This is a genomic window from Amycolatopsis sp. NPDC041971, from assembly GCF_055588925.1.
Genome location: NZ_JBVJCE010000001.1, coordinates 471,012 through 526,208, shown reverse-complemented (window position 1 = coordinate 526,208; position 55,197 = coordinate 471,012). Strand labels below are relative to the sequence as shown.

57 protein-coding genes and 1 pseudogene (1 of these 58 cut by a window edge) are annotated in these 55,197 nt (G+C 68.9%); 27 read left to right on the top strand and 31 right to left on the bottom strand.

Going from position 1 to position 55,197, the window contains the following annotated elements; all coding sequences use genetic code 11:
- A protein-coding gene (locus ACZ6DT_RS02665; protein WP_465587566.1) for a hypothetical protein crosses the window boundary here: on the bottom strand, positions 1-116 show its beginning. It extends 562 nt beyond the left edge of the window; 116 of the gene's 678 nt are visible here — the first part of the coding sequence; its start codon is at positions 114-116; its stop codon lies off the left edge, out of view.
- 133 nt (positions 117-249) lie between these two features.
- Between ACZ6DT_RS02665 and ACZ6DT_RS02660 the strand changes: the two genes are divergently transcribed.
- Complete coding sequence (locus tag ACZ6DT_RS02660; protein ID WP_465587564.1) at positions 250-465, top strand: hypothetical protein; 216 nt, start codon at positions 250-252, stop codon at positions 463-465.
- 693 nt (positions 466-1,158) lie between these two features.
- Here ACZ6DT_RS02660 and ACZ6DT_RS02655 read toward each other — a convergent pair.
- The 3 genes from ACZ6DT_RS02655 to ACZ6DT_RS02645 form a co-directional block, all read right to left on the bottom strand.
- Positions 1,159-2,748, bottom strand: a complete 1,590-nt coding sequence (locus ACZ6DT_RS02655; protein WP_465588798.1) for a phage minor capsid protein — start codon at positions 2,746-2,748, stop codon at positions 1,159-1,161.
- On the bottom strand, positions 2,679-3,227 hold the full coding sequence (locus tag ACZ6DT_RS02650) for a phage minor capsid protein (protein WP_465587561.1): 549 nt from the start codon (positions 3,225-3,227) through the stop codon (positions 2,679-2,681). Before ACZ6DT_RS02650 ends, ACZ6DT_RS02655 begins: the two co-directional genes overlap by 70 nt.
- Before the next feature lie 635 nt (positions 3,228-3,862).
- On the bottom strand, positions 3,863-5,398 hold the full coding sequence (locus tag ACZ6DT_RS02645; protein WP_465587558.1) for a phage portal protein: 1,536 nt from the start codon (positions 5,396-5,398) through the stop codon (positions 3,863-3,865).
- A gap of 33 nt (positions 5,399-5,431) precedes the next feature.
- On the opposite strand from ACZ6DT_RS02645, the gene ACZ6DT_RS02640 reads away from it, so the two are divergent.
- Complete coding sequence (locus tag ACZ6DT_RS02640; RefSeq protein WP_465587555.1) at positions 5,432-5,713, top strand: hypothetical protein; 282 nt, start codon at positions 5,432-5,434, stop codon at positions 5,711-5,713.
- A 121-nt stretch (positions 5,714-5,834) separates the two neighbouring features.
- On the opposite strand, the gene ACZ6DT_RS02635 is transcribed toward ACZ6DT_RS02640, so the two are convergent.
- The 13 genes from ACZ6DT_RS02635 to ACZ6DT_RS02575 form a co-directional block, all read right to left on the bottom strand.
- A complete protein-coding gene (locus ACZ6DT_RS02635; protein WP_465587552.1) occupies positions 5,835-7,094 on the bottom strand; it encodes a PBSX family phage terminase large subunit in 1,260 nt (419 codons plus the stop codon).
- The gene (locus ACZ6DT_RS02630) at positions 7,087-7,581 is read right to left on the bottom strand and encodes a helix-turn-helix domain-containing protein (protein WP_465587549.1); all 495 of its coding nucleotides are present in this window, start codon (positions 7,579-7,581) and stop codon (positions 7,087-7,089) included. Before ACZ6DT_RS02630 ends, ACZ6DT_RS02635 begins: the two co-directional genes overlap by 8 nt.
- Before the next feature lie 110 nt (positions 7,582-7,691).
- On the bottom strand, positions 7,692-8,558 hold the full coding sequence (locus tag ACZ6DT_RS02625; RefSeq protein WP_465587547.1) for a hypothetical protein: 867 nt from the start codon (positions 8,556-8,558) through the stop codon (positions 7,692-7,694).
- A gap of 45 nt (positions 8,559-8,603) precedes the next feature.
- A complete protein-coding gene (locus ACZ6DT_RS02620; RefSeq protein WP_465587544.1) occupies positions 8,604-8,879 on the bottom strand; it encodes a hypothetical protein in 276 nt (91 codons plus the stop codon).
- A gap of 47 nt (positions 8,880-8,926) precedes the next feature.
- Complete coding sequence (locus ACZ6DT_RS02615; protein ID WP_465587542.1) at positions 8,927-9,436, bottom strand: WhiB family transcriptional regulator; 510 nt, start codon at positions 9,434-9,436, stop codon at positions 8,927-8,929.
- A gap of 114 nt (positions 9,437-9,550) precedes the next feature.
- Positions 9,551-10,066 carry a zinc finger domain-containing protein gene (locus tag ACZ6DT_RS02610; RefSeq protein WP_465587540.1) on the bottom strand — a complete coding sequence of 172 codons (516 nt, stop codon included), beginning with the start codon at positions 10,064-10,066 and terminating at the stop codon, positions 9,551-9,553.
- Complete coding sequence (locus tag ACZ6DT_RS02605; protein WP_465587537.1) at positions 10,063-11,052, bottom strand: hypothetical protein; 990 nt, start codon at positions 11,050-11,052, stop codon at positions 10,063-10,065. The genes ACZ6DT_RS02610 and ACZ6DT_RS02605 overlap by 4 nt, the downstream gene beginning before the upstream one ends.
- Positions 11,049-11,291: a hypothetical protein gene (locus ACZ6DT_RS02600; protein WP_465587535.1), complete on the bottom strand. Its 243-nt coding sequence runs from the start codon at positions 11,289-11,291 to the stop codon at positions 11,049-11,051. Before ACZ6DT_RS02600 ends, ACZ6DT_RS02605 begins: the two co-directional genes overlap by 4 nt.
- Before the next feature lie 165 nt (positions 11,292-11,456).
- A complete protein-coding gene (locus tag ACZ6DT_RS02595) occupies positions 11,457-11,801 on the bottom strand; it encodes a hypothetical protein (RefSeq protein ID WP_465587532.1) in 345 nt (114 codons plus the stop codon).
- Positions 11,780-12,127: a hypothetical protein gene (locus tag ACZ6DT_RS02590; RefSeq protein ID WP_465587529.1), complete on the bottom strand. Its 348-nt coding sequence runs from the start codon at positions 12,125-12,127 to the stop codon at positions 11,780-11,782. Before ACZ6DT_RS02590 ends, ACZ6DT_RS02595 begins: the two co-directional genes overlap by 22 nt.
- The gene (locus ACZ6DT_RS02585) at positions 12,124-12,933 is read right to left on the bottom strand and encodes a recombinase RecT (protein WP_465587526.1); all 810 of its coding nucleotides are present in this window, start codon (positions 12,931-12,933) and stop codon (positions 12,124-12,126) included. The genes ACZ6DT_RS02590 and ACZ6DT_RS02585 overlap by 4 nt, the downstream gene beginning before the upstream one ends.
- Positions 12,930-13,835, bottom strand: a complete 906-nt coding sequence (locus tag ACZ6DT_RS02580) for a YqaJ viral recombinase family nuclease (RefSeq protein ID WP_465587523.1) — start codon at positions 13,833-13,835, stop codon at positions 12,930-12,932. Before ACZ6DT_RS02580 ends, ACZ6DT_RS02585 begins: the two co-directional genes overlap by 4 nt.
- Positions 13,832-14,092: a hypothetical protein gene (locus ACZ6DT_RS02575; RefSeq protein WP_465587520.1), complete on the bottom strand. Its 261-nt coding sequence runs from the start codon at positions 14,090-14,092 to the stop codon at positions 13,832-13,834. The genes ACZ6DT_RS02580 and ACZ6DT_RS02575 overlap by 4 nt, the downstream gene beginning before the upstream one ends.
- 168 nt (positions 14,093-14,260) lie before the next feature.
- Here ACZ6DT_RS02575 and ACZ6DT_RS02570 point away from each other — a divergent pair, with 168 nt between their 5' ends.
- Complete coding sequence (locus tag ACZ6DT_RS02570; protein ID WP_465587517.1) at positions 14,261-14,728, top strand: helix-turn-helix domain-containing protein; 468 nt, start codon at positions 14,261-14,263, stop codon at positions 14,726-14,728.
- Positions 14,729-14,762: 34 nt separating this feature from the next.
- Complete coding sequence (locus ACZ6DT_RS02565) at positions 14,763-15,254, top strand: hypothetical protein (protein ID WP_465587515.1); 492 nt, start codon at positions 14,763-14,765, stop codon at positions 15,252-15,254.
- Here ACZ6DT_RS02565 and ACZ6DT_RS02560 read toward each other — a convergent pair.
- Complete coding sequence (locus tag ACZ6DT_RS02560) at positions 15,251-15,949, bottom strand: HAD family hydrolase (protein WP_465587512.1); 699 nt, start codon at positions 15,947-15,949, stop codon at positions 15,251-15,253. The two genes, ACZ6DT_RS02565 and ACZ6DT_RS02560, sit on opposite strands and share 4 nt — an antisense overlap.
- Before the next feature lie 76 nt (positions 15,950-16,025).
- Here ACZ6DT_RS02560 and ACZ6DT_RS02555 point away from each other — a divergent pair.
- The 8 genes and pseudogenes from ACZ6DT_RS02555 (at position 16,026) to ACZ6DT_RS02520 (ending at position 26,460) form a co-directional block, all read left to right on the top strand.
- Positions 16,026-16,345: pseudogene (locus ACZ6DT_RS02555) on the top strand (MarR family transcriptional regulator).
- On the top strand, positions 16,335-17,552 hold the full coding sequence (locus ACZ6DT_RS02550; RefSeq protein ID WP_465587509.1) for an MFS transporter: 1,218 nt from the start codon (positions 16,335-16,337) through the stop codon (positions 17,550-17,552). The pseudogene ACZ6DT_RS02555 and the gene ACZ6DT_RS02550 overlap by 11 nt, the downstream one beginning before the upstream one ends.
- Before the next feature lie 98 nt (positions 17,553-17,650).
- Positions 17,651-19,693 carry a PhoX family protein gene (locus tag ACZ6DT_RS02545; RefSeq protein WP_465587506.1) on the top strand — a complete coding sequence of 681 codons (2,043 nt, stop codon included), beginning with the start codon at positions 17,651-17,653 and terminating at the stop codon, positions 19,691-19,693.
- Positions 19,694-19,872: 179 nt separating this feature from the next.
- A complete protein-coding gene (locus tag ACZ6DT_RS02540; RefSeq protein WP_465587504.1) occupies positions 19,873-21,975 on the top strand; it encodes a PhoX family protein in 2,103 nt (700 codons plus the stop codon).
- Positions 21,976-22,087: 112 nt separating this feature from the next.
- Entirely contained in the window at positions 22,088-23,137 is a 1,050-nt protein-coding gene (locus ACZ6DT_RS02535; RefSeq protein ID WP_465587501.1) for an SdrD B-like domain-containing protein, read from the top strand.
- A gap of 132 nt (positions 23,138-23,269) precedes the next feature.
- Entirely contained in the window at positions 23,270-23,887 is a 618-nt protein-coding gene (locus ACZ6DT_RS02530) for a class I SAM-dependent DNA methyltransferase (protein WP_465587498.1), read from the top strand.
- A gap of 53 nt (positions 23,888-23,940) precedes the next feature.
- Entirely contained in the window at positions 23,941-25,668 is a 1,728-nt protein-coding gene (locus ACZ6DT_RS02525; protein WP_465587496.1) for an arabinofuranosyltransferase AftB family protein, read from the top strand.
- A gap of 105 nt (positions 25,669-25,773) precedes the next feature.
- Positions 25,774-26,460 (top strand): SDR family oxidoreductase, encoded by a 687-nt coding sequence (locus tag ACZ6DT_RS02520; protein WP_465587493.1) that lies wholly within the window; start codon positions 25,774-25,776, stop codon positions 26,458-26,460.
- A gap of 249 nt (positions 26,461-26,709) precedes the next feature.
- Here ACZ6DT_RS02520 and ACZ6DT_RS02515 read toward each other — a convergent pair whose 3' ends face one another.
- The 3 genes from ACZ6DT_RS02515 to ACZ6DT_RS02505 are packed head-to-tail and all read right to left on the bottom strand — an operon-like array spanning position 26,710 to position 30,454.
- Complete coding sequence (locus tag ACZ6DT_RS02515; protein WP_465587490.1) at positions 26,710-28,017, bottom strand: amidohydrolase family protein; 1,308 nt, start codon at positions 28,015-28,017, stop codon at positions 26,710-26,712.
- 14 nt (positions 28,018-28,031) lie between these two features.
- Positions 28,032-28,682: a response regulator gene (locus ACZ6DT_RS02510; RefSeq protein ID WP_465587487.1), complete on the bottom strand. Its 651-nt coding sequence runs from the start codon at positions 28,680-28,682 to the stop codon at positions 28,032-28,034.
- The gene (locus tag ACZ6DT_RS02505) at positions 28,679-30,454 is read right to left on the bottom strand and encodes a sensor histidine kinase (RefSeq protein WP_465587484.1); all 1,776 of its coding nucleotides are present in this window, start codon (positions 30,452-30,454) and stop codon (positions 28,679-28,681) included. Before ACZ6DT_RS02505 ends, ACZ6DT_RS02510 begins: the two co-directional genes overlap by 4 nt.
- A 180-nt stretch (positions 30,455-30,634) precedes the next feature.
- Between ACZ6DT_RS02505 and ACZ6DT_RS02500 the strand changes: the two genes are divergently transcribed.
- Complete coding sequence (locus ACZ6DT_RS02500; protein ID WP_465587481.1) at positions 30,635-31,330, top strand: ABC transporter ATP-binding protein; 696 nt, start codon at positions 30,635-30,637, stop codon at positions 31,328-31,330.
- Positions 31,330-33,582 carry an FtsX-like permease family protein gene (locus ACZ6DT_RS02495; RefSeq protein ID WP_465587478.1) on the top strand — a complete coding sequence of 751 codons (2,253 nt, stop codon included), beginning with the start codon at positions 31,330-31,332 and terminating at the stop codon, positions 33,580-33,582. Before ACZ6DT_RS02500 ends, ACZ6DT_RS02495 begins: the two co-directional genes overlap by 1 nt.
- 216 nt (positions 33,583-33,798) lie before the next feature.
- On the opposite strand, the gene trmB is transcribed toward ACZ6DT_RS02495, so the two are convergent.
- The 6 genes from trmB to ACZ6DT_RS02465 all read right to left on the bottom strand — a co-directional run bounded on the left by trmB (position 33,799) and on the right by ACZ6DT_RS02465 (position 38,760).
- Complete coding sequence (trmB, locus tag ACZ6DT_RS02490) at positions 33,799-34,482, bottom strand: tRNA (guanosine(46)-N7)-methyltransferase TrmB (protein WP_465588795.1); 684 nt, start codon at positions 34,480-34,482, stop codon at positions 33,799-33,801.
- Positions 34,483-34,526: 44 nt separating this feature from the next.
- Positions 34,527-35,021, bottom strand: a complete 495-nt coding sequence (locus ACZ6DT_RS02485) for a hypothetical protein (RefSeq protein ID WP_465588792.1) — start codon at positions 35,019-35,021, stop codon at positions 34,527-34,529.
- A 216-nt stretch (positions 35,022-35,237) separates the two neighbouring features.
- Positions 35,238-35,990 (bottom strand): hypothetical protein, encoded by a 753-nt coding sequence (locus ACZ6DT_RS02480; protein ID WP_465587475.1) that lies wholly within the window; start codon positions 35,988-35,990, stop codon positions 35,238-35,240.
- Positions 35,987-36,907: an ABC transporter ATP-binding protein gene (locus tag ACZ6DT_RS02475; protein WP_465587472.1), complete on the bottom strand. Its 921-nt coding sequence runs from the start codon at positions 36,905-36,907 to the stop codon at positions 35,987-35,989. Before ACZ6DT_RS02475 ends, ACZ6DT_RS02480 begins: the two co-directional genes overlap by 4 nt.
- Positions 36,908-37,058: 151 nt before the next feature.
- Positions 37,059-37,790, bottom strand: coding sequence for an ABC transporter permease (locus ACZ6DT_RS02470; protein ID WP_465587470.1), 732 nt, complete (start codon positions 37,788-37,790; stop codon positions 37,059-37,061).
- Between the two features lie 28 nt (positions 37,791-37,818).
- On the bottom strand, positions 37,819-38,760 hold the full coding sequence (locus tag ACZ6DT_RS02465; protein WP_465587467.1) for an ABC transporter ATP-binding protein: 942 nt from the start codon (positions 38,758-38,760) through the stop codon (positions 37,819-37,821).
- A 190-nt stretch (positions 38,761-38,950) separates the two neighbouring features.
- Here ACZ6DT_RS02465 and ACZ6DT_RS02460 point away from each other — a divergent pair, with 190 nt between their 5' ends.
- Positions 38,951-39,529 (top strand): TetR/AcrR family transcriptional regulator, encoded by a 579-nt coding sequence (locus ACZ6DT_RS02460; RefSeq protein WP_465587464.1) that lies wholly within the window; start codon positions 38,951-38,953, stop codon positions 39,527-39,529.
- The gene (locus tag ACZ6DT_RS02455) at positions 39,530-40,441 is read left to right on the top strand and encodes an SDR family NAD(P)-dependent oxidoreductase (protein WP_465587461.1); all 912 of its coding nucleotides are present in this window, start codon (positions 39,530-39,532) and stop codon (positions 40,439-40,441) included.
- A gap of 18 nt (positions 40,442-40,459) precedes the next feature.
- On the opposite strand, the gene ACZ6DT_RS02450 is transcribed toward ACZ6DT_RS02455, so the two are convergent.
- The 3 genes from ACZ6DT_RS02450 to ACZ6DT_RS02440 all read right to left on the bottom strand — a co-directional run bounded on the left by ACZ6DT_RS02450 (position 40,460) and on the right by ACZ6DT_RS02440 (position 42,957).
- Complete coding sequence (locus ACZ6DT_RS02450) at positions 40,460-40,873, bottom strand: VOC family protein (protein ID WP_465587458.1); 414 nt, start codon at positions 40,871-40,873, stop codon at positions 40,460-40,462.
- Positions 40,874-41,092: 219 nt separating this feature from the next.
- Complete coding sequence (locus ACZ6DT_RS02445) at positions 41,093-41,749, bottom strand: response regulator (RefSeq protein ID WP_005167029.1); 657 nt, start codon at positions 41,747-41,749, stop codon at positions 41,093-41,095.
- Positions 41,746-42,957 carry a sensor histidine kinase gene (locus ACZ6DT_RS02440; RefSeq protein ID WP_465588789.1) on the bottom strand — a complete coding sequence of 404 codons (1,212 nt, stop codon included), beginning with the start codon at positions 42,955-42,957 and terminating at the stop codon, positions 41,746-41,748. The genes ACZ6DT_RS02445 and ACZ6DT_RS02440 overlap by 4 nt, the downstream gene beginning before the upstream one ends.
- A 195-nt stretch (positions 42,958-43,152) precedes the next feature.
- Here ACZ6DT_RS02440 and ACZ6DT_RS02435 point away from each other — a divergent pair, with 195 nt between their 5' ends.
- From ACZ6DT_RS02435 to ACZ6DT_RS02385, 11 genes are all read left to right on the top strand, one after another.
- Positions 43,153-44,676: a dynamin family protein gene (locus ACZ6DT_RS02435; protein ID WP_465588786.1), complete on the top strand. Its 1,524-nt coding sequence runs from the start codon at positions 43,153-43,155 to the stop codon at positions 44,674-44,676.
- Positions 44,677-44,788: 112 nt separating this feature from the next.
- Positions 44,789-45,268: a YqeB family protein gene (locus tag ACZ6DT_RS02430; RefSeq protein ID WP_465587456.1), complete on the top strand. Its 480-nt coding sequence runs from the start codon at positions 44,789-44,791 to the stop codon at positions 45,266-45,268.
- Positions 45,265-45,921, top strand: coding sequence for a TetR/AcrR family transcriptional regulator (locus tag ACZ6DT_RS02425; protein WP_465587453.1), 657 nt, complete (start codon positions 45,265-45,267; stop codon positions 45,919-45,921). Before ACZ6DT_RS02430 ends, ACZ6DT_RS02425 begins: the two co-directional genes overlap by 4 nt.
- Before the next feature lie 39 nt (positions 45,922-45,960).
- Positions 45,961-46,446 (top strand): nucleotide exchange factor GrpE, encoded by a 486-nt coding sequence (gene grpE / locus ACZ6DT_RS02420; protein WP_465587450.1) that lies wholly within the window; start codon positions 45,961-45,963, stop codon positions 46,444-46,446.
- Positions 46,443-48,278 (top strand): dynamin family protein, encoded by a 1,836-nt coding sequence (locus ACZ6DT_RS02415; protein ID WP_465587447.1) that lies wholly within the window; start codon positions 46,443-46,445, stop codon positions 48,276-48,278. Before grpE ends, ACZ6DT_RS02415 begins: the two co-directional genes overlap by 4 nt.
- 91 nt (positions 48,279-48,369) lie before the next feature.
- Positions 48,370-49,092 carry a DUF6802 family protein gene (locus ACZ6DT_RS02410; RefSeq protein ID WP_465587444.1) on the top strand — a complete coding sequence of 241 codons (723 nt, stop codon included), beginning with the start codon at positions 48,370-48,372 and terminating at the stop codon, positions 49,090-49,092.
- Positions 49,093-49,488: 396 nt separating this feature from the next.
- Positions 49,489-51,312, top strand: coding sequence for a phosphoenolpyruvate carboxykinase (GTP) (locus ACZ6DT_RS02405; protein ID WP_465587441.1), 1,824 nt, complete (start codon positions 49,489-49,491; stop codon positions 51,310-51,312).
- Between the two features lie 84 nt (positions 51,313-51,396).
- Positions 51,397-52,293: an LLM class F420-dependent oxidoreductase gene (locus ACZ6DT_RS02400; RefSeq protein ID WP_465587438.1), complete on the top strand. Its 897-nt coding sequence runs from the start codon at positions 51,397-51,399 to the stop codon at positions 52,291-52,293.
- Complete coding sequence (locus ACZ6DT_RS02395) at positions 52,290-52,895, top strand: ABC transporter ATP-binding protein (protein WP_465587435.1); 606 nt, start codon at positions 52,290-52,292, stop codon at positions 52,893-52,895. Before ACZ6DT_RS02400 ends, ACZ6DT_RS02395 begins: the two co-directional genes overlap by 4 nt.
- The gene (locus ACZ6DT_RS02390) at positions 52,889-54,136 is read left to right on the top strand and encodes a hypothetical protein (RefSeq protein WP_465587432.1); all 1,248 of its coding nucleotides are present in this window, start codon (positions 52,889-52,891) and stop codon (positions 54,134-54,136) included. Before ACZ6DT_RS02395 ends, ACZ6DT_RS02390 begins: the two co-directional genes overlap by 7 nt.
- Before the next feature lie 76 nt (positions 54,137-54,212).
- Positions 54,213-54,788 (top strand): EndoU domain-containing protein, encoded by a 576-nt coding sequence (locus ACZ6DT_RS02385; RefSeq protein WP_465587429.1) that lies wholly within the window; start codon positions 54,213-54,215, stop codon positions 54,786-54,788.
- On the opposite strand, the gene ACZ6DT_RS02380 is transcribed toward ACZ6DT_RS02385, so the two are convergent.
- Positions 54,785-55,060 (bottom strand): helix-turn-helix domain-containing protein, encoded by a 276-nt coding sequence (locus tag ACZ6DT_RS02380; protein ID WP_465587426.1) that lies wholly within the window; start codon positions 55,058-55,060, stop codon positions 54,785-54,787. The genes ACZ6DT_RS02385 and ACZ6DT_RS02380 overlap by 4 nt on opposite strands.
- Positions 55,061-55,197 lie beyond the last annotated feature (137 nt).

The window sequence follows — 55,197 nt, the reverse complement described above, 5'->3', positions numbered from 1 at the left end:
CTCGGCTGACCGGTGGCCGGCGGCTGCTCTCCGGTCGCGGGATTGCCGATGGTGCCCGGCTCGCCGGGCGTGCCGGTCGGTTCGCCGGCGCCAGCCGGGGTGATAGGTGCGGACACGGTTGCCTCCTGGGCGTTCGTGGATGGGATATCTCGGTGCTTGGCCGAGAAACAAGTTCGTCCGCACTGTTGACGTTCTAGTCTGATTTCGGCTAAGTTCGTCAACAGTGACGACAAACTAGGAGCGAATGAAATGCAGGCACTCTTCGAAGTTGCTCCGTTGCTCGAGGCTGAAGCGCTGCGGAAGCACATTGCTGACCAGATTCCTGGACAGGTCGACATTTGGCAGGCGTGCGCTGAGGTTGCCGCCGAGCGTGTGACGGCTAAGCCGGCGGCGTTCACTTGGCCGGAACCCGTCGGTGCGTTGTATGCGCGCGATGACTTCAACGGCGCGGTAGTACTCGCATGACAACCGAGCGCTATCTTGGCGCCGCAAGTGTCGCTGAACGACTCGGGGTGAGTCGTTCAGCAGTCAATAAGTGGCGCGAGCGTCACCCTATTGACTCGCCGCATCCGTTCCCCGTCCCCGACGTTGAGATCGACGGGGTCCCTGGCTGGCATGTCGAGCGAGTGGTCGATATTGAGAATTGGCGAGCGGGCTTGCCAGGTCGAGGGGTTAGGTTGCGACCGATTGATGATTGAGCCGCGAACCCTGTAACCAGCGGTGTAGCCCCTGCGACTACGGAGCATGACCAGCACACGACAGCAGACGAACGAGCCGTGCCCCGTTGCCGGATGCGACGAGTTCGTACTCAAGATCACAGATACTGTTGACGGGCACGGTGGAAAGGCGTTACGTACGGATGTGCGGTACCGGTGCCCGGCTGCTAGCTATCATGTGGAGCCCGAGTGGCGTCCAAGTCAGCAGCATTAGAGAAGGCTCGTCCGTGATCGGCTTGCCCGCGCTGGTAGGCCAGTCGCCACACGCGCGCGAGCGCGAGCGGCCCGCGCTCGGCGTTCGCTCGGTGGGCACGCTCGGCCGGCGTCCGTGCGCCGAGCCACTCGGGCGTATGAGGTGGCGCGTAAGGGTTCGGCGTCGGTGGGGCGAGCCCGTAGCCGGCCGCGTAGCCCTGTTCGCGGGCGGCGCGGACCTGCTCGGCAGTTATTGCAGCCACGACTCACCCCCGGTGCGGAACCGCTCGCCGTTGCCGCCGCCGAGCTGCTCGGCGACGAATTGGTCGAACGTGACCTTACCGTTTTCGTCCCACCACTGCTTTAGCTCCTCGGATGCCCAACGGCGAGCGTAGGTCTCGTTCTGGCGCCACAGGTTCCGCGGGTCCAGCCCTGCGCGCTGGCCTTCCGAAGTGAGAAGGAACCCGTTGGTTGCTGCCTCGGCCGTGAAGTAGTCGCGTTCGAGGCGGTCGGCGTAGGCGGCGCGGGCGAGTTCGTCGAACCCGCAGCCGCGGTAGCCCTCGCGCCGAAGTCGAGCGATGGCGTCCTCGCGGCGCATCTGCTCGACGTCCTTGTCGAACACCTCGGCGTACGCATGTTCGTAGTCGAGTCCAGTCTCGACGAGCCGGTCGACCTCGGCCCACTTCTCGGCGTCCGGGTCGTCGGCGACCGCGTCGGCGTACTGCTGGTCGGCTTCGCGCCGCTCCAACTCGGCGATTACTGCGGCAACCGCATCCTCGTCGTCTCCGACTTCGGCGAGCCGGTCGGCGAGCTGCTCGTCGGACAGCTCCCGCAGATCGACCGGCGCGGCCGGCGGCGCGGACCGGCGTTCGATCTCGTCGCGTACTGCCTGGTGCGTCCGGCCGACCTGTCCAGGCTTGCCGAGCAGCTCGACGCGCTCGGCGAACACCCGGTCGGCAACGGCGAGTTCGTCGTCGGACAGCTCGACCGGAGTGCGCTGCTGCCCGGCGAGCGCATCGGCGACGGCGTTGTCGGCCGCGGCCTTCTCCGCGGCGAGCCGCTCGGCCTCGCGCCGGCGGGCCTGTTCGGCGGCGATGGCGTCGAGCCGGTTCCGTTCGGTGTTTCCGTCGGAAACAGTCTCGGCGAGCTGGTCGCGTCGGCGCTCGGCGGCCCGGAGGTCGCCGTGTCCGAGATTGGCCTGTTCGCGGTAGCGCTTGCGGTTGAGCCCGGTCCGCTTCACGTGCTCGCGGATCTCGGCTTGCGTCTCGCGCACCCGGCGCTCGGCGGCCTTGCGCTCGTCGTCGGTAAGCGCGGCCGCGGCTTTGCGCTTGTTGCGGCGCACTTTGCGCTCGAGCGTGCGCAGGTCTTCGCGGTCCTGCTCGGCCTTGGCGTCGTGCTCGCGGATCTCGGCGAGCTTGGTCACCCCGGGCAGGTAGGGCACGAACTGGTGCCGACAGTTCGGGTGCATGAGTCCCTCGAGCCGCGCCTGCTCGACGGTGGCGGCGACGTCGACGGTGACCGTCTCGTCGGTGAGGGTGTGCTCGACTTGGCGCTCGCCAGCCGGGCCGGACAGCGCCAACACCCGCCCTTCCCAGCGGGTACAGAGTCGGCAGGCATGGCGCGAGCGGGTGATCGTGACCAGCTCGACGCCGGCGGAGGCCATGCGGGCGAGGTGCCCGTCGTTCCACGCGCGGCCGGTCGCGGTGCGCACGGCCATCTCGACGTAGCTCGCGAGGTTCCAGTCGCGGCCGGCGCGGTCAACGAACCCGGTCACGCCTTGGGCGGCGAGCCGGTCCCACGCGGCGCGCTGCGCCGAGTGGATCGTGCTGGTACCGAGCAACTGATCGGGCGCGGCCGCGGCGACCGCCGTTTGATAGGCGTCCTGCTGCCAACGCAAGACGCGCAGCGGCAACGCCTCGAGTCGACTGGTGAGGTCCGCGGCGAGGATGGCGGCGCCTGCATTCCGGGCACTACGCCGGCGAGCTGCTCGAGCTGCTCAGACGACAACGCGCCGAGGTCGGCGAGCTGCGCGAGCCCCTGCTCGGCGCCGGCCTGCCACGCGGCGAACACGGAATCGGCGGCCGCCTGGCCTGCCTGCCCGGTGACCTGCGTAGCGATCCGCTCGGCGGCGAGCCGAAGCTCACGCGCCGCGGCGGCCTTCTCCGCTGCCCACTCGGGCACGCCCTGACCGGCACGGACCCGGCGGGCGATGTCGCCGAGCAACCGCGCCTCGGCCTGTGTGTACAAGGCGAGGATGTCCGCGGCGAGCAGCTCGACGACGTCGGCAGGGGCAGCAGATGGCGGCGTTCTAAATCTCACGGAGTCACCTCCGCGAGATTATGTTAAGAAGCTAGTAGGTCTATATGGAAACCAAAAGTGATTGACAAAAAAGCTATCCACCGGACTGGATGACCCGGTCTGCTTGAACTAAATACCCAAGCCATTGTCGAAAGTGCGCCAGGTATAGAGATTCGCAATAGGCGTACTGTGGGCATGCTAAAAGCAAGCAGTAATGGTGTCATGAAAAGGGTAAGTCTCGGATTATCGTTAACCCAGTTCTCCACAGGATCTATCTGGAGAAGCAGCAAAAATTCAAGTATTCCTACGGAGAACAGGTACATTGCCCATGTGACTGCGATTGTCGCGTCGCCGAATAGAAGGCGAAAGGAATGCTTGTGCGCAAGCCTTAGTAGTGTCCGGTAGCGAAATTTGGACACGCGGGCGTATGTTCGTGCGGTTTTCGCGGCGCGTTTAAGGCGATCGCTCCCAATTATGTCAAGTACGGCAATTAGGCCTCCTGCGAACTGCATCATCTTTCCGATTCGCCCCCACCACAACATTGGGAGGCCTAGCATTTGAAGTTCATCGACCTTTTGTCCGGACCACCAAAGCGACCATGCTTCCCAGTATCCGACTGACTGCACGTGTAGACCTCCTGTCACAGCAGTCGGAAGCTACGTTGAAGTGTTACTAGGGGTACCTCGGAACTTCGCCGGGTCGGGCACGGTCCGGCCGGACTCGGTGAGTATGGCGGCAACTTCGTCGCGCACCTGGTCGTCGTCCCAATCGGGATGGACCATCCGCACCCGCACGTCGGTTGAGGCGGCCTCGGCCGCGCCGAACGCCTGCACCGTGCGCGCGAGCGCTTCGGGGTCCGGTTGCGTCCGGTCGGGAAACTCGACCTTCGGCAGGTCGGACACGGTAGCCGTGCCGCCGAAGACGGCCCGGTCGATCTCGACCAGCGCGGCGGAGACGTGCGCGAGCCCGGATGCCCAGTACCGGGCCTTCTTGTCGCGGGTCCGGTTCGACAGCTTCTCGCGTGCGGTGACTTCGGTTGCGGTGATCGAGGCGTCACCGTCGTTATCGCCGAGCGTCGCCAACGAGTAGCCCGCGGCGCGGAGCGCGGTCCGGGTGATGTCCTCGGCGGTGTCGCGGTGCTCGGCTACCCGGATCGCGAATTGGTGCGCGGAGACGGTGAGGGTGTCCGAGCCGCCGCGCGACAGCGCGTTCAACTCGGTGTGGACCTCGCGGTCTTCGTCGAAGCTCGCGCCGCGGCCGGCGCCGTTGTCCTGTAAGTACCCGGTGGGCACCAGTAGCCGGGCCTTGGCGATCCGAACGTCGCGCATCCAACTCGTGTAGACCTCGTCGAGCGCGTCGAACATCGGCTCTACGCCGTCGAAGTCGGAGCGGCCCAGCGGCGCGAGTTCTGGCGTGCCGCGCCACACCCGGTTTGGGCGGACGTTGGGCACGTAGGCCGCGGCGAGTCGGTCGGTGCCGGTGGCGATGCTGCCCTCGGCGTCGACCAGCGGCGCCGCCCACTTCGTCGCCGGCGACTCGGCCAGCGGCACGACGCGACCGAGTTCGGTATCGGTGCCGACGTGCAGCTCGTGCACGATCCGGCCCGGTTCGTAGCGCTCGAGGTGGCGCCACACGGCCGGCCCGTCGACGCGCACCCGCGTGTAGAAGGTAACCGCGGACAGCTCGCCCCAGCGCCATTCGGGCACCGCGGCGTCGGCGTGGACGGCGTCGAGCATGGCGTGCTCGGCCACGTCGGCATCCCAGACCACCCGCAGGTAGGCACCGCCGAGCGCCGAGGCGATCTCGGCCGCCTCGAGCAACCGCGAGTGCATCGCTGGCGAGTTGAGCGCGAGGTCGAGCCGCGCCTGCGCCGCGGTGTCGTCGACGACGATCCGGGGCGGTTCGGAAAACAGGAGATCAGCCGACGCGGTCGCGATGTCCGCGGCGAGCGGCACATGCAAACGCTGTCGGGTCTGGCCAACCGGGACCGGCCGGCCCCAGAAGAACCGAGCGAGCCCGCCCACCAGGCCGCCGCGGTAGGTCGAGGGCCGGAGGCGAGGTGTAACAGCGCGCCGGCGTTCACCGGTGTAGACCTCGACGAGCCGCTCGGGATCACCGGTGTACCAGGCATCCCACTCGCGCATACGCGCGTGCGCGTCGTCGAACGGCGGGGGAGGCCAGGAAGACGGCATGACGCACCCCCTTTCACCGGAGCAGGGAGAAACGTGGGATTCATCAAGCAGGCCAAGGCGGACAACATCGCCGCCGAAGCGCACCGGGCGATCGAGGAAGGCCGCCGGATTTTCACGGCGCGGCTGAACCTGCCCGCCACTCATCACGCCTTGTCCGGCTCCATCGCCGGATGGGCCGAGCAAATCGAGGCGGTCGAGGCGCAAGGCTGGATGTTGGCCGACTGGTCGGTCGTGCAAGACAAGAACGGCAAGCCGGAGGCTTACCCGCTGTTCAGGCGGCGGCCGCCGGCGCAGGCGGCCAGACCGCCTCGGTAAGCCTTCCGATCATGTTTAAGGCTCCGGCCTGGTGTTACGCCGAAAGGGCGTCGTCGTGTGAGCGGCTGCTCGCAGGTCGAGGCAGGCTCGCCGGTTGAGCAGCAGCCGGCGAGCCCTCCAGCTACGCGGCAAGCGCCGGCCGCCACAGAGCCTCAGTGGTGGTCACGGCGTAGCGGCCGCCGTCGAGCGAGTGATCAGCGATCTTGATCGGCTTGTCCTCGCCGGCGGCGGTCGCTTTGTCGTCCCACGAGTAGCCGGGTACCTCGGCGATGAAGCCGCGGCACCGGTCGGCGACCCGTAGCCGGTCCTCGGCGAGCAGGCTCGACACTGTCCGGATGCCGTAGGCGACGTCGTTGTCGGCAGCTTGGGTGAGCACGCCGTCGGACTGGAGTTGCACCCGGAACGACGCGGCGGCGGGGTCGACGACGACGAACTCGGGGCGGCCCTGCTGGCGCGGGTGGTGATCCAGGTCGAGCCACTCGCGCAGGCCGGTGGCGAGCTGGGAGTCGGTGAGCCGGGTCCGCGCGTGCGCGGGATCGTGGCGCCACTCGTCGACCAGGTACAGCCGGTCGTCGGCGCCAAGGCCGAGCAGCAGCGCCGCGGTTGCGTTCGTGGTGCCGTAGTCGACGCCGGCGGCCAGCAGGCGCCGTAGGTCGGGCAGCTCGGCCCACGGCACGACGTGCCGGTCGGGGTCCCACATGTCGAACACGGCACCCTCGGCGGCAACCCACTCGCCGAGGATGAACCGACGGAACCACAACCTGGTGTACTCGCGGCGGATGCTCGCGCGGTACTCGGCGGACAACGAGGGGTTGTCGTCGAGGGTGAACGCGAACGAACGCCAGTCGGGCAGCTCGGCGAGCCGGTCGAGGTAGTCGTGTTTCAACCAGTGCGCGGGGTTGTCCGGGTTGGTAGTGCCGAACAACTGCGCGCCCGGAACCGACATCCGGCCTAGTAGCTGCTTGAAGAACTCGCGGGCAACGACGGTGACCTCGTCGACGTACGCGCCGGCGCAGGTGAGTCCGCGCAGGACCTTCTCGGCCTTGCTGTCGGAGGCGCCGAGCACGAACACTTGCCGGCCGAGAATCCAGCCGGACGGCGCGCCGGCGGTGTAGCGGACGTGGTCGGCGACCGCGCCGAACAGGCTCGGGTCTTGCAGCGGCGCGAACACGTTGCGCGCGACAGAGTCGCGGGTGCGCCCGACAACGACGAGTTGCCCGCCGCGGGGGGCGTGCGCGACGTAGATCAACCAGCGCAACAAGCTCGCGATGGTCTTGCCCGACCGGATGGCGCCCGACCAGATGTTCACCCGCGCGCGCGACTCGCGCATCGACTCGACTTGTGCCGGCGAGAGCGGCAGGTCGAGCGCGGGCTCACCCATTCGCCGGCCCGGTGGCGATGCCGAGCGCGACGGCGAGCCCGCCGAGCATCGACCGAGCGCTCTCGGCGCCGGTGTCGGCGTCGACCTGCTCGAGCTTGGCCGCGGCGCCGAGATGCGTCGACATCGCCAAGGCGAGTGCCTTCTCGTCCGGTGCCGGTACGTGGTCGAGCACCTTGGACTCAATGCCGTTGATCGTGGTCGCGGTGAACGTGTACCGGTCGGCCTCGAGGCGGCCGAGGATGCGCTCGGCGCGGCCGTAGAGCCGGCCGACGATGTCGGTTCGGCGGGCACGGTTGTCGACCTGGCGGGCGTGCGTCGCGGCGGCAGTGGCCGAGCGGTCGAAGGACAAGCCGAGCGCGCGGGCGATGCCGGTCACCGTGGACGGCGAGCGGTTGATCTCCCGGGCGATGTCGTTGCGGGTCTTGCCCTCGGCGTGCAGCTCGCGGACACGTTCCCGGTCGGCGTCGGTGATCAGATTCCGCGGCAAGGTGGTCACCTCGCCCCCGGGCAGCAGACAGCCCCGGACCGAGGGGGGAGGGTAGTCCGGAGCTGTCGGATCGTGGTGCGGGTACAGCTCACCCGCTGCTAATCGCCAGTTTAAGCACAACCGGCCGGTTCGCGGGTTACACGCTTTCGCGCAGGGGTGACGAGCGCAAGGTCGATGACGTCGCCGACGCGATACTGCGGCCGGCCGTGCTCGTCGGGCTCGCGCTTGTCGAGCTTGCCCGCGCGCGCCCACGTGCGCAGCGTGTTCGCCGACAGTTCGCGGCCGAGCAGCTTCGGCAACGCGCGGGCGATCTCCGCCGCGGTCGCCTCGACGTCCCGGGCGGCGTCGAGCAGCTTCTCGTGCCGAGCCTCGACGTCGTGCCGCATCCCGCACTCACGACAGGCGACGACGGCCCGTTCGGGCCGGGCGTAGAGATCGGCCGAGCAGTCCGGGCACGGCCCGCAGTACACGCGCGCCGGCGGGAGGTCGACGGCCCGGCGGACCTGCTCGACGGCGTCGCCGATCTCGTCGACCAGCTCGCCCCCGGCCGGGTGGTACTCGACCCATAACGGGTGTCGACGCAGCCACGCGGCCATCTCGGGCACGGTGTCGTCGAGGTCGAGCGGTTCCAGCTCGGCGACGGTGAGCGGCGAGCCCTCCGGCGCGGTCTCGCCGGTGGGCACCGGCTGGCGTAACCCGTACGTCTCCCACAAGTCGCGCACCCACGTCGAGAGCACGTTGTGCACGACGTCGCGGACCTCGGCGGCGCCGACGTTGAACGGCAGCCCGGTCTCTGCCGGCCGCGAGCCGACCCGCGGCGGCCCGGTATTTGCGAGCCGGGCGACGGTGTCCTCGAGGTAGTCGACCAGCTCGGCGACGTCGACCAGGTCAGCTCGGAGACGGCCGAGGCACGACGGGCACACCGTGCCGCCGGTGGTGGCGTTAGCGCAGAACGGGGCGGCGCACGTGTCGATCATGCACTCGAGCCTCGAGCCGACCGTGTCACCGACCGGGCGCGACGACTACGCGGCGCCGGCCGCCTGGTTGACAAGTACCCACCCGACGGCGGCGCACGGCGCGCACTCGGTGCCGTCGACCGAACCGGCGCCGCGGCACTTGCGGCACACGGCGTCGAACCACTCGTCACCCTCGACCGAGCGGTGCGGTGTGGCGGCGCCGAGTCCGCCGTGCGCCTTCGCGAGCATGCACACGCGGCCGGGCTTGTGCGGGTGTTCGTGGCGACAGTTCACCGGGTCACCGGCGATGAGCGTGCTTCGGGCGAATGCGCGTGCGCTCAACGAACCTTCCTTCGTATCGAGTCCGGACAGCCTACGACCGGTGCCGTTCACGCGGCCGCGCCGAGCGGCTCGTCGAGTTCGGCCTCGGCCGGGACCGGAAGACCGGGCAGCACTAGCACGTACTGACCGGCGCCGGCCCACGAGCGACCACACCGAACAGGCTCGGCGAGCACGTACGCGCGCGGAACCGTCCCGTGCCGGCGAGCCCGCAGACGGGCACGGCGCTCGCGCTCGTACTCGGCGTGCGCCGCGGTGCACGCCGAGCAGCGGCACCGGTGTTTCGCGTACCGGGCGTTCGTGCCGTGCGCCGGCCGAACGGCAGGTGTGGGGTGGCCGTCCTGCTCGGCGACCGCCGCTCGCTCGTCGGCGTCGAGCCCTCCCCAGATCCCCCATACCTCCCCGGCGACGAGCGCGTCGGCGAGACACAGCTCGCGCACCGGGCACTCGGCGCACACGGCCCGGCACTGGTCGACCTGCTCGTCGGCCGGGTCGATGAAATCGAGGTCGAGGCGCCCGCGGCACGCTGCGCGCTCGCGCCACGACGGACGGCGGGTCACTGTGGCGCCCTGCCGTCCACCGAGCCGGCGTCAACGCGCGCGTGCGCGCGGCGGCGCCGGCGACCGGTCGCCGCGGTGGTCTCGTCGTGATGGTTCATCGTTTCCCCCTGGTGGTCAGCGCGTGGACGCGAGCGCGTCGGCGAGCCGGGCGTCGTGTGCGGGCTGCTTGGTGAGTGGCTTGCCACCGGGACCGGTGCACGGTGCGCCCGGTTGGGCCTTGCACCAGGTGCACGCCACGGCGAGGTAGGCGCGCCGGGCCTCGACTTCGGCCTCGGCGTACTCGGGATCGACTCCGCGGGTGATCGCGAGTGCCGCGGTGACCCGGGCGACCCCGTCGCGGATGGCGCGCAGGTCCGGCGGGCGCTCGAGGGCACGGGCTCGCAACTGCGCGTTGTGCGCGCGCTCGGCGGCGTCGCGACGGATCGTTCGCCAGTACTCGACGATGTCGGCCGGCATGACGGTTTCGCCGTTGTGCCGGTAGTGCGCGCGCACGGCGGCGCCGGCGACGTCTGCCGGGACGTCGTCGAGGATGCCGGCCCACATCGTTAGCACGTCCGGATCGGGTTGGGGCACCTTCGGGTCGACGGCCGAGGCGGCGCCGAGCAGGGTCGCGACTTCGGCCCGGTTCACGAGCGCACCCCCTCGGCGAGCTGCTCGGCGTCGACAGGTGCGGGCTCGGCGGCGAGCGCGAGCCACCCGCGGACCTTCTCGCCTCGAGCACTGCGGACCGATGGACGCGCGGCCGGCTGCTCGGCGAGCTGAGCGGCCTTGACCGCGTCGTCGTACAGGTGCGGCAACAGACCAGGACGAGCACCGGCCCGGCGGTTCCACTCGTCGAGCGCGGCACGCAGCGGGACCAGTGCGCCACCGTCGCGCAAAATGCCGTCGGCCTGCTTGGCGAGAGCACGAATCGTCGTCGGCCGATAGGCGGCGCCGGTCTGGTCACGCCAGGCTGTGACCAGGCGATACGCGTCGGGACATGACGCGGTGGCGGCGAGTTCTGCCGCAGTGGTCGTGCCTCGGGTACGTGCGCGCCCACGCGCAGGGCTACTACCCCCGGTAGGGGGTAGTACTTCTCCCTCTCCCTCTACCTCTGGTATCGGGTTGCTACCCGTTTGCTGTGGCTCGTGCGTGGCGTCGGCTATGGCACTTGCTATCGGTTCGGCTACCGGTTTGCCGTCGGACTCGGTGTCGCTGGCCTGGTTCTCGGCGGCGTCGCGCTGCTTGGCCCATCGCTTGGCCGCGCCCTTGCTGCCGGCCTCGCGGCGAGCGTCGCGCAGGGCCTTCGCTTCGCCGGCGGAACGCTGGTGCTCGAGGTAGTCGTGCACGATGACGTGCCCGCGGCGAGGCTGTGGGCAGTCCGGGCAGTCGTGGCCGGGGCGGTGCCAGAGACCGACCTCGGCGAGCCGGTCGGCGAGCCGCTTGTGCACGCCGGCGAGCCGGACGACAGCGGCCGGCGGGATTTCCCCGTCGGTGAGGTGTTGGCCGGCGTAACAGAGCCCGGTCACGTACAACCAGCCGGCGGCCGGCTCGTCGATCTCGACGAGCTTCGGGTGCAACGGCAGGTCGACGGAAAGCCGGATGTACTCGCGCCGGTCCTGTACGCGAACGTTCATCGCGCCCCCGCTGTGGCTTCGTACTCCTCGGCGATCATGAAGAAATCCACGTCCAGCAGCACGGCGACCTGGTCGAGTGTGTCGCCGCGGCGGCGAGCGATCCGGACGACCTCGAACACCTCGCGCGGGTGCAGTTCGTCGTACGTGCGTCGGCCGTTGAGCGCGGCCTCGACGGCGAGCGCGTCGAGCTTGCGCACGGGGGCCGCCACGGTCCGGGTGTCGGGAAATTCGATGATCACGGGTCCCCCTGGGGTGGTGCAGTGGCGGACGCGGGCGCGCTTCACCGCGCCCGCCACTGGTCGGTGACGTGCAATAAGTTGTTGCAGGGCTTGAAAAGACGAGCGCGAGGAACGCTAAGACCGCATCGGCGCGGTTTGTGCCATAAATGGCACAGCGAGCCGCTTTCACTCAATCGGCGTAGAAGCTTCCTTATGCGCGATCCACACGCGGTTGCGGCTCGCACGGCGGCTTCGCCGGCGGCTGCGGTACTCGCCGCACGGCACGATCAACCGGCGTGCGGCCCACGTGCCGAGCACGGACGGAAGGACGTTGGGCGAGTGCGGTTCGACGTCCTTCGGTACGGCCTTGCGGACGTCCTCGGCGGTGAACGGCCGGCCCTCGCGGACCAGAGCGGCGAGCGCGGACTCGGCGGCGGCCCGGTAGTCGCGGTTCACAGCGACCGCGGCGGCAAGGTTGGCCCCGTGGCCGTCGTGCCGGTCGGCGAACCCTAGGGCGAGCTGGTCGGCCACGGCTTGGACCCCTCCCACGGACGCGACCGGATCTCGCGTGCCCACTCGGCCAGATCGGCGAGCAACTCGCGGTGTCCGGACATGTCGTAAATTCGCTGTCTCGGTGTTCGCCCGGCGACCACCGGGCACGTCAGGCACTCCGGGCAGCACGGCGAGCAGTCGGTCGGGTCGCAGCAACCGGCGCCGAGGTGCTCGGCGCAGCAGACGACAACGTGGCCGGTCGCCACGATTGCGGACGTAGTCACGTGGTCACCTCCCGCAAGGCCGAGCGCCTCGGTCGGCTCGTCGGCGGTCACCTCGAGTCCCTTTGTGCTGGTTGCGGTCATCGCTCACCGTCCGCGGTGTCTATGGGCGCGGCTGGCCAGTCGTCGACGACTTCGGCGTCGACGACGTCCTCGGCGGTGGGCAAGGTGACCGGCGCGGCCGGCGGTGTCTCGGGTGGCGGTCCGTCGGGTTGCCAGACGCGTTCGGCGCTGGTCGGTACCCACTTCGCGAGCTGGTGTGCTGCGGACTTGAGCCACATCGCTTTCGGGTTCCACTGCCACGGCGAGAACGGCGAGTCGGCGCCCTCGGCCTTGGACAGAATCACGGCGATGTCCTCGGCGGAGAGCACGACAACGTTGCTCGTCGCGCCGTCGCGCATCTTCGCGTAGGCGTACGCGAGGACCAGGTCGCCGCGGTCGGCGCGCCAGTTGATCTCGTGCACCGGTCGGTCGTGCTCGCCCGGGTTGTAGGCGAACGTGTCGTTTTCGCGCACCACCTCGACCTTGACCGAGGACACCGCGCCGGCCCGGTACATGAGTTCCACCTCGCCCTGATACCCGGTGATGCCGAGCACCTCGGGACCGCGCTTGCTCTTGCGCGGCACGAGGTAGTACTGCTCCGTGCCGGGCTCAAGCCCCTTACGGGCGGCGTCGAGCAGCGCGACGAGCAACGACGTCGGGTTCTTCTCCGCGGCGTTCGCAAGCTGAGGACTCCGACGCAGGGCACCGGTAGCGATGCGCAGCCACGTCTCGGGGCGGATGTGGCTGGGAAGCACGGTCGCGAAGTCCGTCCGGTACTTGCGCACGAGCGCGGCCGGCGAGCTGTCCCGCTGCTGCGCGACGGCGGACGTGACGGTTTGCGTGGTCATGCTGCGGCGCTCACCTTCTGCGGTGTCGAACGGATGGGAGACGGACGCAGCGACGGCGGCGAGTCGCCGGTGCCCGGTACGCGGATGGCGATCGACTCGCCGGCGACCACGGCGCGCCGGCCGGAGCCGAGCGCGTCGAGCACCTCGGCGGCCGCCCGACGCTTGGCGTCCTCGGCGGCCTTGTGCTCGGCGACCGCGGCCCGATACCGCTGGGCCAGCGTCGGGGCGATCTCGACCTCGACGTCATCGATTAGCGGGTGCAGCGCGCGCACCGTGCGGTAGGTCGCGGTGTGCTCGTCGATGTCTGGGCGTTCGTCGCGCTCGAGGGTGTCGAGGAACTCGCGGCCGGCTTCGCGCAGCACAGAGACCTCGGCGATGTTCCAGTCGACGACGTACTCGCGGTAGTCCGCCCCGGAGATCAACACGGCGATGTGCGCGCGGGACAGGCCGAGCGTGTCGAGCTGCCACAGGGCTTGCGTCCGGTAGTAGATCGGCACCTCGTCGGTACCCGGCTCGCCCCACTCGTCGGCGTTGTGCGCGGTCTTGACCTCGAGCAGCGCACGCGTGGTCAGGCTGGACAGCAGCCGGTCGGGTGTCGCCACCTGCCACCGGCGCGCCCGACTGGCCCATGTTCCGGACCGGCGCACGCGGTACTCGGGGTGTGCCGCGGCGAACGCGCGGGCGATCGGGTCCTCGAGCCAGCGACCCCACCGCATGACGTTGGTGTCCTCAGCCGGACCGGTGTGGCCCTTCTTCTTGTGCCAGAGAGAAAACCAGCTTTCCCACGGCGACAGGCCGAGCACCGCGGCCACCTCGGACCCACCGAGAGCCGAGGCGCGAGCGGCAAACCATTCGGCCGAGCCCGGCTCGAACGTGCCTACGCGGACGGCGGCGGCGCTCATCCGGCCACCCCGACGCACTCGAACGTTGAGGCGACGTCACCGCCGGTCACCTCGAACACCACGTCGAACGGGATGCCAAGCCCCGTAATCGTGGCGGCGATGAACTCGTTTCCGGGCCACTGCTCACCGTCGAGCACACGCCCGACGGTGGATTGACTGACGCCGAGACACTTCGCGAGCGCGTACCGCGACCGCAGCCCCTTCGCAGTGGCGACCTTGCAGAGCGCATCCAGTCGGATGCGGACGTGCGATGTCACTAAGCGTTCCCCTCCTGCTTCCGCGTGTGGAAGATCGCAGACCCCCTAGGAAGATCGACCATACGGGCAGGTGGAAGCGAGTTTCAACGCTTCCGTGTACGCAAGTATGGATATCGTCGACCTTCGAGGGGTGTCATTACTTCCGTGTGCGGAAGTAGGATCGTGCCCATGGTTGACGGGCAGTGGTGGGCGTACCTGCAAACCCAACTCGAACAACGGGGATGGAAACCAGCACACCTCGCACGCGCCGCTGGCGTCTCGGAAAGCCGGATCTCCGACTGGCGAAACCGCGGTACACCCCCCACGATCCCCAACGCGCGAGCCGTCGCCGAAGCGCTCGGCGAGCCACTCGTGCCGCTGCTCGTCGGCGCTGGCTTACTCGCGTCGAGCGAGGCCCGACAAAGCCTCGCGGCCTACTCCGTGCGCGAGCTGCTCGACGAGATCGACGCACGGTTTAGCGAGGTCACAACCCAGGTTCCCGGCTCTGGCGTGAAACATCCCACGTCTGACCGAGGTAACTCTCTACAGCTTGTGGCCGACAGCCCAAGTACGGAACCGATCAGAGTTCAACAAGAACGCGAGTGGCTCAGCGAGGCTGAACAGCCCGACGAACCCGGCCCGGACACCGGCGCCTGACTTCCCACCGCCCGCGTGTTGGGGAGGAACACGCATGGAATGGGGCCGTGCCTACGACCCGTATCGACACGCCGAGGTACTCGGCGCTGAGGTGATCGTGTCGTCTGCCGTCATTGGGTGGGGCGACTATCGCGTCGGCCGGATTCGGGTTCACCCGATCTTGAACCAGGCCGAAGCCCGGTGCACCGTCGCGCACGAAATCGTCCACCACGAGCGGCGCGACGACGTCCTCGGCTACTGCGGCGTCGCGTGGCTCGACAGTCGGCTCGAGCGGAGGGTGCACGCCCTCGCCGCCCGCCGGCTGATCATCGTGCCCGAACTCGTCGACGCCCTGCTCTGGTCCGATGAAGCCGCCGAGATCGCCGAACAACTGGTCGTCGACCTGCGGACGCTCTACGTCCGGTTGATCGACCTCTCCACACTTGAGCACCGCGAGATCGGCAGGCAAATCCGTGGCCAGTCGGCGCGGTCACTTGGTGACCTTCGGCGATACGCCGCGCGACAGCTTCGCCGACGCGCTGGTTAGGCGTCGGGCAGGGACTTCAACGCCGCTGGAAGCTCGGTGATGCTCGACAGAACCGTGACCCGTTTGAGGATCTCGGGGTCAGGTGGGAAGTGTGGATTGGGCACCGCGTAGACCGTCATGCCTGCGGCTAGCGCGGACTTCAAGCCGTTAGTAGAGTCTTCGACCGCCACACAGCGTTTTGGATCCACTCCTAGCAGGTCAGCGGCGTACAAGTACACATCTGGCGCAGGTTTGCCCTTGCCTTCGAGCGTTACTCCGTTGGTGTGTAGTTTCCGGGTTTTGGTGTTCCCCGCGCCGACCTGCTCCGACGACACCGCTGTCGGCACCGGCAGCCGGGTGATGTCGAGGAACGCCTTGATCAGCAGCGGCGGTGACGAGCTCGCGATCGCCACCGGCCAGTGCTTCGCGACTTCGCGCACGACACCCGGCGCGCCCGGGATGATCGGCGGTTTCTCCGCGTACCGTCGCGCCATCCGCTCGATCACCACCTGCGCGACGTCCGCCGGGCGGAGTCGCACGCCGAGGTCGTGCGTCAGGTAGGCGGCCCACTCGGGAGTGCTCATCCCCTGCATCGCCCTGGTCGATTCGTCCCGCCAGCCGCCGTGGAACTCGTGGACGACGGATCGCCGGACCTCGTCCCACATCGTTTCCGAATCCACCAGGACACCGTCGAGATCGAAGATCACCGCTTCCACACCTCAAGCCTAGGCCGTGGGAACCTGTGCGGCAGATTACTTAGCTATGCTCAGTACTTTTGGTTAGCATGGCTAAGTGACCACGAAAGTCGCCGACCTCGCCCCTCGGCTCCGCCCGCTGGTGTTCCGGCTGTACTACCTCGTCCGCCGGGAGACGCCGCGGGTGCGGCTCACCCTCGCGAAGCCGCCGTCGTGATCCCGCAGACGGCCGGGCCGTGCTGGTCGAGGTAGCGGCGCTTCCATCGGCGGCTGATCGTCGCCAGGGAGGAATTCCTCCGCGAGCGGCTCCTCGATCTGGACGAGACCGACCGCGCCGCGATCGAAGTCGCGCTCCCCGCCCTCACCGGGTTGCTGCGAAAAGACAAGAAGGAGGAACTGATCCGCGATGAGCGCTGAGCACCACTCGAGTCTGTTGGACGCCGTCAAGGGACAGCCCAAACAGGTATGGATCACCGCGTTCGCCGCGGTCATCGCGTTCATGGGCATCGGGCTGGTCGACCCGATCCTGCTGTCGATCGCCGAAGGCCTGCGAGCGACGCCGTCCGAAGTGACGCTGCTGTTCTCCAGCTACCTCGGCGTGCAGGCGGTCGCCATGCTGGTGACCGGCGCGATGAGTGCCCGGTTCGGAGCCAAGCGGACCGTGGTCGTCGGGCTGACACTGGTCGTCGTCGCCACCGCGCTGTGCGCCGCTTCCGGGTCGATCGAGCAGCTCATCGGGCTGCGCGCGATCTGGGGTCTCGGCAACGCCTTCTTCATCGCGACCGCGCTTTCGGTCATCGTCGGCGCCGCGACCGGCGGCCAGGCCGGCGCGATCCTGCTGTACGAAGCCGCGCTCGGCGTCGGCCTCGCGGTCGGTCCGCTGCTGGGCGCCCTGCTCGGCAGCATCTCCTGGCGTGGCCCGTTCCTCGGCACTTCGCTGCTGATGCTGTGCGGTCTCGTGCTGTGCGCGATCTTCCTGACCGCCGACGCGAAGGAGGAGCGGCCCAAGATCCGCCTGCTAGACCCGTTCCGCGCGCTGAAGCACGGCAGGCTGCTGCGCACCTCGATCGGTTCCGCGCTCTACACCGCCGCGTTCTTCGTGGTGCTGGCCTGGTCGCCGTTCGTGCTGGAGTGGAGCGCCGTCGCCATCGGCCTGATCTTCTGTGGCTGGGGCCTTTCGGTCGCCGTCGCGGGCGTGGTGCTGGCGCCGAAACTCGCCGCGAAACTCGGTGAGCGGCACGCGACCGTGGTCGCCGTCTTCGGCTACGCCGTGCTGCTGCTGGTCATGGCGATCCCGAGCAAGCCGGTGCTGGTGGTCGGCATCATCCTGTCGGGGCTGGTGTCCGGGCTGCTCAACACGCTCTTCACCGGCACGGCCATGTCGATCAGCGGCGCCCCGCGTCCGGTCGCGAGCGCCGGGTACAACTTCTGCCGCTGGCTCGGTGGCGCGGTCGCCGCGACCGTGGTCGGTCATCTGGCCGAGTGGTTCGGCGCCAAGCAGGCGCCGTTCGTCATCGCGGCGATCCTGTGCGTGCTCGCCGGTGCCCTGCTGACCATCCGTGAGCAGACCGCCGACCCGCACACGATCCCAGCCGAAGCGGCCCTCGTGGGCGAAGAGATGTGAATCGGAACAAAAGGTGAACGCCGGACCAACGAGGGGTTTCCTCTCGTTGGTCCGGTGCCTTAGCGTCGACCTCTCGAACTGCCTGACCGGAGGTCCGCGTGAAGTTCCTTCCGTTGCTGGCCGGCCACTCACCAAGCCGGGCGTCAGTGACCTGTACTTACCGCTGTGGCGACGCGTGCTTCCACGACGCGCCGAACACTTCGGACAACCCCACCTTCGCCGACGTGCTCGGCGCGGTGAGCCGCCGTGGCGCGTTGAAGGCGACAGCCGTCGTCGCGCTGGCCGCCGGCACCCCGCTCGCGCTGGCCGCGCCCGCTTCCGCCACCCCCGAGGGACGGCCGAAGCCGCCACCCGGCACCGACTACAAGCGGGTCCGGCCGAACACGCTCGACGCCGTAGTGGTGCCCGAGGGCTACGAGCAGGGCATCGTGATCCGCTGGGGTGACGCGGTGCTACCGGGGGCGCCGAAATTCGACTTCGACCACCAGACCGCCGAAGCGCAGGCGAAGCAGTTCGGCTACAACTGCGACTTCGCCGCGCTGCTCCCGCTCGATCGCTGGGGCCTCTCCTCGCTTCTGGTCACGAACCACGAGTACACGTCGGAAGAGTTCATGTTCCGCGGCTACGACCGGAACAACCCGACCGAGGAACAGGTCAAGATCGCGTGGGCGGCCCACGGGCTGACCGTCGTGCAGGTGACGCGCGGACGCGACACCGGGCATCTGCGGCCGAAGATGTCCCGCTACAACCGGCGGATCACGCTGCACACGCCGTTCAAGGTGACGGGTCCGGCGGCGGGCAGCGACCTGCTCAAGACCGCCGTCGACCCCAGCGGCACGGTGGTGCTGGGAACGATCAACAACTGCGCGGGCGGGGTCACGCCGTGGGGCACGATCCTGTCCGGCGAGGAGAACTTCAACCAGTACTTCGGGAACGCGGACACGGTGACCGATCCCGTGGCGCGCAAGCGGCTCGCGCGCTACGGCATCAAGGGCACCGCGACCACCCGGAAGTGGGAACGGTTCGACCCGCGCTGGGACATCGCCAGGGAGCCGAACGAGGCCAACCGCTTCGGCTGGGTGATCGAGCTGGACCCGAACGATCCGGACAGCACCCCGGTCAAGCACACGCATCTGGGCCGGTTCAAGCACGAGACGGCGAACATCCGCGTCGCCAGGGACGGCCGCGTGGTCGCCTACTCCGGTGACGACGAGCGCTTCGAGTACATCTACAAGTTCATCTCGAAGGGCCGCATGAAGCCGGGCGACAGCGCGCATGCCCGGCGGCACAACATGACCCTGCTCGACGACGGCACGCTCTACGTCGGCCGGTTCACCGGCGACAGCCCGGTCACCGAGATCGACGGCACCGGAAAACTGCCCAGCGACGGCGAATTCGACGGCGGCGGCGAGTGGATCCCGCTGGCTTCGGGCAAGAAGTCCTTTGTGGACGGAATGACCGCCGAAGAGGTGTATGTCTTCACCCGCGAGGCGGCCGACAAGGTGGGTGCCACCAAGATGGACCGCCCGGAGGACATCCAGGCGCATCCGCGCACCGGCCGGATCTACTGCGCGCTCAGCAACAACGTCGAGCGCGGCAACCCCGGCAAGGAAGGCGCCACCGAGCCCAACCCGCGGCTGAACAACAAGCACGGTCAGGTGCTGGAGTTCGAGGAACGTCGCGGGGACGCGCTCGCGCTGACGTTCAGCTGGCGGTTGTTCCTGGTGTGCGGTGATCCCGCGTCGCCGGACACCTACTTCGCCGGTTTCCCCAAGGACCAGGTCTCGCCGATCTCCAGCCCGGACAACGTGGCCTTCGACGACCACGGCAACCTGTGGATCTCCACCGACTCGGCGGGCGCGCTCGGCATCAACGACGGCCTGTACTCGGTGCCGCTGGAGGGCCGCAACCGCGGGGAGCTGAAGTTGTTCCTGACCGTGCCCCGCGGCGCGGAGACCTGCGGGCCGATCGTCGAGCGGAAGATCGTCACGGTCTGTGTCCAGCATCCGGGTGAAGTGGACGGTGCGAACGCCGACAAACCGGCCTCCCATTGGCCGGACGGCGGGGAAACCCAGCCTCGTCCCTCGGTGGTCGCGGTGTGGAAACCCGGGAGGCATGGCCTGTCCGATATCGGCTCTTAAGTCGGTAAGCAACGATCTAGCAGTACTTTTCGTCGATGGCGCGCGGCCGGTCCGGCAGCGCGCCATCGCTCGTTCGCGCGCTGTTCACCTGCTGGCCAGAGCTGGATCGTTTTGGTCGCTTAACGTAACTGCGTTCCCCCGACTGGACTACGTGTACCCACCGCGACCATGGAGGCCCTGTGTCCTTCGAGCCTCAGCGGCTGCTGCCGTTGATCACCTCCCACCCCGGTGGCCGCTCCGCGGTCACCTGCGAGTACCGCTGCGGCAACGCGTGCGCCCACCCCGAGCCCAACACGTCGGACAACGAATACTTCGGTGACGTCGTCAAGAACATGCTGTCCCGTCGTGGCGCGCTGAAGGCGGGCGCCGTGATGGCCGCGGCCGCCGGTGGTTTCGCCGCGCTGTCCGGCACGGCCGCCGCCGAAACCCCGGCCGACGTCTCCGCCGCGGGCCACGGGAAGCCGGGCCGCCCCGGGCGTCCGGTGCCCGGCACCGACTTCGAAGCGGTGCCGCCGAACACGCTCGACGCGATCACCATCCCCGAGGGCTACGAGCAGCGCGTCGTCATCCGCTGGGGCGACGCCGTCGAATTCGGCGCGCCGAAGTTCGACTTCCGCAAGCAGACCGCGGCCGCGCAGGCTAAGCAGTTCGGCTACAACTGCGACTTCGTCGGCCTGATCCCGCAGGATCCGCTGGGCATCCGCAACCTGCTGGTGGTGAACCACGAGTACACCACCGAGGTCCACATGTTCCCGGCCGACCAGTACGACCCGGCCAACCCGACCGAGGAGCAGGTCAAGATCGCGTGGGCCGCGCACGGCCTTTCGGTCGTCCAGGCCTTCCGCGACCCGATCGGTGGCGCGCTGCGCACGGTGCCGAGCCCGTTCAACCGTCGCATCACGTTGAACACCGCCTTCGAGGTGCGTGGTCCGGCCGCCGGTTCGAAGTACCTCAAGACCTCCGCCGACCCGACCGGCCGCAAGGTCTTCGGCACGCAGAACAACTGCGCCGGCGGCGTGACCCCCTGGGGCACCGTGCTTTCCGGTGAGGAGAACGTCAACCAGTACTTCGCCAACGCGGCGAGCGTCACCGACCCGGTCGCCGCCGCGCGGCTGAAGCGGTACGGCTTCTCCGGCACCGCCAGCACCCGCAAATGGGAGCGATTCGACAAGCGCTGGGATCTCGCGCAGGAGCCCAACGAGGCCAACCGGTTCGGCTGGGTCGTCGAGATCGACCCGAACGACCCGAACTCGACGCCGATCAAGCACACCGCGCTCGGCCGGTTCAAGCACGAGGCCGCGAACGTCAAGATCACCAAGGACGGCCGTGTCGCCGTCTATTCCGGTGACGACGAGCGCTTCGAGTACATCTACAAGTTCGTCTCCAAGGGCAAGTTCAAGCCGGGCAAGAGCGCGCACGCGCGTCGCCACAACTCGGCGCTGCTCGACGACGGCACCCTGTACGTCGGCCGGTTCACCGGCGACAGCCCGGCCGGCGAGATCGACGGCACCGGAAAGCTGCCGAGCGACGGCGAATTCGACGGCGTCGGCGAGTGGATCCCGCTGGCCGCCGGCAACAAGTCCTTTGTGGACGGTTTCACCGCCGAAGAGGTCTACGTGTTCACCCGGGAGGCCGCGGACAAGGTCCAGCCGACCAAGATGGACCGCCCCGAGGACATCGAGCCGAACCCGGTCAACGGCCGGATCTACGCGGCGCTGACCAACAACAGCCAGCGTGGCCCCGCCGGCAAGGCGAACGTCGACGAGGCGAACCCGCGGCCGAACAACCGCAACGGGCACATCCTCGAGTGGGAAGAGAACGGCGGGGACGCCGCGGCCACGAAGTTCTCCTGGCGGCTGCTGCTCGTCTGCGGTGACCCGAAGACGGCGGACACCTATTTCGGCGGCTTCCCGAAGGAGCAGGTCAGCCCGATCTCGTGCCCGGACAACGTCGCGTTCGACCGGCACGGGAACCTGTGGATCTCCACCGACGGCAACGCGCTGGGCTCCCACGACGGCCTGTTCTCGGTGCCGGTCGACGGTCCGGAACGCGGGCACGTCAAGCAGTTCCTGTCGGTTCCGGTCGGCGCGGAATGCTGTGGCCCGGTGGTGACCGACCACCTGGTGCTCGTCGCCGTGCAGCACCCCGGTGAGGACGCGCCCAGCTCCGCGAACCCGACGTCGCACTGGCCGGACGGCGGCACGACACAGCCGCGGCCGTCGATCGTGTCGGTGTGGAAGAAGGGCCGCTGGGGCCAGGTCGGCCGCATCGGCGTCAAGTAGTGGCTTCCGGCGCCCCGATCACTCTCGGCGAGACTTCTTCTGCCTGATCGGGGCGCCGGACGACACCGTTCGGTGATGCCGGAATCCCGTCGCGCTCATTAGCTTCAGCCCTGTGAAAAGGGCACTGGTGTTCATGGTGGCAGGCGCGCTGGTGGTGGGCATCGTTCCCGTGTCCGCGCTGGCCGCGACCGTCCCGTCCGGCTGCACTGGCGGCGCCGCGCCGAATCCGAGCGTGGAACAGGGCAGCCCGCCTGCCGGGTACCCGTTCGACCCGGCCGCCCCCGTGCCCGACGGAACGCCGAGGAGCGAGCAGCCGCGGCTGTCGACGGCCACCGACCGCAACCGGGTCGTGCGGGACTGCGTCCATTCGCAGGTCGCCTCGTTCTCGGCCAAGGCGGAGGTGCGGGATCCGGCGAGCGGGGCCTGGGGCGCCACGGCCACGCTGGAGGCGGGCACCACCGCGAACTACCGGTTCACCGTCACCAACGACGGCACCACGACGCTGACCGACATCAAGGCCGAAGACCCGTATTGCGACGTGAAACCCACCCCGATCGCGACCCTCGAAGGCGGCAAATCCGCGACCGTCACCTGTGACCACAAGAACGTCACGGAAGCGGACGACGGCCACGTCAGCACCGTGACCGTCTCCAGCGGCAAGGTGCCGAAGAAGACCGCGACCACGACGATCAAGGTCACCCCGCCGCCCGCCATCGACGAGATCGGCGAGTTCGTCTGGAACGACCTCGATCGGAACGGTCTGCAGGACTCCGGGGAGCCGGGCGTTCAGGGCGTGAAGGTGACTTTGAAGGACGCGTCGGGCACGGCTCTCGACACCCTCGCCACGGATGCCGGCGGCAAGTACCGCTTCACCAAACTGAAAGACGGCATCTACCAGGTCTGTTTCGACATCAGCGGGCTTCCCTTCACGTACACGACGAAGGACGCGGGCGACGACGCGAAGGATTCGGACGCAGACCCGGCGAACGGCTGCACCACCACGACCACGGTCGGCCCTCGCAAGCGCCTGGATCTGACGCTCGCGGCGGGGTTGAACGCGCTGGCGAGCAGGCCGGGCGACTTCGTGTGGCGGCTGGACCAAGACGGTTGTGGCGTACCGATGGCTCGTTCGATGCTCTCAATGGGACATTGTAGGCGCTGAGCGTCCCAATGCCCCATTGAGAGCACCCTGGCCGGTTCGCAACACGCCCGATTCGCGCCGCCCCTCGTCAGAGCCCGTCCGCACCGCCTCACGAGCGAGAACTGTCGGTGGGTGCCGCTAACGTCGCCCGCCGTGACCTCACATCTCGACGCCACCCGCGAGTCCTACGACACCGTCGCCGAGGACTACGTGGCGCGGGTCGGACCGCTCTTCGAGCAGGAGCCGATCAGCCGCGCGATGCTCGCGGCGTTCGCCGAACAGGTGCGCGGCCCGGTCGCCGACGTCGGTTGTGGCCCCGGCCATGTCACCGCACATCTGGCTTCGCTCGGCCTGGACGTCACCGGTGTCGACTTGTCGCCGAAGATGATCGAGATCGCCCGCCGTCAGCATCCTGAGCTGCGGTTCTTCGTCGGCTCGATGACCGCCCTCGAGCTCCCGGACGGTGAACTGGGCGGTCTCGTCGCCTGGTGGTCGATCTTCCATCTGCCGCCGGAGGTGCTCCCGGCGGTGTTCGCGGAGTTCCACCGCGTGCTCGCGCCGGGCGGGCGGCTGCTGCTCGGGTTCCACGTCGGCGACGAGCGCCTGAGCCCGAAGACGGCGTACGGCCACCCGGTCACCTACGACGCGTACCTGCTGGAGCCCGGCAGGGTCGCCGGCCTGCTGGAGCAGGCCGGCTTCGAGGTCACCGCGCGGCTGACCATGGAAGGGAGAAAGCTACCCCAGGCCTGCCTCGCCGCCCGCGCGGTTTGACTCGCGGGCCGAGGACCTGATCTCCTGCGCACGCAACCGAGGCGGGCGGGGCCATGACGCAGACGAACACGACAACGGGTGAGAACACGCCCGACTGGCCTTCGCGTACCTGGTTCCGGCGGCCATCGACCTGGATGTGGTTCGGGTTCGGTTTGGTGCTGATGGTTTACGCCGAGCTGGCCTGGCGTCGCCGCTGGATGAGCGACGACGGGCTGATCGTGCTGCGGACGGTCCGCCAGATCCTGGCGGGCAACGGGCCGGTGTTCAACATCGGCGAGCGGGTCGAGACCAACACCAGTCCTTTGTGGACGGTGATGCTGAGTGTGCTCGGGCTGATCCCGGGAGTGCCGCTGGAGTGGCTCTCCGTGGTCGCCGGGCTGCTCTTTTCGGTCGCCGGGCTGTTCTTCGGCCTGGACGGCGCCCGGCGGCTCTACCAGCCGCTGGCGTTCCACGGACTCGCACCCGCCGGCGCGCTGGTGGTGTGCGCGTTACCGCCGTTCCGTGACTTCGCGACGTCCGGGCTCGAGACCGGCCTGATCACCTTGTGGCTCGGCGGTACCTGGTGGCTGCTCGTCCGTCGTATGTCCACAATGGACGATCTACGCACCTGGCCGGTCGCGCTGGTCGCCGGGCTGGGGCCGTTGGTACGGCCCGATCTCGCGCTGTTCAGTGTCGTCGTGTTGTCCGCGCTGTTCGCGCTCGCGCGGCCGGGGCGTCGCCGCGCGTCAGGGCTGCTGGCGGTGGCGGCCGTGCTTCCGTTGGCCTATCAGGTGTTCCGGATGGGCTACTACGGTCTGCTGACGCCGAACACCGCGCTGGTCAAAGAGGCGTCGGAGGCGAACTGGGCTCGCGGCTGGGCGTACCTGACCGATCTCGTCCAGCCGTACTGGCTGTGGCTCCCCTTGCTGGCACTCGCCGCCGCGGTCGTCACCGTCACGTCCACTGTGGACAAGACTTTCGCGGTGCTCGCGGCGGTTCCGGTCGTCGGCGCGGTGCTGCTCGCGCTGTACGTGACCCGGGTCGGCGGGGACTTCATGCACGGGCGCATGCTGCTGCCGGCGCTGTTCTGCCTGTTGTTGCCCGTGCTGGCCTTGCCGGTGACGAGGGTGAGCGTGGTGCTTCTGGCCATCGTGGGGATTTGGGCGGTCGTTGCCGTCAGCTCGCTTCGCCCGTCGTACTCGGCTTCTCCGCGCGCTGTCGGCGTCACGGATGAGCGCTCGTTCTGGTCGCGGTCGACAGGGCACGAGCATCCGATCCTGGCGGAGGATTACGCCGGCCACCCGTTGATGCCGTCGACGCTGGAAGCGATCCGAGGCGTGAACGGCCCCGCGGTGCTGATCCAGGACTACGCGACCAGACGCTGGTACGCGTACCCGACGAACCGGCCGTACGTGACCGTCGCCGCGGACAGCATGGGTGCTCTCGGCCTGCTGATCCCGCTCGACATGCGACTTCGTGACGGATACGGCCTCGCCAACCCGTTCGCCGCGCATTCGACCTCGCTCGCCAACGGCAGGCCCGGCCACCAGAAATGGCTGCCCCCGGTGTGGGAGCTGGCGAATTCGGCGCGGCTCCCGATCGCCGAGGGCGGCCCGGCCCGCGGTGAGGACGTCGCCGCCGCGAGAGCGGCGCTCGACTGCCCGGACATCGTGGCGATCGACGCGTCGGTGCGGGATCCGCTGACCGCCGGCCGCTTCGCGGACAACCTCATCGGGTCGTTCACGCGCGGTTCCATCCGGTTCCCCCGGGTAGCGAAGCCGCCGGTCGTCTGCGGCACCTAGACACGCGAGTTCGCCGTCCAATCACGCGAGTTCGGTTTCTGATCACGTGAGTTCGCTTTCTGGACACGCGTCAGTGGTTCGAATCCGAACCACTAGCGTGGCGGTATGGCTGATCTCCCCTTGGCTCTCGTCACCGGCGCCACCCGAGGCATCGGCGCCGCGGTCGCCCGCGCGCTCGCTCCGACCCACCGATTGCTGCTCGGCGGTCGCGACGCCGACGCGCTCGGCGCGCTGGCGGGCACTCTGCCCGACGCCCGGCCGTGGCCGATCGACCTGACCGACGCCGAGACGCTGGAGTCGGCGACCGCCGAATTCGGCGCGCTGGACGTGCTGGTGCACTCGGCGGGTGTCGCGCGGCTCGGCACGGTCGAGGCCGCGACCGACGCCGACTGGCGAGCGAACTTCGAGGTCAACGTCCTAGGAGTCGTCACGCTGACCAGGCAGCTGCTGCCCGCGTTGCGGACCGCGAAGGGGCACGTCGTCGTGATCAACTCGGGTGCCGGGCAGAACGCGCGCCCGGGCTGGGGTCCGTACGCGGCCAGCAAGTTCGCCGTCCGCGCCTTCGCTGACGCGCTGCGGGAGGAGGAGTCCACGCTGCGGGTGACGTCGGTCTACCCCGGCCGCACGGACACCGAAATGCAGCAGGCGATCATCGCCGACGAGGGCCGCGCGTACGAGCCGGAACGCTTCCTGCGCCCCGAATCCGTCGCGGCCGCCGTACTCGCCGCGGTCTCCGCCACCGGCGACGCACACCCCACCGACGTGACCCTTCGGCCGCGCGGCCTGGTCTAGCCGCCACGGCTCCTCGCTCGCTCGTGGATCCCCGCGTGTCCCCAATGCGGCATTGGAGACGCTCAGCGTCCCCCATGTCACATTGGGAGCACCCCACCTTCCGGACGGGCAAGCCACCGGTTGTCCACAGCCCCGCACCCTTGTGGACAACCGGGCCCTGACCAGCACTTTCCCTCAGAAGCCAGGCCCAACCCCGATAGACTGGCTTCGGGGCCGCCCCCTGGGATGGGTGGGGGCTGCGTAGGTGAGTTAAGAGCGCAGCCGCGCCGAGGTTTCGGCGACTTCGGCCTGTACTTTCGCGCGGTCGACGCGCAGGGATTCGCCGTCGCCGACGACCTGCTCACCCGCCACCCACACGTCGCGGACGCGCCGCGAGCCCGCGGCCCAGACGAGGTTCGAGAGCAGCTGCTCGTCCGGGACGTCGATCCCTGCCGCGAAGGCCGGGTCGTCGAGGTCGACGTGCACCATGTCCGCCCATCGGCCGGTTTCCAGCGCGCCGATGTCGGTCCGGCCCAGCGCGTCCGCGCCGCCGCGGGTGCCGAGCAGGAAGGCGTCGGCCGCGGTCAGCACGGTCGACTCGCCGGTCGCGAGCCGCGCGAACATCGCCGAGAGCTGCACTTCCTCCCACAGGTCGATGTCGTCGTTCGACGCCGGGCCGTCCGTGCCGAGCCCGACGGCGACGCCCGCCTTCCGCAGCTCCGTCACGCGCGCGATGCCCGAAGCGAGCTTCGCGTTCGAGCCGGGGCAGTGCGCCATCCCGACCCCGCGGGCGGCGAACAGCGCGATGTCCTCGTCGGACAGGTGGATGGCGTGCGCGGCGAGCGTCCGGCCCCGCAGCATCCCGACCTTCTCCAGCAGCGCGGGCACCGAGCCGTGCTCTTCACGCTGTTTGACGTCTTCGAGCGCCGCCTCGGCCACGTGGATCTGCACCAGCGCACCGCGTTCGGCCGCCGATTCCGCGGTCGCGCGCAGCGCTTCGGCGTTCAGCATGTACGCCGAGTGCGGTCCGTAGCCGACCTCGATCCGTTCGCCGGGCCCGAACCGCAGGCCGTCGGCGTCGATCCAGCGCTCGATGCTCTTCAGCATCGCGCGCCAGTCCATCCCCGGCAGTTCCATGATCGGCGGACCCAGCACCAGCCGGCCACCGGTGGTGAGTACCGCGTCGGCGAGCTGCTCGCCTTCGAAGTACATCTCCGCGCTGGTCGTGACGCCGTGTCGCAGCATTTCGACCGAGCCAAGCATCATGCCGGTACGGATGTCGGCAGGCTTCAGCTTCGTTTCGGCAGGCCAGATGATCTCGGTCAGCCACCGCAGCAGCGGCAGGTCACCACCCATCCCGCGCAGCAGCGTCATCGGGCTGTGCGCGTGCGCGTTGACCAGGCCGGGCAGGAGAAGACCGCTCAACCGGGTCACGGGAGCGGACGTCTCGGGAGCCCCGGACGCGGGACCGACATGGGTGATACGCCCCGCTTCGTCCACGTCGACCACGGCGTCACGCAGCAACGAGCAGGCGGGGTCGGCGGGGAGAACGACAGGAGCGTGGAAACGGCGTTGCATGAAAGGAGCTTAGGTCAGTCCACGACACCGCTTCGCCACGCCCAGGCCGCCGTCTCCACCCGGTTCCGCGCACCGATCTTGCCCTGCACCGACGCGAGATGCGTCTTCACCGTGGACAGCGAGAGGAACAGCTCGGCGCCGATCTCGGTGTTCGTCAGCCCCTTCGCGGCGGCCTTGACCACGTCCAGCTCCCGCGCGGTCAGCGGTTCCGAAGGCGGGCTGACGTCGCGTTTCACCGTCCCGCCGTCGAAATGCTTGAGCAGCCGGACGGTGATCTGCGGCGAGACCAGCGCGTCCCCGCGCGCGGCCGCCCGCACCGCCTCGATCAGCAGCGCGGGCCCGGCGTCCTTCAGCAGGAACCCGCTCGCGCCGTTCCGCAGTGCGGTGTGCACGTACTCGTCGAGGTCGAACGTCGTGACCACCACCACCTTCAGCGGATCGGCGACGTCCGGTCCCGCCAGCTGCTTGGTGACCTCTAGCCCGTCGATCCCCGGCATGCGGATGTCCAGCAGGCAGACGTCCGGCCGCAGCTCGCGCGCCTTCGCGACCGCCGAGACACCGTCCGCCACGTCGGCGACCACCTCGATGTCGTCCTGGGCGTCCAGGATCATCCGGAAGCCGATCCGCACCATGTCCTGGTCGTCGGCGATCAATACCCGGATCACTCTTCTCCTTCAAGTGGTAGCCACGCTTCGACGCGCCATCCGCCGCCCGGCGCCCGTCCGGCGGAGAGCCGGCCGTGGAGCAGGGCGACACGTTCGCGCATGCCGATCAGACCGTAACCGCCCGACCCGCCCGCCGGACGACGCTCCGGCTCGCGTCCGTCATCGGTCACCTGGAGGTGCAGTTCGTTCCCGCTCACCTCGGCGATGACCAGCGCCTCCTTCGCGCCGGACGCGTGCTTGCCGACGTTCGTCAGCGACTCCTGCACCAGCCGCAACGCCGACCGGCCGACCTCGTGCGGCACGTCCGGCGGCAGTTCGAGCTTCATCGACGTCTTCACGCCGTGGTTCGACCGTTCGATCAGCGTCCGCAGATCGGCGGCGAGATCGGTGGTGGCCTGTTCGCTGAACTCGCTGCTTCCGGCCGGAGCGTCACCGCGCATGCTCCGCACGAGCCGCCGCATGGCCGCGAGCGCCTCCACCCCGGCGTCCTCGATGCGGCCCATCGCCTCGACCGCGATCTGCGGGTTCTTCTCGCCCATCATCTTCGCCGCCTGCGCCTGCACGACGATCCCGGTGACGTGGTGGGCGACGACGTCGTGCAGTTCCCGCGCCAACGCCATCCGCTCCGAGGTCTGCGCGTCGCTGATCGCCGACTGGATGACCTGCGTGCGTTCCGAATCCCGCGAGCGCAGTGCCAGGCCGACCGCCACCGAGATGCCGAGCAGCAGCAGCGCGATGGTTCCGTACCCGGCGATGTCGTCCGGGTCTGTCAGCAGACGGCTACTCGGCCGTTTGGTGTTGAGGATGGCGGCCACGGCGACCACCGCCGAGAGTCCGGCGATCCGGGACACGGCCTTGCTCAGCCCGACCGCGCGGACCAGGGTGACGACCAGCCCCATCCCCGCGACGATCTGCGTCCCCGGCACGCCACCGGGCATCGGGTAGTCGTAGCCGAGCCGGAGGAACGGCGTCACCAGCGCCGAAAGCAGCATGACGGCGGCGAGCGCGATCATCGCGTCGGAGGGCCGCCTCGGTGCCGCGACCGCGATGACCGCGGCGACGATCGAGCAGACCAGCACGGGCAGCCCATGGGCCCTGGCCTCGTAGGTGAAGCCGAACTCCAGTACGAGTGCGAAGGCCAGCAGGGTGAGGAGCGGCCATTGGCCCATCACCAGCTTGTTGAGTTTCTGCAGCTTCTCGTAGCGTTTCGGGTGCACCGTGCGGTCACGCCCGGGGATCGCGAAGATCAGCGTCCCGCCCAGCAGGATCCCGCCGAAGAGCATCGCCTGCGCCATGGTGCCGTTCGAGGTGTCGCCGTAGTAGTAGCGGCCGGAAACCGCGGTCAGGGTCGCCAGCACCAGGCCGGAGATCACGGCGAACGCGACACCCGGCCGCGTCCGGCGTGCGGCGTAGAACAGGACTTCGACGCCCGCCACCACCTCGGTGATGGACAGGTGGGCGAGCACGCTCGAATAGGTCGGGATGTCGAAATACCGGACGACCAGCGTGTAGGCGACCAGGACGACCGAGGCCGCGACGGCCGCGACGGCTGCCCGTTTCCGCGCCCAGAGCGCGCAGAACACCATCGCGAAGATCCCGGGGAACAGCAGCAGATCGATACCGCGGGGGCCCGTGTCGTCGAAGGCGGCGTCGGTCACGAAGACCAGGTCGAACGCGAACGCGGCCAGCAGGACGACGGCGGGCATGCCGATCCGGCGCGTGAGCACACTCACCCGCGCGGAGAACCTGTTCTGGGAGGGACCTGCTGTCACACCGTGACGGTAGAGGATCCGCCGCCGTCCGCACCTTGGCCGACCGGCCCGAGCAGGGTCGGCCGATCGGCCGATGCGCGGGTGATCAGCACTGGCCGTCTGCCCGAAGTGGACACCGGCCCTTCACCGCGAAGCTCTCTCCCGAAGCCGAACACAAGTGACTGACTAGGGAGACTCGCGGTGGTAGATCCACAGTGGACAGAGCAGCCGGTACTCGCCGGGCGTGGACTGGTGAAGCGGTACGGCACGCAGCACGCGCTGGCCGGGATCGACATCGACATCCAGGCGGGGGACGCGGTCGCCATCGTCGGGCCTTCCGGTTCCGGCAAGACCTCGCTGCTGCACGTGCTCGCCGGGATCCTCCGCGCCGACTCCGGACAGATCTTCCTCGCCGGACAGCGGGTCGACCAGCTCAACGAGCGCAAGCGCAGCGAATTGCGGCGTACCGAGTTCGGTTTCGTGTTCCAGTCCGGGATGCTCGTCGCCGAGCTGAGCGCCGAGGAGAACGTCGCACTGCCGTCGCTGCTGAGTGGCAAGGGCCGCAAGGAATCCATCGAGGCCGGCCGCGAATGGCTGGCGAAACTCGGCCTGGCGGGCAAGGAGAAGCGCCGCCCCGGAGAGCTCTCCGGTGGGGAAGCGCAGCGAGTCGCGATCGCGCGGGCGCTGACGCACCGGCCGAAGGTGATCTTCGCCGACGAGCCGACCGGCGCCCTGGACACCCGCACCGGCCGCGCCACCATGGACGCGCTGCTCGCCGCGGCCGCCGACAGCGGTGCCGCGGTGATCGTGGTGACCCACGACCGCGAACTCGCCGAAGCCATGCCGCGCACCGTCTCCATCCGTGACGGCCTGATCGCGACGAGGCTGGCCGCCTGATGAACAGTTTCCAGCTGGCCATGCGGGTGCTCCGGGTCGACCGCCGGACCCGCACGTCGGCCATCCTCACCGCGGTCGGGGTCGCCGTCGCGACCAGTCTGGTGCTCCTGCTGGCCTCCCTCCCGGGTGCCACGCAGGCCCGCTCGCAGCGGGCGATCTGGCAGGACATCCACAGCTACCACTCCGGATCCGATCAGCCCCAGCGCACGGCGCCGCTGCTGATGGCCGCGAACAAGGACTACTCGGGTGACCGCGAGATCACCCGCGTCGACATCGCCCAGACCGGCACTTCGCCGATGCTCAGCCTGCCGCCGGGCATCCCGCGGCTGCCCGCGCCCGGCGAGGCGATCGTCTCCCCCGCGCTCGGGAAACTGATCCAGTCGACACCGCGGGCGCAGCTCGGGGACCGGTTCGGCAAACTCGTCGACGCGCTCGGACCCGATGCCCTCCTGTACCCGGAGCAGCTGGTCGCCGTCGTCGGCCACACCCCGGAGTCGATGCCCACGTCGGCGATGGCCGCGGACGGCTTCCCCGTCAAGGAGGCCAAGCCCGATCCGATGCTGGAACTGCTCGCCTGGGTCGGCGTGATCGTCCTGCTCGTGCCGAGCCTGGTGCTCGTCGCGTCTTCGGCCCGGCTCACCGCCGCCCGGCGTGAGGTGCGGATGGCGGCGTTGCGGCTGGCGGGCGCGACCCCCGGCCAGGTGACGAAGATCGTCGCCGCCGAAACGGCGTTGTCCGCGGTCGTCGGCGCGTTGCTCGGCATCCTCGTGGCACCGGCGCTACAAGGCCTCTCGACGTTCGTCCCCTGGGCCGGTGGAACCTGGCTCGCCTCCGACTTCAGCCTGTCGATCGGCTCGACCATCGCGGTCGCGGTGGCGATCCCGCTGCTGGTCGTCTTCGCCGGGGTCCTCGGCATCCGGCGTGTGCTGAAGACGCCGCTTTTCGCGGCTTCGGCGCACGCTCGCAAGCCGCTGCACTGGTGGCGTCTGCTCACGGTCCCCGCGGCCGGTGCCTTCTTCCTCTTCGCGGTCAGCCAGGACGGCGACGGCGGGATGATGATGGTGATGTTCGGCCTGTTCCTGCTGGTCGGGTCGGCCGCGATCATCGGACCGTGGGTCACCTCGGCGGTGGGTGGCACGTTCGTCCGCATCTGGCGCAAACCGGCCTCGCTGCTGGCCGGACGCAGGCTTCGTGACGACCCGAAGAGCGCGTACCGCGCCACGGCGGGTGTCGTGCTCGCGGTCTTCACCGGCTCTATGGCGCTCACGCTGCTGCCGTCGTTCGAGTCGATGGCAGGCGGTGGACGGACCTTCAAGGACAACGTCCTCTACGCCGAAGCAGACCCGACCCACGCGCAGCAGGTGGTCGACAAGACCAACGCCTCCCTCGCCCGCAATGGGATCACCGACAAGGCCCTCGCGGTCGGTCAGGTCTACCTGGCGAGCGGCGAGATGGGGACCCGCGACGAGACCGTGAACCGAGCCTTCGTGATGACCTGCGAGGACGCCACGAAGCTGTTGCGGGTGGACATCGGCGGCTCCTGCCAGGCGGGTCCCGCGATCTACAGCAGGTCCAAGCTCGACCCGGCGGCGTATCGCCTGACGCCGGAGTACGACAAGCCCGGCGTGAAGCTGGATCCGCGGACTTCGGTGCGGCTCTACCCGGGCAGTGACGAGGACACCTACGGCACGATCGTCATCGACCCGGCTCTGCTGCCCGCGGACGTCAAGCCGAAGTACCTCGACGTGCTCCTGCCGACGACCCCGGCGAACGCCGAGGTCGCGCGCACCGCGCTGGTCGGGGCGGCGCCGGGCCAGGAGGTCATCAGCCGTGGCCTGTACCTGATCGGCCAGCAGCAGGAACTCGGCGACCTGCGCCGGGTCACCGTGATCGGCCTGATCGCCGCCGGCGTGCTCGCCGGCTGCAGCGCGGCCGTGGCGACCGCGGGCTCGGTGATGGACCGCCGTCGCACCTTCGGGGCGCTCATCGCGGCCGGGACACCGGTCCGGGTGCTGGCGAGGGCGCTGCGGATGGAAGCGGCCCTGCCCGCGATGGTGGCCACCATCGGCGCGGGTGTGGTCGGGATCGGAGTCGGCATGGGGCTCTACAGCATGGTCGAGGAGGACGCGGTCGTGCTGAGCCCCTGGCTGCTGGCGCCCGTGGTGCTGGGAATCGGGGTGGCGCTGCTCGGGGCATCCGTCTCGACCCCGGCGCTCAAGCGGGTGCAGTCGGAGCCTCTGGCCGACGAGTGAGAAAAGTTCGCCCGGATGGCGTCATGGCGTTCGGGCGGGCAGGTCTCGTGGGTGGAGTCGATGGTGATCCACCCACGGGCCGGGCGCCCGGTCATCCCTCTGTCGGGGGAGGGGTGAAGGGGCGCCGGGGATACGCAGGGGGTATCCCGAGGTGCGGGGTGTGAGAAAGGGCCGGTCAGGGACGTGGGGACGTTCTGACCGGCCCTTTCTGTCGTGCTAGACCCGCTCGAAGATCAGATCGTGCGAGATCCGCCCTTCGACGTCGGCGCGGTTCTCGAACTTCGTGACCGGCCGCCACCGCGGCCGCGGCGCCCAGCCGCCGGGCTCGTCGGCGTGGCGGTTGCGCAGGAGCGGCTCGGCCGAGCAGACCTCCATCATCTGCTCGGCGTAGTTCTCCCAGTCGGTCGCCAGGTGGAAGGTCCCGCCCGGCGCGAGCCGCGAGGCGACCAGCGACACGAACTCCGGCTGCACGATCCGCCGCTTGTGGTGCCGCTTCTTCGGCCACGGGTCCGGGAAGAACAGCCGGACCCCGGACAGCGAGCTCGGTTCGACGTGCGAGGTCAGCAGCACGACGGCGTCACCGTGCATCAGCCGCAGGTTCTTCACCCCGAGCTTCTCGGCACGCAACATCAGCTGGCCGAGGCCCGGTTCGTACACCTCGACCGCGAGGTAGTCGAGTTCCGGAGCGGCGGCGGCGAGCTGGGACGTGGTCTCGCCCATGCCCGAACCGATCTCCACCATGACCGGGGCCCGCCTGCCGAACCACTCGTCGAAGTCCACCGGGCCTTCGGGCAGTTCGCCGACGGTGCGGCCGAGCGACGGCCAGAGTTCGTCCCAGGCTCGCTGCTGCCCGACGGTCATCCGGCCGCCGCGGTTGACATAGCTGACCACGCTGCGCATCCGTGGCTGGTCCTCGTTTTCCACCAGCCCATTAAACGCGGCGGTCAGCGGACCGCTTCGAACTCCCCCAGCCGCGAGCGCAGGCCCGCGAATCCGGCGACCGCGATCGGCGCCGGCGTCGTACCGCCATGGGCGGGGAGAACGTCGATCCAGCCGTCGTGGCGGCTGGTGTTCAGCACGGTGGTCGGGATCGAAAGTCCGGACGCTCCGCGTTCGGAAGGCATGAACTCCCAGTAACCGGATTCTCCGTCCGCGGCCCACGGGACGAATTCCCAACCGGGACGCCTGCCGAGCAGGCCGGCGATGCGATCTTCGATGCGGAAACCGAGTTCCCGCGAGTCGAGCCTGCCTTCCACGACGGCGCGAAGCCACCACGGGGCGGGAATTTCGCCGTGCATTCCACTGGACGCGCGGTACAGCGCGACAACGAGATCTTCAGGTGCGCGGTGCACCCAGGCGCGGCGGATATCGGATGGCCGGGTCGCGGACGCGACCGTGCGGGGCAGTTCGATCGCCTGTGACCATTCGAGATCGAGCATGGGCTCGAGCCGAGGCTGCATACTTTCCGTGCGGGCTTGCGGGATCTTGCGTTCCACTCCCTGACCGAAATCCACCGTCAAGGATCACCTCCGGGGCCGAAGAGCCGAAATAGGCTCATCCCGAGCATCGCCCGGGCGGGAACAGTATGTCCGCTTCCTGTGAGAGAAGCCACAGGCTCTTAACGTGGACTTGACTCCTTTGGAGGCGGTAAAAGCTCACGCGTCCCGACGATGAGTGATCATCAGCCCGGCTGTATAGACAATCACGCAGATGGCGCCGAAATAAGCCAAATAACCCCACGGCCCCAACGGCGGCTCGAGTTTCAACATCGCCACGGTGAGATCCGGTCCGGAGAATTGATTCGCCGCGAAGAACGGCATCCACTGGTAGATGTCGCCGCCCACTTTGGGAATCAGCACGACGAGACCCTCGATCAACTGGGTCCAGACCAGTGCGAACCCGAGGGCGAACGCGGGGTTGCGGAACAGCAGTCCGAGACCGACGCCGAGCAGCCCCGTCAGGAGGAAGGTCAGGCCCTGGCCTGCCACCGCGCGCCAGTCGGCTCCCGAGGCGATCCCCAGGTCGGCGGCCGGTTTGATCAGATACGCGACCGCCCACGAGCCGAAGCCCACCAGCAGCCCGATCAACCCCGAGAACACCCCGACGACGGCGCCCTTCGCCAGCAACGCGGGCACCCGCGAGGGGACCGCCTGGAAGGTGAGCTTCAGCGTGCCCCAGTTGAACTCCGTCGCCGCCGCGAGGATGGCGAGGACCAGCACCACGGTGCGGCCGAGCGCGCTGGCGACCTGGGTCGAGTTGACGCCCGTCTGGCCCTCGAGCGGCACGAAGCCGAAGAAGAGCGCGGTGTAGGCGAGCGCGACCACGACCGCGATACCCGCGCACCACCAGGGCGCGCGGGTGCTCAGCAGTTTGATCCGCTCCGCGCGGAGCATGTTCGCCGCGGTCATCGGACGCCCTCCGGAACCTGGCCGGTGCCGTATTCGACGGCTTCGGCGGTGAGCTGCATGTACGCCTGTTCGAGCGAGCCGGTGAGCGGCTTCAGCTCGTGGAGGGTCGCCCCCGCGGCGAACGCGAGTTCACCGATGTCGTCGCTGTCCATTTCGGACACGATGAGCGCGCCGTCCTCCTCGTGGAATCCGGCGCCCTTCTCGGTCAGCGCCGTCCGCAGTTCGGGCAGATGCGGGCTGCGAACCCGCACGCCGAGCCCCTTCGCCCGGCCGACGAAGTCCTCCATCGTGCCCTGGTAGATCAGCTTCCCCCGGCCGATCACGACGAGGTCCTGCGCGGTCTGCGCCATCTCCGGCAGCAGGTGGCTCGACACGAAGACGGTGCGGCCCTCGGCGGCGAGCGCGTGCATCAGCTTCCGGATCCACACGATGCCCTCGGGGTCGAGTCCGTTGACCGGCTCGTCGAACAGCAGCACGCGGGGGTCGCCCAGCAACGCCGTGGCGATCCCGAGCCGCTGCGACATCCCGAGTGAGAACTGCCCCGCCCGTTTGCGGGCGACCGGTTCCAGTCCGACCAGCCGGAGCACCTCGTCGACCCGCTTGTCCGGCAGGCCGTTCGTCGCGGCGATCCACCGGAGGTGCTCGCGCGCGGTGCGGCCGGGATGCCGCCAGGTGGCGTCGATCATGCCGCCGACCGTCCGAAGTGGATCACGCAGTTCGCGGTAGGCCTTGCCGTCGATCGTCACCGTGCCCGACGTGGGGTTGTCGAGCCCGAGCATCATCCGCATGGTGGTGGACTTCCCCGCCCCGTTGGGGCCGAGGAATCCCGTCACTCGCCCCACTTCGGCGGTGAAGGAAAGGTCTTCGACGGCGAGCTTGTCGCCGTAGCGTTTCGTGAGTCCGGTGGCCTCGATCATCAGCCCTCCCTCCGGTGGATTCCGACATTACGCGGGAAAGGACCGGGCTGCCCCCCGATTAGGCGGCCCGGTCCTTGTTCCCCTTTTTCTCCCCGGCCGGACGTCTCGCTCCCCCGAGCGAGGCGTCCGGCCTTCTCCCCTGTGGAAGTCCTTACGCGTCGCGCTTGTTCGCGACGACCAGCGAGATGACCAGCAGTACCAGCGCGAAGCCGGCGAAGTAGGCCAGCGAACCGGCCTGGCTCAACGGTGCTTCCGCCGCGGCGGGGCCCGAACCGGTGAGGAACCTGTCGGCGACGTGGAACGGCATCCAGTCGTAGATGTCCTTGCCGATCTTCGGGATGAGCTGGATCAGGTTCTCCACCGCGAGGGCGTAGATCAGCACGAGCGAGATGGCGCCGGCGCTGTGCCGGATCAGGATGCCGATGGCGATCGCGATCACCGAGGCGAATGCGAACACCACGCCCACCCCGGCGACACTGGTCCACTCCGCGGCGGTGTTCAGCGCGAGGTCTTCCGGCCGCATGACCGAGGCGAGGCCCCAGGCGCCGAACGAGGCGACCTCGCCGATCACGAGCGACAGGGTCGCGACCACGCCGGTCTTGGCCAGCAGTGCCGCGGTGCGATTCGGCACGGCCTGGAAGGTGGTCCGGATGGTGCCGAAGCGGTATTCGGTGGTCACCGAAAGCGCGGCGAGCACCATGATCACGGCCATGCCGAAGCCGTAACCGAACTGGGTCAGGCTGACGTCGGTGAGTTCCCCGGCCGGTGCGGCGCCGGAGACGATGGCGGCGAAACCGATCACGACCGCGAGTGCGGCCAGCGCGCACCACCAGGGTGAGCGTGTGGTGAACAGCTTGATGCGTTCCACGGCGAGCAGAGTCATGGCTTTTCTTTCCTCGAAGAGTGAGCGGCTACTGGGCGGCGGAGAACGCGGCTTCGGCAGTGCCGTCCCTGAGACCTGTGTGGTACTCGACCGAGTCGCCGGTGATCTGCATGAAGGCCTGCTCCAGGGAGCCGGTCTGCGGGCTGAGCTCGTGCAGCACGATCTGGTTGGCCGCGGCGATCTCACCGATCTTGTCACTGTCCAAACCGGACACGACGAGCGCTCGGTCGGCGTCGGTGACCTGGGCGCTCGCCTGGGTCAGCGCGGCGCGCAACGCCGGCAGCTGCGGCGACCGGACCTTGACCGTGTTCTCGGCGGCCCGTGAGACGAAGTCCTCGGTGGAGGACTGGGAGATCAGCTGCCCCTTGCCGATCACGACCAGGTGGCTCGCGGTCAGCGCCATCTCCGAAAGCAGGTGCGAGGAAACGAATACCGTGCGGCCGTCGTCGGCGAGCCGGTGCATGAACTTCCGGATCCAGAGGATGCCCTCGGGGTCGAGGCCGTTGACGGGCTCGTCGAAGAGGAGGACCTCCGGGTCGCCCAGCAGCGCCGCCGCGATCCCCAGCCGCTGCGACATGCCGAGGGAGAAACCACCGGCGCGCTTTCCGGCGACGCTGGTGAGCCCGACGGTCTCGAGCACCTCGTCGACCCGGCTCTCCGCGATCTTGTTGGACTTCGCCATCCACCGCAGATGCGCTCGCGCCGACCGGTTGGGGTGCACCCACTTGGCGTCCAGCAGCGCGCCGACCGTGCGCAGCGGTTCTTTCAGCTCGCGGTAGAGCTTGCCCCCGATGCGCACCTGGCCTGCGGTCGGATTGTCCAGGCCGAGGATCATGCGCATGGTCGTCGACTTGCCCGCCCCGTTGGGGCCGAGGAATCCGGTGACCTCCCCGGCCGCGACGGAAAAGGACAGGTCGTTCACCGCCAGTGTCTTGCCGTACCGCTTGGTGAGGCCCACTGCCTCGATCATGTCTGCTCCCCTCGGCGACTGCGAGAACAATCGTCGTCCATGTGGGTGGTCGAGCGCGTCATCCTGAGGTGCCAACCTGATACCCGACCTGAGAAGTAGCTTGCCGTCTCCCGGCGGCGTACGCGATCGGTGAGACCCCTGAGAGCGACCCTGATTCGCCAGGGTTAATGAACCGTGGTTCAATAATTACGTGGCGAGACCCCGCACCATCACCGACGATCGACTGCTGACCGCGGCGGAGACCGTGATCGGCATGGTCGGCCCGGGTTTCACGCTGGCCCAGGTGGCGGCGGAAGCCGGGGTCGCGGTCGGCACCGTCGCCCAGCGATTCGGCTCGAAGAATGGCCTTTTGCGGGCGTTGAGCCGGTTGAACACGCGGTCGGTCGTAGGGCGGATGCGGGACTGCGGCGAGCAGGCCGATCCCGTCGAGGCGCTGCGGGCGGCGGTCGTCGTGGTCTATGAGGGTTTGGGCACCCCGGAGACGGCGGCGAACCATCTCGGCCAGCTCGGGGTGGATATCGGGGATCCGGAGCTCCGTGCCCTGCTGGGTGAACATTTCACCGCCGTGGAGGCGGAATTACGGCGGCTGACGCGCGTCGCGGCGCGTGACCTGCCGGCCGCGCCGGGTGTCGTCCGCGCGGCGCGGGTGCTGCTGGGGGTGGCGAACGGGGCCGCGCTGGACTGGTCGATCCGGCCGAAGGGCCGGATCGCCGATCGGATGGGGCAAGACGTGGACGCGGTGCTGACCGCGTGGAAAGGAGTGTCCTGAATGGACCGGAAAGTGGCCGTGGTCACAGGGGCGACCAGGGGATGTGGCCGCGCGATCGCGGTGGAGCTCGGCAGGCTCGGCTGGACGGTGTTCGTCACCGGCCGCACGACGCGGGAGCATTCATCGCCGATGAAGCGGGCGGAGACGATCGAAGACACCGCGGAACTCGTCGACGCGGCGGGTGGACGGGGCATCCCCGTCCGGACCGACTTCACCGTGGTGTCCGATGTGGACGCGTTGCGGGCCAGGATCGAGTCCGAAGTGGATGGCCGGATCGACCTCCTGGTCGACGACGTCTGGGGTGGTGATCCGTTCGCGGACTTCGAGGGGGCGTACTGGGACTCCAGCCTCGACGACGCGCTCACACTGGTGCACAACGCGATCGACACGCATCTGATCGCGTTGCACCGGCTGCTTCCGCTGGTGGTGAAGCGGAAAGGCGGGCTCGTCATCGAGGTCACCGACGGCGACCACGACGAGTACGTCGGCGCGGGGATCCCGTACTTCCTCGCGAAATGCGGGATCCGCGCGATCGGCAGGGCGCTCGGCGCCGAGCTGAAGAAATACGACTGCGTCGGCATGACGGTCACACCCGGCTTCCTGCGTTCGGAAGCCATGCTCGACCACTTCGGCGTTACCGAGGAGACGTGGCGGGACGCGGTGGGCAAGTCGGCGCCGGTCGACTTCGCCATCTCGGAGACGCCGACGTTGCTCGGGCGAGGTGTCGCGAAGCTGGCGACCGACCCGGAGGTCTCGCGGTTCGCGGGCAAGACCCTCGCGTCGTGGACGTTGATGAACGAGTACGGCCTGACCGACGTCGACGGCTCATGTCCCGACTTCGGCAAGTGGATGGCCGAAGTCCGGGACGCGGGCAAGGATCCGGAGACGGCCGATCACGCCCTGTACCGCTGAGACCGTGCTGGCCGGGGCCTACTTCCTCCCGGCCAGCACGTCCAGGTAGTGCTGGTTGACCATGACGCCGAGGACGTTGCCGAACGGGTCGATGACGGCCGCGGTCACGAAGCCCGGCCCGCGCTCGATGATCGGCTCGTACTCCTTCGCGCCCTTCTCGAGCAGTTTCGCGAAGGCGTCCTCGACGTTGTCGACGGCCCAGTTCGCGATGGCCCCACCCGGACCGGGCTGGGCCAGCGGCGGCCGGAAGTCGCCCCGGACCAGGCCGAACTCGTGCTGGTAGTCGCCGATCCGGTACTCGACGTAGGCCGGCGTGCCGTCAGGACCGTTGCGGACGAAGTACGGCTCGATCCCGAAGAGATCGGAGTACCACTCGATCGCGGCGGTCATGTCGTCGGCGTAGAACGTGGTGGTGGTGAGACCTCGCAGCATTTGCTTCTCCTCGCGTAGTGGCTCTGGAGACAAGGATCCACCGCAAAGTGCTCACCGAATGACCACTTTTCCGCAAGACCTCCGGGGTGCTGTCACGTCCCCGCTAGCCGGATCACGCGTGATCCGGCTACGAACACGTGTGATCCGGCGGGAAGCACGCGTGATCCGGCGGGAAGCACGCGTGATCCGGCGGGAAGCACGCGTGATCCGGCCTCGGGCTCACGTGACCCCGGGACGCGCCAGACCCGTCTCGTAGGCGAGCACCACGGCTTGCACCCGATCGCGCAGATCGAGCTTCGACAGGATCCGCCCGACGTGCGTCTTCACCGTCGCCTCGGACAGGAACAGCGTCTCGGCGATCTCGAGGTTCGAGAGGCCCTTCGCGATCAGCACGAGCACCTCCCGCTCCCGTTCGGTGAGGACGTCGAGCTCGGCCGCGTCGCGCATCGGCTTCCCGCCGCCGCCGACGAACCGGTCGAGCAGTCGCCTGGTCACCGAAGGCGAGACAACGGCGTCGCCCGAAGCGACCGCCCGCAGCGCCGACACCAGATGATCCGGCTGGGTGTCCTTCAGCAGGAACCCGCTGGCCCCGCCCTGCAACGCCGAATAGACGTACTCGTCCAGGTCGAACGTCGTCATCACGAGTACCCGTGCCGTCCCGGCCTCAACGATCCGCTTCGTCGCCTCGACCCCGTCCAGCACCGGCATCCGGACGTCCATCAGCACGACGTCCGGCCGCAGTTCCTCCGCGAGACGGATGGCCTGCGCCCCGTCCCCCGCCTCGCCGACGACGTCGATGTCGGCCTGCGCGCCCAGGACCATCCGGAACCCGACGCGCATCAATTCCTGGTCGTCGACGACCACCACCCGTATCACGTCGCCAACCTAACCGGGAGCCTCGCGTGCACCTGCCACCCTCCACCGGGAGCGGGCCCGACCTCCAGCGTGCCGCCGAAGACGTTCGCCCGTTCCTTCATTCCGATCAATCCGTTCCCGCCGGGGACGGTGAGTCTCCGCGGGCCCGCCGGCGCGGCGTGCGACCCCGTCTTCGTCGCGGCGGGCACCAGCTGGTTCGCGCGGCCGGCGCCGTCGTCGGTGATCCGGACGTCGATCACGTCGGCCTCCCGGCGCACCAGCACCTCCGCCTGCGCGCCCTGTCCGGCGTGTTTCAGCGTGTTCGTCAGCGACTCCTGGACGATCCGGTACACGCCGAGCGACACACCGGCGGGCAGCCCGGCCAGCACGTCCGAACCGATCGCGAGCGTCACCGGCACCCCTGCCTGGCGGATCCGCTCCGCGAGGTCGGTCAGCGCGCTGGCGTCCGGCTGCGGCACCCGCGGTTCGTCGTCGCTGTCACTGCGGAGCACGTCCAGCAGCCGCCGCAGCTCGGCGAGCGCGCCGCGGCCGGTGTCCGAAATCGTCTGCAAGGCCCGTTTCGCCATCTCGGGATTCCCGTCGACCGCGTAGGACGCGCCGTCGGCCTGCACGACCATCACGCTCACCGCGTGCGCGACGACGTCGTGCAGTTCACGGGCGATCCGTCCGCGTTCCTCACCGACGGCGATCCTGGCCGCCTGGTCCCGTTCCGTCTCAAGCAGATGCAACCTGGCTTCCACCTCCTCGTGATAGGCGCGCCTCGCGCCGGCGAACTCGCCGAGCGTCCAGCACAGCGCGCTGGAGAAGATGCCGATGATCGCCAGCACCCACACGTCCTCCGGCGGGTCGACCCACAGCTGGACCCCCGAGGTGACCAGCGTCGCCACCAGATACAGCAGTCCCTGTTTGCGCCCGACGTAGACCAGCACCGAGTAGATGCTGATCATCACCGCGAACGCGCTGGCGGCGCCCAGCTCCAGCGCCCCGTGCGGGATGCCGATCAGCAGCACGAGATATGCCGACCACAGTGTCGCCTTCCGCCGGAAGACCAGCGGGGCGACCATCGCGAGGTCCAGCGGCACCACCACGTACCAGGGCGGCATCGACTGGACTTCCGGCGTCTCGGCCGCGGCCACGTAGAGCAGCAGGTCGGCCAGGAGCAGGATGACGGCGATGGAACTGTCGCCCGCCATGGGGTGGGCACGCATCCAGAGGCTCAACCGTCGCACCTGGTAACACTATGTCGGCCGGTGCCGCTCGCGCGTCGGTCGCCGGTACCACCTTCGGTGCGACCCGAGGATGAGCGGCATGGCACGATTCTCCTCGGCAGGCTCGACGACTGGGAGGGGCAGGGCGCCGTGACGTCACCTTCGGAGCAGGGACGGCTCGCCGGTCCGCTGTCGATGTCGGTGGCCAACCTCTGCCATCGCCTGCAACCGCAGGTGTCCGCGCGGACCGCCGCCGGCTTCGCCGAGGTGCTGCGCCGGCTGGGCGGACCGCTGCAGGTCGCCGTCGCAGGCCGGATCAAATCGGGTAAGTCCACCCTGGTCAACGCCCTGATCGGGCGCCGGGTCGCGCCGACCGACGTCGGCGAGTGCACCCGGCTGGTGACCAGGTTCCAGTACGGCACCGTCGACCGCGTCGAGATCGTCTTCGGCGACGGCCGCAAACAGGTGCTGCCCTTCTCCGCCGACGGGATGATCCCGGCCGAACTGGGCATCGACATCGACAAGGTCTCGCATATCGAGGCGTACCTCACCAACGCGGTCCTGCAGGGCATGACCGTCATCGACACTCCCGGCCTCGGCTCGCTCGACGCCGCTTCGGTGTCGCGGACCGAGGAGCTGCTGGGCGCGGCGAAGCACCGCAAGCCCGACGGTGACGAGGACGAAGAAGAAGGCTCCGACGAGCTGGACGACACCTCGCGCAGCGCCGTCGCGGGTGCCGAGGCCGTGCTTTACGTGGTCACGCAGGGCGTACGCGCCGACGACCAGCAGGCCTTGGCCGCGTTCACCGCCGCGACCGCGAGCCGTGAGGCGGGTCCGGTCAACGCGATCGCGGTGCTCAACAAGGCGGACACCATCGCGCCGGAATCGGTCGAAGGTTCGGGCGGCGACGTGTGGAAGGCCGCCACGCTCCTGTCGGAGAAGCAGGCCGCGACGCTGAAGCCCCGCGTCGCGGACGTGCTGCCGGTGATCGGGCTGATCGCCGAATCGGCCGAGTCCGGCGGCTTCACCTCCCCCGACGCCGAGGCGCTGCGCCAGCTGGCCGAGATGGACGACGACATCCTCGAGACCATGCTGATCTCGGCGGACATCTTCACCAGCTGGGAATGCGACGTCGCGGCGGGCACCCGGCTGCGGCTGCTGGAGAAACTGGACCTGTTCGGCGTCCGGTACGCCGTCGAGGCGATCCGCGAGGAGCCCGAGATCACGGCGGGCTCGCTGCGGCGGAAGCTGCTCGACGCCTCCGGGCTCGAAGCCGTCCGCCAGCGGCTGAGCATCGTCTTCGCCGCCCGCGCCGACGGCATCAAGGCCGCCGCCGCACTGGCTTCGGTCACCGCGCTGGCCCACGCCTCCGGCGACCCGTCCGAACGGCAGCGCGTTCACGACGCGATCGAGGTCCTGCTCGCCAAGCCCGAGGCACACCAGCTCCGGCTGCTCGAAGCGCTCACGCTGGTCGCTTCCGGCGCGGTCGACATGCCCGAGGATCTGTCCGAGGAGGTCCTGCGGGTCGGCAGCAACGCCGACATCGGCGCCCAGCTCGGCAAACCGGGCGCTCCGCGTGCCGAGCTGGCGGCCCACGCCCTGGAACGCGCGGGCTGGTGGCGTTCCTTCGCGTCCTTCGGTGCGACGCCCGCCCAGAGCCGCGTCGCGCACGTCGTGCACCGGGCGTACTTCCTCATCTGGCAGCAGATCCGCGACTGACCTCCCGCATTTCGTCCTCTGGATGCGGTCCTTGCACGCGCAACTACCGCATTCAGAGGACGAAACGCACCCCAAGATTGATAAACCGAGTGCTCGGTCTAATAATGAGCGCATGGAAACGATCGTCGACGAGCCACAGTGGCTGCGCACGGCCTCCTGGCTCGGCTGTCCACTGGTGGGCGCCGCCCTCGGCTGGTTCCTCCAGTCGGTTTCGGGCTGGGTGGCATCCCTGAGCTGGGTCCCGTTCAAGGGCCCCTTCCAGCTCGTCTCGGACATGCCGCGGCCATGGGGCGTGGTCACCGGGATCGGCGTCGGCCTGGCCCTCGGCCTGTTCATAGCCGCGGTCTGGGCGCACGAACGGCTGATCGTCAAGGTGACGCCGGCCCGCATCACGCTGACCGCCAAGGGACGCAGCCGCGCCTACGAAGCACGACTCGAGGCCGTCTTCCTCGATGGCAAGGAGCTGGTCCTGCTCGCCGCCGACGGCCGGGAACTGGTGCGGCAGAAGGCCGACATCGACCGCAAAGCCGTCGCGAAGGCCTTCATCGACCACGGCTATCCGTGGCACGCCGAGCCGCCGGCGGTGAAATGAGGACGGTCGATCCGGTCAAGCACGAGGCGAAACGCCTCGCCATCCTCGACGCCGCGGCGGGCTGTTTCGCGATGAAGGGCTTCGAGAAGACGACGACGGCGGAGATCTGCCGCGCCGCGGGGATCAGCACCGGCAGTCTGTTCCACTACTTCCCGAACAAACGCGCGGTGTTCGTCGGCATCTTCGAGCAGGACGGCGACGAGACCGCGGCTCTGCTCGCGGCCGCCGACGAGATCGAGGACGAGTGGGAGGCAATCCTCCAGGTCATCACCCATGTGTCCGGCCAACTTCTGCATCCTGCCGCGGCCAAGCTGGTCCTCGAGGTCGCCGCGCAGTGCTCCCGTGACGCCGATCTGGCCAGGCTCGTCCAGGGCAACGACCGCGCCCTGCGTAACGGGCTCATCGACCTCGTGACGCGGGCGATGGAAGCGGGCCGGATCGACCCCGGACTCGACCCGAAGACCGTGGCGAGCTGGCTGGTCGCGTTGGTCGACGCGCCGCTTTCACGCGTGATTCTGGAGCCGGACCTCGATCCGAAGGCGGAACTCGCGGTGATGAAGGAGCTGATCACCAGATTCCTTCGTCCCGTTCTGCCGATTTCGCCCCCGGGCGAGGGGTTGGTGGCCGACACTGGTGAAATCTCCCCGGGCTGATCGGCAGGCCCGGGACACCAGTTACGGGGGTCGATTCGGGTGGGTGCTTGGCTGCGCAAGAAGGCGGTCGACGAGGTGGACCCGGACGAGGTGCCGACCGGCCAGATCTCGGCGGCGATCATCGCCGAAGCGGATGGCGTGACTTCGCCGTCCGAGGGAACCGTGGCCGTCGAAGCCGCGTCGAAGACCGATGTGGAGTCCACGACCACGGGTCCGGCCGACCTCGAACAGGCTCTCGCCGACCGGCAGGCGCTGATCCAGCTCTGCCTGTACGCCCTCGATCGCGCCCGCAGCGGCGGCGTCGTCGAGCGGCTGGAACACGGGCTCGCCGGGATCGGTGTCCGTGCCCTGCGCCCGGACGGTGAGCGGTTCGACCCCGCCGTGCACGAGGCCGGCGGCGCGGCCGCGACCGAGGATCCGGCGCTCGAAGGGCTGGTCGCGGAGACCGAGGTCGTCGGGTTCGCCGATCACGACCGGGTCCTGCGCGCGCCGATCGTCATCGTCTACGCGAAGAAGGCCCAGTGACCGCTCCGAGCGCGGCCGCCAATCTGCCGGCGGTCGTGAAGAGCACGCGCGAACAGCTGCTCGCCGTCGTCCGCGAAGCCGATCCTCAGGCCGCGAAATGGGTCGAGGAGATCCGGAAGACGCGGCCGAAGAAGCCGTCGGTCGTGGTGGTGGGCGAGACCAACCGCGGTAAGAGCTCGCTCGTGAACGCCCTCCTGTCCATGCCGGGACTGTCCCCTGTGGACGCCGACGTCGCCACGGCGACATATCTCGTCTTCGAGCACGCCCAGCAGTGGTCCGCGCAGGCCTGCTATCCCGGCCAGCTGGCGCCGGTGCCGATCAACCTCAACGATCTGATCCACTGGGTGTCGGCCGCGCACGAACTGCCGGAAGGGCAGCTCCCGCCGCGTTACGTCGAGGTCTCCGGTCCGGTCCCGCTGCTCGAACGGGTGTCCATCGTGGATACCCCTGGCGTCGGCGGGCTCGACTCGATGCACGGTGACCTGGCGAAGGAGGCCGCCGCGGGCGCCACCGCGCTGCTGTTCGTCGTCGACGCCTCCTCGCCGTTCACCGCGCAGGAACTGCACTTCCTCCAGGACATGGGCGAGCGCGTCGAAACCGTGTTGTTCGCGCTGACCAAGACCGATCAGTTCCGTGGCTGGCGCGAGGTCCTCGAAGCCGACCGGCGGCTGCTCGCCGAGTACGCTCCCCGGTTCGCCGACGCGGTGTTCCACCCGGTGTCCGCCCGGATGTTCGAGACGGCGGCCAAGGCCCCGAACGAGCAGATGGCCATGATGCTGCGGGAAAAGGCCGGGATCGCCGCGTTGCAGGGCGCGTTGCAGGAGAAGCTGGTCGGCCGCTCGGCGATGCTGGGCGAAGCCAACACGTTGCGCGCGCTGTCGAGCGCTCTCGGCGAGCTCAAGGCGAAGTCGCGGGCGGAAAGCCGCGCGCTTTCCGCCGGTGAGGCCGAGGCGGAACAGCTGCGCCAGCGCCGCGACGACCTGACCGCCGAACGGCGCTCGTCGACGCGGGGCTGGCAGCTGAAACTGCGCGCGGAGATCCAGCGGACCCGCGTCGAGGTCGGACACGAGACCAGCAGGCAGATGCGCGACGCGTCGACGCATTTCCGGCAGCAGATCGACGGCGCCAAACGGGACGCTCTCGCCGCGCTTCCCCAGCAGGTAGACATCGCTTTGCAGACGACGTCACAGCGGATCTCCATGCTGCTCTCGCAGCGGCTCAACCAGGTCACCAACGTCGCGCTTTCGGAGCTTTTCTCGGCCGAAGAGCTCGACATCATCCGCAGCCAGTTCGCCAGGGCGGGCGGTCCGCCGGTCGTGCTGCGCCCGCCGGACAAGAAACCGCCGACGGCCGAGGACAAACTGCTCATCTTCATGGGTGTTTCAGGCGGTCTCGGCGCCGGGAAGGTCGCCGCGCTGCCGCTGGCGGGTGTCGCGATTCTGAACCCGGTGATCCTGCCCGCCACGATCATCATCGGCCTCGGCGCCGGCTGGTGGATGGCGCGCACCCGCAAACACGCGTCGGACAAGCAGCACATGAAGCAGTGGCTGGTCGAGGCGATCGCGGACGCGCGTTCCACACTGGACCAGCTCGTCGCGGAGCAGCTGATCGAGGCCGAACAGCAGCTGTCGATGGCGCTCGACGAAGCCCTCGGCCGCCGCATCGACGCGATCGAGGCGGAGCTGAAGGAAGTCGACAAGACGATCAAGATGGGCGCGCAGGAACGGGCGAAGAAGATCTCGGCCGTCGCGAAGCGCCTGAAGGACGTCTCGGACGGTCGTGATCGCGCTGAGGCACTGCTCGGTCGCATCCGGTCACTGCGCGACGCCTGACCAGGGTGGTCCTGTTGTGGACCGGAACCGAACCGGCCTACGGTGAGTCATAAGCTTCGACACACCAGCAGGTCAACGAGGGGGTTATCCCATGTGGGTCGACGAGAGCGGCGGCACGGACACCGAGGCGGGCTCCACGGAGGCGGTCACGGTCCACGTTGACGGCGAGGAGTACCAGGCCGAGCTCAACTACGACCTCGACAAGGACGGCGTGAACGACGCCGCGGTCATCCAGCACGAAGACGGCACCGGCCAGGCGTTCGTCGACACCGACGGCGACGGCGAGGCCGACCAGTACGCGGTGCTGGACGAGAACGGCAAGGTCGTCCAGGAAGCCGTCTACGACGAGGCGTCCGGTGCCTGGGTCGAGGCCGGTGGCGGTAGCGACGACGGTGATTCCGACGCGGGCACCAGCGGCACCATGCACGCCGACATGCCCAGCGGCGACGTCGAGATCGGCCCCCCGACGATCGACACCGACGGTGACGGAACTCCCGACACCGCCGTCGTCCAGACGGAGGACGGCCGTACGATCGCCTTCACCGACAAGGACGGCGACGGCAACGCCGACATCGCGGTGGAGACCGACGCCTCCGGCAACTCCAAGACCTACGAGCACACCGGGCCCGGACAGTGGACCGAGGTCGGCAGTGGTGTGGTCAACAACGACATCGGCTCGGCCTTCGCGAGCGCTCCGGCAGCCGTCGAGGGCGACCCGGCGGGTGACGCGGCGTGGGGCGGCGCGGGCACCGAAACACTCGAAGGCGTGGCGAAGATCGATTCTTCGACCGGTCAATGGATCAGCCTCAACTGATTTCGAAAATGGCCTGAACCACCGCTGGAATGGTCTAGGCCATTTCGATGGGCGAATTCGTGTAATCCTGGTCACAGAACAGCCCGGTACGAGTCCTCGTGCCGGGCTTTCTCATGTCCGATTCGCCCTGCGACCGTGCCGTCGATCACCGGAAGAATTTCCGCGGATGGCCCATTCCGGTGATACTGAATCGATTCCCTTATCGTTCTTGTGAGAGAACCGACAGGTCAGCTCTCGGTTACCTGCCGGTCATCCGGCTACTCTCGGGGAATCCCAAAACCCGCACACCGGTCTTCCCGCCGGTGTGCGAAGCCATTCGGTCGCCGGCATCGAAGCCCGCATCGGAACAGCGTCGTTCCCGGTGTGGGCTTCTGCCGTCGGAAGTCAGGAGTAGAGATGACCGCAGTCGCCATCCCCGGACTGGAAAATGCGCCGACGACGCACAGTGGCGTGCTGTCCTGGGTCCGAGAGGTCGCCGAACTGACCACTCCGGACCGCGTGGTGTGGGTCGACGGGTCCGACGAAGAGGCCGCGCGGATCAACGCCGAACTGGTCTCCGCCGGCACGTTCGTGCAGCTCGACGCGAAGCCCAGCTCGTACTGGGCCGCTTCCGACCCGAATGACGTCGCCCGCGTCGAAGAGCGCACCTTCATCTGTTCGGAGAACGAAGACGACGCCGGTCCGACCAACCACTGGATGGACCCGGCCGAGATGAAGGCCACGATGACCGAGCTGTACCGCGGATGCATGCGCGGTCGCACGATGTACGTGATCCCCTTCTGCATGGGCCCCCTCGACGCCGAAGACCCCAAGCTCGGCATCGAGATCACCGACTTCGCCTATGTCGTCGCCTCCATGCGCGTGATGACCCGCGCCGGCAAGGCCGCGCTGGACAAGTTCGTCACCGAGGACGGCACCGAACGCGAGTTCGTCCCCGCGCTGCACTCCGTCGGCGCGCCGCTGGAGCCGGGTCAGGAGGACGTCTCCTGGCCGTGCAACACCACCAAGTACATCTCGCACTTCCCCGAGACCCGTGAGATCTGGAGCTACGGCTCCGGCTACGGCGGCAACTCGCTGCTGGGCAAGAAGTGCTACTCGCTGCGCATCGGCTCGGTCATCGCCCGCGACGAAGGCTGGCTGGCCGAGCACATGCTGATCCTCAAGCTGATCTCCCCCGAGGACAAGGTCCACTACGTCGCGGCGGCGTTCCCGAGCGCCTGCGGCAAGACCAACCTCGCCATGCTGCAGCCGACCATCCCCGGCTGGCGCGCCGAGACCCTCGGCGACGACATCGCGTGGATGCGGTTCGGCGAGGACGGCCGCCTGTACGCGGTGAACCCCGAGTTCGGCTTCTTCGGCGTCGCGCCCGGCACCGACTGGCACACCAACCCCAACGCGATGCGCACCATCGAAAAGGGCAACACGGTGTACACGAACGTCGCGCTCACCGACGACGGCGACGTCTGGTGGGAGGGCATGGGCGACAAGCCCGCGCACGCCACCTCCTGGAAGAAGCAGGATTGGACGCCGGAGTCGGAAGAGAAGGCCGCGCACCCGAACTCGCGCTACTGCACGCCGATGTCGCAGTGCCCGATCCTCGCGCCCGAGTGGGACGACCCGCGGGGCGTGCCGATCTCGGCGATCCTGTTCGGTGGCCGCCGCAAGACCACGGTCCCGCTGGTGAACGAGGCCCGCGACTGGCAGCACGGCGTGTTCATGGGCGCCACCATGTCGTCGGAGACCACCGCGGCCGCCGCCGGCGCGGTCGGCAACGTGCGCCGCGACCCGATGGCCATGCTGCCGTTCCTCGGCTACCACGCCGGTGACTACTTCAAGCACTGGCTGGACCTCGGCAAGAACGCCGACGCGGACAAGCTGCCGAAGATCTTCTACGTCAACTGGTTCCGCCGTGGCGACGACGGCCGTTTCCTGTGGCCGGGCTTCGGTGAGAACTCGCGCATCCTGAAGTGGGTCATCGACCGCGTCGAGGGCAAGGGCAACGCGAACGAGACCCCGGTCGGCTTCGTGCCGAACGCCGAGGACCTCGACACCGAGGGCCTCAAGGAGCCGCTGGCCGACATCCAGGCCGCGCTGGACGTCTCCGCCGACGAGTGGCGCCGGGAACTGCCGCTCATCGAGGAGTGGTTCGCGAAGATCGGCGACAAGGTCCCGGCTTCGCTGCGTGACGAGCTGGACGGGCTCAAGCAGCGTCTCGGCTGATCGCCCTGAACGGCGGAAGGCCTCATCCTCGGAGTCATTCCCGAGGATGAGGCCTTCTTCTTTCGCGCTCGGTACCGTGGCCGCATGAGCACTGGCGGGAAGCACAAGCCGTTCAGGTTCGGCGTCGCCATGATCGTCCCGGACGGCCGTCGGGCCTGGGCCGAGAAATGCCGGAAGGCCGAAGATCTCGGATTCGACGTCGTCGGCGTCGCCGACCATCTGCGGATGGCGCCGCCGTTCCCGGCACTCGTACTCGCCGCCGAGGTGACGAACCGGGTGCGGCTCAACACCTTCGTCATCAACACAGCGTTCCGCAATCCCGCACTGCTCGCCCGCGACGTCACCGGTACGGACCGGTTCACCGAAGGCAGGCTGGAACTCGGTCTCGGCGCCGGGAACGTGAAGTCGGAGTTCGAGGCGGCGGGAATGGAGTTCCCGAGAGCGGGGAAACGCGTCGACCATCTCGAGCACACCATCAAGGAACTCAAGCGCCTTTACGCAGACGAACGGCACAAACCGGAAACGGTGCAGAAACCGGGCCCACCGATGATGATCGCCGGTCGCGGCGACCGGTTGCTCACCCTCGCCGCCGAACACGCCGACATCATCGGTTTCACCGGAACGGCGGCCGCTCCCGACGGCAGCCCGCTCGTGGCCGACGACGCGGACGGAATCGAAGAGCGGGTGAACTTCGTCCGCGGGAAACTGAAGGGCCGGGACGCCGAATTCAACATCATCTCGCATTTCGTCGAAGTCGGTGACGACCGGCGGGCGGGCTTGGAACGGGTACGGAATCTGCTCGATGGCTCGCTCACCGTCGAGCAGCTCGCCGAATCGCCGACGGCGCTGGTCGGCACGCACGAGCAGATCGCCGAACAGATCCTGGCGCATCGCGAACGGTTCGGGTTCACCTACTTCACCGTGCTGGAGCACAACATGGACGCGCTCGCACCGGTCATCGAGGTGTTGCGCGACAAATGATCGACGTACGCGGGCTCGGTGTCCAAGCCGGGGAGCACTGGTTGTTCGACGGCCTCGACTTCGAGGTCGAGGCGGGCGAATGCGCGGTCATCGTCGGCCCCAACGGGGTGGGGAAATCGACCCTGTTGCGGTGTCTGTACGGAACGCAGACCCCGCAACGGGGACGCGTCGTCGTCGCGGGTGGGAAACCCGACGAACGCGATTTCTCCTTCCGTCGCAAGGTTTCCGTGTTGTTCGACGACTCCGATTTCTTCGCCGAACTGACCCCGCTCCAACATCTCGAACTGCTGGAGGGCTCGTTCGGGACCGATCTCGGCGATTTCGACGCGTTGCTGGCGGACGCGGGCCTCTCGGAACGCGCGAAGGTCACCGCGGGCAAGTTCTCCGCCGGGCAACGCCGTCGCCTGCTGCTGCTCGGCGCGACCGCGCGGCCGCACGACGTCCTGCTGCTCGACGAGCCCGAACGGGCGCTCGACGTCGCCGGGAAGGAATGGCTGACGTCGTTGATCAAGCGTTCGACCGGCGCCGGAGCGGCCGTCGTCGTGGCCACGCACCATCCCCCGCTGCTCGAAGCGGCCGACTCCACACTCGAGTTGTGGTGATCACGAAAGCCCCCACACAGGTCCCGGGACGACAGCGATTCGGCGGCCTGTTCGACGGGGACTACCAGACCTTCCTGGCACTGTTCGGCTTCGGCGCGCTGTTCACCGCCTTCCAGAACCTGCCGAAACTCCGCGATTTCCTTTTTGGACAGTCCGTTGTGGACTTCCCGGCGATGTTCGGCCTGCTGGTGGTGCTGTGCGCGATGTTCTGGCGCGGTCTGCTCCGCCGCGGCTTCGTCTGGGCCGAGCCGGCGGCGCTGACCTGGATGGACTTCGCCCGCGTCGACAGGCGCCGTGTCGTCGTGAAGCGGATGTGGACGCTCTGGTCCGGGCTGGTCGTCGTGGTCGGCTATACCGGGGCGCTGGTCACCGCGATCGGTGGCGGGTCGAAGGACGTCTGGATCGCGATGTCGGCGTTGACCGTCTCCGGCGCGATCCTGGCCGCCGTCACCGCCCGGCGGACGGCGATCCGCGGGGAAACGGCGGGGCCGGTCGTGCTCGCGCTGACCGGTCTGGCGACGGCGGCCGCGGGGCTGGGTCCGATCGCGATCATGGTGCTGGCCGGAGCGCTTTTCGTGGTGGCGGTCGCGGTGGCCTTCGGCGGCGAGCCGATGTCCGGGGTCGGGCGCCGGGAACTCGTCGACGGCTGGAACGCGCGGCTCCTGCGGGCGATGGCCGCGGTCTTCATGGATCCCATGCTGCTGATCCCGGAATCGAAGCCGGTGCCGTGGCTGACGCTGCGGCGTCCGACGACACTGCGGCTCGCGTGGGCGGGCGTGCTCGGCCGGCTGCGCTACGCGGCGGCCGGCGTGGTGATCGCGTGCCTGGTCGGTCTCGGGCACCTGGCCTTCCCGGCCGTCCCGGTGGTGCCGCTGTTCGCGCTCGGCGCGTACGCGGCGCTCGTACCGTTCGTCGGCGGGCTCGGCGAGCTGTGGCGCAATCCCGGCCGCAGGCGGTGGCTCGGCGCGTCCGACTGGGAGTTGCGGCTGGTCAACGGCCTGGTGCTCGCCCTGCTCGGCCTCGGCTGGGGAGCGCTGCTCGGCCTGGTGACGCTGACCCTCGGGGTGACCCCGGCCTGGCCGGTGTGGCTCGCGATCCCGCTCGCCGTGGTCGCCGCGCTGCGGACGGCGACCCGGCCGCCGATGAACTACGACGTCGGCGGTGGGGCCGCCGGCTTCCAGGCCCTGCGAGGCGTGGACGTGCTGGCCGTCGGTGCCGTCTTGCTCAGCGTGCTGGCCTGAGGTCACCCGTTCCCGCGTTCGGATCATCCGAATACTCCGAACGCGGGTTACCCTCGATGCGACGAAAGGAGCACGAGTGGGCGGCGGGCACGCACCGGGAAAGGGACGGCGGGCGACCAGCGAGTTCCCCGCGGGCTGGACCGACGAGCAGATCATCGCGGTCGTCAAGGACGTCGCGAACGATCCGAGCGAACCCCGCGTCAGAATGCACAACGGCCGCTGGCGCTGTGCCGGCGAGCGTTACGGCGTGCATCTGATCGTGCTGGTCGAGGACAACGGCCACGTCAAAACGGGCTATCCGGTGGCGGGCCCCGGCGTGGTCCGCAATCCCGACACCGCGGCCGACCCGGCGAACCCGACCGTCGCCGACCTCTCCGCCGGCCGCATCAGCTTCTTCGGCGACAGCCTGCTCGACCAGATCGGCGACCGGATCGCGCCGGACGTCCTGGCCTTCTACCGCACGCTGCACTGGTCGGGCGAGTGGGAAGAACTGGCCGACGTCCTCGTCGCACACGCGATGAAGGAGAACCTGCGGCTCGGCGTGGACGAATACGCCACCCTGGAAAGCCTGCTGAACAGTTTCGCCCTGCCGATCGACGGCTTCCTCTACCTGAACGACCGGGCTCACGCCCTGGCCGCGCTGCGCCCCTAACTCGCTTCGGCGACCTCTTCGGTGCCGCCCTCGGCCGCCGCTCGCAGCATGTCCAGCGGCAGCCCGACGGCGTCCGCGATCGCCATCACCGTGAAGAAGGCGGGCGTCGGGATCCGGCCGGTCTCGATCTTGCGAAGCGTCTCCACCGAGATCCCGGCCTCCGCGGCGACCTCGACCATGCTCCGCGACGCCGACGCGCGCGCGTCCCGGAGCGCCCGCCCCAGCCGCTCGCCGCGTTCGCGTTCCTCGTCCGTCAACGGCACTCGCACCATGAGGCGATACTAATACCGGATTTGGGAGTAGGGGTCGCGGTGGGGAGTGGGGGGGGGGGGGGGGGGGGGGGGGGGGGGGGGGGGGGGGGGGAGAAAAAAACCACCCCCCACCACAAAACCCCACACGCAACAGGCAC

What these genes read in the sequence shown, in the direction of transcription:
- ACZ6DT_RS02660 (WP_465587564.1), top strand. Translation starts at nt 250, where the DNA reads ATGCAGGCACTCTTCGAAGTTGCTCCGTTGCTCGAGGCTGAAGCGCTG.
- ACZ6DT_RS02645 (WP_465587558.1), bottom strand. Translation starts at nt 5,398, where the DNA reads ATGCCGTCTTCCTGGCCTCCCCCGCCGTTCGACGACGCGCACGCGCGT.
- ACZ6DT_RS02635 (WP_465587552.1), bottom strand. Translation starts at nt 7,094, where the DNA reads ATGGGTGAGCCCGCGCTCGACCTGCCGCTCTCGCCGGCACAAGTCGAG.
- ACZ6DT_RS02625 (WP_465587547.1), bottom strand. Translation starts at nt 8,558, where the DNA reads ATGATCGACACGTGCGCCGCCCCGTTCTGCGCTAACGCCACCACCGGC.
- ACZ6DT_RS02605 (WP_465587537.1), bottom strand. Translation starts at nt 11,052, where the DNA reads ATGAACGTTCGCGTACAGGACCGGCGCGAGTACATCCGGCTTTCCGTC.
- ACZ6DT_RS02590 (WP_465587529.1), bottom strand. Translation starts at nt 12,127, where the DNA reads ATGACCGCAACCAGCACAAAGGGACTCGAGGTGACCGCCGACGAGCCG.
- ACZ6DT_RS02585 (WP_465587526.1), bottom strand. Translation starts at nt 12,933, where the DNA reads ATGACCACGCAAACCGTCACGTCCGCCGTCGCGCAGCAGCGGGACAGC.
- ACZ6DT_RS02580 (WP_465587523.1), bottom strand. Translation starts at nt 13,835, where the DNA reads ATGAGCGCCGCCGCCGTCCGCGTAGGCACGTTCGAGCCGGGCTCGGCC.
- ACZ6DT_RS02570 (WP_465587517.1), top strand. Translation starts at nt 14,261, where the DNA reads ATGGTTGACGGGCAGTGGTGGGCGTACCTGCAAACCCAACTCGAACAA.
- ACZ6DT_RS02565 (WP_465587515.1), top strand. Translation starts at nt 14,763, where the DNA reads ATGGAATGGGGCCGTGCCTACGACCCGTATCGACACGCCGAGGTACTC.
- ACZ6DT_RS02550 (WP_465587509.1), top strand. Translation starts at nt 16,335, where the DNA reads ATGAGCGCTGAGCACCACTCGAGTCTGTTGGACGCCGTCAAGGGACAG.
- ACZ6DT_RS02525 (WP_465587496.1), top strand. Translation starts at nt 23,941, where the DNA reads ATGACGCAGACGAACACGACAACGGGTGAGAACACGCCCGACTGGCCT.
- ACZ6DT_RS02520 (WP_465587493.1), top strand. Translation starts at nt 25,774, where the DNA reads ATGGCTGATCTCCCCTTGGCTCTCGTCACCGGCGCCACCCGAGGCATC.
- ACZ6DT_RS02515 (WP_465587490.1), bottom strand. Translation starts at nt 28,017, where the DNA reads ATGCAACGCCGTTTCCACGCTCCTGTCGTTCTCCCCGCCGACCCCGCC.
- ACZ6DT_RS02495 (WP_465587478.1), top strand. Translation starts at nt 31,330, where the DNA reads ATGAACAGTTTCCAGCTGGCCATGCGGGTGCTCCGGGTCGACCGCCGG.
- trmB (WP_465588795.1), bottom strand. Translation starts at nt 34,482, where the DNA reads ATGCGCAGCGTGGTCAGCTATGTCAACCGCGGCGGCCGGATGACCGTC.
- ACZ6DT_RS02485 (WP_465588792.1), bottom strand. Translation starts at nt 35,021, where the DNA reads ATGCTCGATCTCGAATGGTCACAGGCGATCGAACTGCCCCGCACGGTC.
- ACZ6DT_RS02480 (WP_465587475.1), bottom strand. Translation starts at nt 35,990, where the DNA reads ATGACCGCGGCGAACATGCTCCGCGCGGAGCGGATCAAACTGCTGAGC.
- ACZ6DT_RS02475 (WP_465587472.1), bottom strand. Translation starts at nt 36,907, where the DNA reads ATGATCGAGGCCACCGGACTCACGAAACGCTACGGCGACAAGCTCGCC.
- ACZ6DT_RS02470 (WP_465587470.1), bottom strand. Translation starts at nt 37,790, where the DNA reads ATGACTCTGCTCGCCGTGGAACGCATCAAGCTGTTCACCACACGCTCA.
- ACZ6DT_RS02465 (WP_465587467.1), bottom strand. Translation starts at nt 38,760, where the DNA reads ATGATCGAGGCAGTGGGCCTCACCAAGCGGTACGGCAAGACACTGGCG.
- ACZ6DT_RS02455 (WP_465587461.1), top strand. Translation starts at nt 39,530, where the DNA reads ATGGACCGGAAAGTGGCCGTGGTCACAGGGGCGACCAGGGGATGTGGC.
- ACZ6DT_RS02450 (WP_465587458.1), bottom strand. Translation starts at nt 40,873, where the DNA reads ATGCTGCGAGGTCTCACCACCACCACGTTCTACGCCGACGACATGACC.
- ACZ6DT_RS02440 (WP_465588789.1), bottom strand. Translation starts at nt 42,957, where the DNA reads ATGCGTGCCCACCCCATGGCGGGCGACAGTTCCATCGCCGTCATCCTG.
- ACZ6DT_RS02435 (WP_465588786.1), top strand. Translation starts at nt 43,153, where the DNA reads ATGTCGGTGGCCAACCTCTGCCATCGCCTGCAACCGCAGGTGTCCGCG.
- ACZ6DT_RS02430 (WP_465587456.1), top strand. Translation starts at nt 44,789, where the DNA reads ATGGAAACGATCGTCGACGAGCCACAGTGGCTGCGCACGGCCTCCTGG.
- ACZ6DT_RS02425 (WP_465587453.1), top strand. Translation starts at nt 45,265, where the DNA reads ATGAGGACGGTCGATCCGGTCAAGCACGAGGCGAAACGCCTCGCCATC.
- ACZ6DT_RS02410 (WP_465587444.1), top strand. Translation starts at nt 48,370, where the DNA reads ATGTGGGTCGACGAGAGCGGCGGCACGGACACCGAGGCGGGCTCCACG.
- ACZ6DT_RS02405 (WP_465587441.1), top strand. Translation starts at nt 49,489, where the DNA reads ATGACCGCAGTCGCCATCCCCGGACTGGAAAATGCGCCGACGACGCAC.
- ACZ6DT_RS02400 (WP_465587438.1), top strand. Translation starts at nt 51,397, where the DNA reads ATGAGCACTGGCGGGAAGCACAAGCCGTTCAGGTTCGGCGTCGCCATG.
- ACZ6DT_RS02395 (WP_465587435.1), top strand. Translation starts at nt 52,290, where the DNA reads ATGATCGACGTACGCGGGCTCGGTGTCCAAGCCGGGGAGCACTGGTTG.
- ACZ6DT_RS02380 (WP_465587426.1), bottom strand. Translation starts at nt 55,060, where the DNA reads ATGGTGCGAGTGCCGTTGACGGACGAGGAACGCGAACGCGGCGAGCGG.